Annotated in this window: 65 protein-coding genes and 1 other RNA gene; 40 read left to right on the plus strand and 26 right to left on the minus strand. The window is 48.9% G+C overall.

Annotated features, from left to right (window positions below):
- Window positions 1-126: IS3 family transposase (locus MIB40_RS07055; protein ID WP_249692659.1), on the plus strand; the 126-nt coding region annotated here is incomplete at its 5' end.
- 822 nt (window positions 127-948) lie between these two features.
- Window positions 949-1872, plus strand: a complete 924-nt coding sequence (locus tag MIB40_RS07060) for a methyltransferase domain-containing protein (RefSeq protein WP_249692407.1) — start codon at window positions 949-951, stop codon at window positions 1870-1872.
- Between the two features lie 619 nt (window positions 1873-2491).
- Here MIB40_RS07060 and MIB40_RS07065 read toward each other — a convergent pair.
- The 6 genes from MIB40_RS07065 to MIB40_RS07090 all read right to left on the minus strand — a co-directional run bounded on the left by MIB40_RS07065 (window position 2492) and on the right by MIB40_RS07090 (window position 8936).
- Window positions 2492-3583, minus strand: coding sequence for a glycosyltransferase family protein (locus MIB40_RS07065; RefSeq protein WP_249692409.1), 1092 nt, complete (start codon window positions 3581-3583; stop codon window positions 2492-2494).
- Window positions 3580-4557, minus strand: coding sequence for a glycosyltransferase family 4 protein (locus MIB40_RS07070; protein WP_249692411.1), 978 nt, complete (start codon window positions 4555-4557; stop codon window positions 3580-3582). The genes MIB40_RS07065 and MIB40_RS07070 overlap by 4 nt, the downstream gene beginning before the upstream one ends.
- A 30-nt stretch (window positions 4558-4587) precedes the next feature.
- Complete coding sequence (locus MIB40_RS07075; protein WP_249692413.1) at window positions 4588-5622, minus strand: UDP-N-acetylglucosamine 2-epimerase; 1035 nt, start codon at window positions 5620-5622, stop codon at window positions 4588-4590.
- Between the two features lie 57 nt (window positions 5623-5679).
- On the minus strand, window positions 5680-6570 hold the full coding sequence (locus MIB40_RS07080; RefSeq protein WP_249692415.1) for a glycosyltransferase family 2 protein: 891 nt from the start codon (window positions 6568-6570) through the stop codon (window positions 5680-5682).
- Between the two features lie 4 nt (window positions 6571-6574).
- On the minus strand, window positions 6575-8407 hold the full coding sequence (locus tag MIB40_RS07085; RefSeq protein WP_249692416.1) for a hypothetical protein: 1833 nt from the start codon (window positions 8405-8407) through the stop codon (window positions 6575-6577).
- Between the two features lie 88 nt (window positions 8408-8495).
- Window positions 8496-8936 (minus strand): pilin, encoded by a 441-nt coding sequence (locus tag MIB40_RS07090; protein WP_249692417.1) that lies wholly within the window; start codon window positions 8934-8936, stop codon window positions 8496-8498.
- A 326-nt stretch (window positions 8937-9262) separates the two neighbouring features.
- Between MIB40_RS07090 and pilB the strand changes: the two genes are divergently transcribed.
- The 5 genes from pilB to yacG all read left to right on the plus strand — a co-directional run bounded on the left by pilB (window position 9263) and on the right by yacG (window position 14214).
- A complete protein-coding gene (gene pilB, locus MIB40_RS07095) occupies window positions 9263-10969 on the plus strand; it encodes a type IV-A pilus assembly ATPase PilB (RefSeq protein WP_249692419.1) in 1707 nt (568 codons plus the stop codon).
- Between the two features lie 187 nt (window positions 10970-11156).
- Window positions 11157-12374 carry a type II secretion system F family protein gene (locus MIB40_RS07100; protein WP_249692421.1) on the plus strand — a complete coding sequence of 406 codons (1218 nt, stop codon included), beginning with the start codon at window positions 11157-11159 and terminating at the stop codon, window positions 12372-12374.
- Between the two features lie 60 nt (window positions 12375-12434).
- On the plus strand, window positions 12435-13310 hold the full coding sequence (locus MIB40_RS07105) for a prepilin peptidase (protein ID WP_249692423.1): 876 nt from the start codon (window positions 12435-12437) through the stop codon (window positions 13308-13310).
- An 84-nt stretch (window positions 13311-13394) separates the two neighbouring features.
- Window positions 13395-14018: a dephospho-CoA kinase gene (coaE, locus tag MIB40_RS07110; RefSeq protein ID WP_249692425.1), complete on the plus strand. Its 624-nt coding sequence runs from the start codon at window positions 13395-13397 to the stop codon at window positions 14016-14018.
- Window positions 14008-14214, plus strand: coding sequence for a DNA gyrase inhibitor YacG (gene yacG / locus MIB40_RS07115; RefSeq protein ID WP_249692427.1), 207 nt, complete (start codon window positions 14008-14010; stop codon window positions 14212-14214). Before coaE ends, yacG begins: the two co-directional genes overlap by 11 nt.
- A gap of 50 nt (window positions 14215-14264) precedes the next feature.
- On the opposite strand, the gene MIB40_RS07120 is transcribed toward yacG, so the two are convergent.
- Entirely contained in the window at window positions 14265-14552 is a 288-nt protein-coding gene (locus MIB40_RS07120; RefSeq protein ID WP_249692429.1) for a hypothetical protein, read from the minus strand.
- A 364-nt stretch (window positions 14553-14916) separates the two neighbouring features.
- Between MIB40_RS07120 and MIB40_RS07125 the strand changes: the two genes are divergently transcribed.
- Window positions 14917-15186 (plus strand): late competence development ComFB family protein, encoded by a 270-nt coding sequence (locus MIB40_RS07125; protein ID WP_249692432.1) that lies wholly within the window; start codon window positions 14917-14919, stop codon window positions 15184-15186.
- Between the two features lie 85 nt (window positions 15187-15271).
- Here MIB40_RS07125 and MIB40_RS07130 read toward each other — a convergent pair whose 3' ends face one another.
- Window positions 15272-16801 (minus strand): fumarate hydratase, encoded by a 1530-nt coding sequence (locus MIB40_RS07130; RefSeq protein WP_249692442.1) that lies wholly within the window; start codon window positions 16799-16801, stop codon window positions 15272-15274.
- Window positions 16802-17087: 286 nt separating this feature from the next.
- Here MIB40_RS07130 and MIB40_RS07135 point away from each other — a divergent pair, with 286 nt between their 5' ends.
- On the plus strand, window positions 17088-18074 hold the full coding sequence (locus tag MIB40_RS07135) for a 2Fe-2S iron-sulfur cluster-binding protein (RefSeq protein WP_249692443.1): 987 nt from the start codon (window positions 17088-17090) through the stop codon (window positions 18072-18074).
- A 56-nt stretch (window positions 18075-18130) separates the two neighbouring features.
- Window positions 18131-18901 carry an enoyl-CoA hydratase gene (locus MIB40_RS07140; protein WP_249692445.1) on the plus strand — a complete coding sequence of 257 codons (771 nt, stop codon included), beginning with the start codon at window positions 18131-18133 and terminating at the stop codon, window positions 18899-18901.
- Window positions 18902-19002: 101 nt separating this feature from the next.
- Here the strand turns inward: MIB40_RS07140 and MIB40_RS07145 are convergent, their stop codons facing one another.
- The 4 genes from MIB40_RS07145 to MIB40_RS07160 form a co-directional block, all read right to left on the minus strand.
- The gene (locus MIB40_RS07145) at window positions 19003-19323 is read right to left on the minus strand and encodes a hypothetical protein (RefSeq protein ID WP_249692447.1); all 321 of its coding nucleotides are present in this window, start codon (window positions 19321-19323) and stop codon (window positions 19003-19005) included.
- Entirely contained in the window at window positions 19320-20414 is a 1095-nt protein-coding gene (locus MIB40_RS07150; protein ID WP_249692448.1) for a serine hydrolase domain-containing protein, read from the minus strand. The genes MIB40_RS07145 and MIB40_RS07150 overlap by 4 nt, the downstream gene beginning before the upstream one ends.
- 86 nt (window positions 20415-20500) lie before the next feature.
- Window positions 20501-20950, minus strand: coding sequence for a GNAT family N-acetyltransferase (locus MIB40_RS07155; protein WP_249692451.1), 450 nt, complete (start codon window positions 20948-20950; stop codon window positions 20501-20503).
- A gap of 431 nt (window positions 20951-21381) precedes the next feature.
- Window positions 21382-21867 carry a hypothetical protein gene (locus tag MIB40_RS07160; RefSeq protein ID WP_249692453.1) on the minus strand — a complete coding sequence of 162 codons (486 nt, stop codon included), beginning with the start codon at window positions 21865-21867 and terminating at the stop codon, window positions 21382-21384.
- A 347-nt stretch (window positions 21868-22214) separates the two neighbouring features.
- On the opposite strand from MIB40_RS07160, the gene napF reads away from it, so the two are divergent.
- The 11 genes from napF to MIB40_RS07215 all read left to right on the plus strand — a co-directional run bounded on the left by napF (window position 22215) and on the right by MIB40_RS07215 (window position 31376).
- On the plus strand, window positions 22215-22739 hold the full coding sequence (napF, locus tag MIB40_RS07165) for a ferredoxin-type protein NapF (protein ID WP_249692455.1): 525 nt from the start codon (window positions 22215-22217) through the stop codon (window positions 22737-22739).
- Complete coding sequence (locus MIB40_RS07170; protein WP_249692456.1) at window positions 22726-23067, plus strand: chaperone NapD; 342 nt, start codon at window positions 22726-22728, stop codon at window positions 23065-23067. The genes napF and MIB40_RS07170 overlap by 14 nt, the downstream gene beginning before the upstream one ends.
- The gene (gene napA, locus MIB40_RS07175; RefSeq protein WP_249692457.1) at window positions 23064-25589 is read left to right on the plus strand and encodes a nitrate reductase catalytic subunit NapA; all 2526 of its coding nucleotides are present in this window, start codon (window positions 23064-23066) and stop codon (window positions 25587-25589) included. Before MIB40_RS07170 ends, napA begins: the two co-directional genes overlap by 4 nt.
- Window positions 25590-25625: 36 nt before the next feature.
- Window positions 25626-26393, plus strand: coding sequence for a ferredoxin-type protein NapG (gene napG / locus MIB40_RS07180; RefSeq protein WP_249692458.1), 768 nt, complete (start codon window positions 25626-25628; stop codon window positions 26391-26393).
- Window positions 26390-27256, plus strand: a complete 867-nt coding sequence (gene napH, locus MIB40_RS07185; RefSeq protein ID WP_249692462.1) for a quinol dehydrogenase ferredoxin subunit NapH — start codon at window positions 26390-26392, stop codon at window positions 27254-27256. The genes napG and napH overlap by 4 nt, the downstream gene beginning before the upstream one ends.
- A complete protein-coding gene (locus tag MIB40_RS07190; RefSeq protein ID WP_249692464.1) occupies window positions 27253-27708 on the plus strand; it encodes a nitrate reductase cytochrome c-type subunit in 456 nt (151 codons plus the stop codon). Before napH ends, MIB40_RS07190 begins: the two co-directional genes overlap by 4 nt.
- A 44-nt stretch (window positions 27709-27752) precedes the next feature.
- A complete protein-coding gene (locus MIB40_RS07195; RefSeq protein ID WP_249692466.1) occupies window positions 27753-28346 on the plus strand; it encodes a cytochrome c3 family protein in 594 nt (197 codons plus the stop codon).
- Window positions 28347-28356: 10 nt separating this feature from the next.
- Complete coding sequence (locus MIB40_RS07200) at window positions 28357-28491, plus strand: TIGR02808 family protein (protein ID WP_249692467.1); 135 nt, start codon at window positions 28357-28359, stop codon at window positions 28489-28491.
- Between the two features lie 120 nt (window positions 28492-28611).
- Entirely contained in the window at window positions 28612-29406 is a 795-nt protein-coding gene (locus MIB40_RS07205; protein ID WP_249692468.1) for a substrate-binding periplasmic protein, read from the plus strand.
- A 124-nt stretch (window positions 29407-29530) separates the two neighbouring features.
- Complete coding sequence (yejK, locus tag MIB40_RS07210; RefSeq protein ID WP_249692469.1) at window positions 29531-30529, plus strand: nucleoid-associated protein YejK; 999 nt, start codon at window positions 29531-29533, stop codon at window positions 30527-30529.
- Between the two features lies 1 nt (window position 30530).
- A complete protein-coding gene (locus MIB40_RS07215) occupies window positions 30531-31376 on the plus strand; it encodes a polyphosphate kinase 2 family protein (protein ID WP_249692470.1) in 846 nt (281 codons plus the stop codon).
- 65 nt (window positions 31377-31441) lie between these two features.
- Here MIB40_RS07215 and MIB40_RS19725 read toward each other — a convergent pair whose 3' ends face one another.
- The 3 genes from MIB40_RS19725 to MIB40_RS07230 all read right to left on the minus strand — a co-directional run bounded on the left by MIB40_RS19725 (window position 31442) and on the right by MIB40_RS07230 (window position 33682).
- On the minus strand, window positions 31442-32377 hold the full coding sequence (locus tag MIB40_RS19725; RefSeq protein ID WP_249692471.1) for a M15 family metallopeptidase: 936 nt from the start codon (window positions 32375-32377) through the stop codon (window positions 31442-31444).
- Between the two features lie 296 nt (window positions 32378-32673).
- A complete protein-coding gene (locus MIB40_RS07225) occupies window positions 32674-33003 on the minus strand; it encodes a GIY-YIG nuclease family protein (RefSeq protein ID WP_319941634.1) in 330 nt (109 codons plus the stop codon).
- On the minus strand, window positions 32942-33682 hold the full coding sequence (locus MIB40_RS07230; RefSeq protein ID WP_249692472.1) for a glutathione S-transferase family protein: 741 nt from the start codon (window positions 33680-33682) through the stop codon (window positions 32942-32944). The genes MIB40_RS07225 and MIB40_RS07230 overlap by 62 nt, the downstream gene beginning before the upstream one ends.
- 100 nt (window positions 33683-33782) lie before the next feature.
- On the opposite strand from MIB40_RS07230, the gene MIB40_RS07235 reads away from it, so the two are divergent.
- Genes MIB40_RS07235 through MIB40_RS07245 form a run of 3 tightly spaced genes read left to right on the plus strand, consistent with a single transcriptional unit; the run spans window position 33783 to window position 34946 of the window.
- Window positions 33783-34181: a DUF3301 domain-containing protein gene (locus MIB40_RS07235; RefSeq protein WP_249692473.1), complete on the plus strand. Its 399-nt coding sequence runs from the start codon at window positions 33783-33785 to the stop codon at window positions 34179-34181.
- 4 nt (window positions 34182-34185) lie between these two features.
- The gene (efpL, locus tag MIB40_RS07240; RefSeq protein WP_249692474.1) at window positions 34186-34752 is read left to right on the plus strand and encodes an elongation factor P-like protein EfpL; all 567 of its coding nucleotides are present in this window, start codon (window positions 34186-34188) and stop codon (window positions 34750-34752) included.
- Window positions 34753-34754: 2 nt separating this feature from the next.
- Window positions 34755-34946 carry a hypothetical protein gene (locus tag MIB40_RS07245; RefSeq protein WP_249692482.1) on the plus strand — a complete coding sequence of 64 codons (192 nt, stop codon included), beginning with the start codon at window positions 34755-34757 and terminating at the stop codon, window positions 34944-34946.
- A gap of 12 nt (window positions 34947-34958) precedes the next feature.
- Here the strand turns inward: MIB40_RS07245 and MIB40_RS07250 are convergent, their stop codons facing one another.
- The gene (locus MIB40_RS07250) at window positions 34959-36440 is read right to left on the minus strand and encodes an AAA family ATPase (RefSeq protein WP_249692485.1); all 1482 of its coding nucleotides are present in this window, start codon (window positions 36438-36440) and stop codon (window positions 34959-34961) included.
- A gap of 82 nt (window positions 36441-36522) precedes the next feature.
- On the opposite strand from MIB40_RS07250, the gene coq7 reads away from it, so the two are divergent.
- A complete protein-coding gene (gene coq7, locus MIB40_RS07255) occupies window positions 36523-37170 on the plus strand; it encodes a 2-polyprenyl-3-methyl-6-methoxy-1,4-benzoquinone monooxygenase (protein WP_319941635.1) in 648 nt (215 codons plus the stop codon).
- A gap of 58 nt (window positions 37171-37228) precedes the next feature.
- Here coq7 and MIB40_RS07260 read toward each other — a convergent pair whose 3' ends face one another.
- Window positions 37229-37639, minus strand: a complete 411-nt coding sequence (locus MIB40_RS07260; RefSeq protein ID WP_249692489.1) for an OsmC family protein — start codon at window positions 37637-37639, stop codon at window positions 37229-37231.
- A 220-nt stretch (window positions 37640-37859) separates the two neighbouring features.
- Here MIB40_RS07260 and crp point away from each other — a divergent pair, with 220 nt between their 5' ends.
- Window positions 37860-38498 (plus strand): cAMP-activated global transcriptional regulator CRP, encoded by a 639-nt coding sequence (gene crp, locus MIB40_RS07265; protein ID WP_319941636.1) that lies wholly within the window; start codon window positions 37860-37862, stop codon window positions 38496-38498.
- A 272-nt stretch (window positions 38499-38770) separates the two neighbouring features.
- Window positions 38771-38977, plus strand: coding sequence for a hypothetical protein (locus MIB40_RS07270; protein ID WP_249692492.1), 207 nt, complete (start codon window positions 38771-38773; stop codon window positions 38975-38977).
- A 38-nt stretch (window positions 38978-39015) separates the two neighbouring features.
- On the opposite strand, the gene MIB40_RS07275 is transcribed toward MIB40_RS07270, so the two are convergent.
- The 3 genes from MIB40_RS07275 to MIB40_RS07285 form a co-directional block, all read right to left on the minus strand.
- A complete protein-coding gene (locus MIB40_RS07275) occupies window positions 39016-39546 on the minus strand; it encodes a glutathione peroxidase (protein WP_249692494.1) in 531 nt (176 codons plus the stop codon).
- 91 nt (window positions 39547-39637) lie between these two features.
- Window positions 39638-40042 (minus strand): thiol-disulfide oxidoreductase DCC family protein, encoded by a 405-nt coding sequence (locus MIB40_RS07280; RefSeq protein ID WP_264758533.1) that lies wholly within the window; start codon window positions 40040-40042, stop codon window positions 39638-39640.
- Window positions 40043-40052: 10 nt separating this feature from the next.
- Window positions 40053-40505, minus strand: coding sequence for a DUF3429 domain-containing protein (locus MIB40_RS07285; RefSeq protein ID WP_249692498.1), 453 nt, complete (start codon window positions 40503-40505; stop codon window positions 40053-40055).
- A 201-nt stretch (window positions 40506-40706) separates the two neighbouring features.
- On the opposite strand from MIB40_RS07285, the gene folE reads away from it, so the two are divergent.
- The 4 genes from folE (at window position 40707) to MIB40_RS07305 (ending at window position 43319) form a co-directional block, all read left to right on the plus strand.
- Complete coding sequence (folE, locus tag MIB40_RS07290) at window positions 40707-41345, plus strand: GTP cyclohydrolase I FolE (protein ID WP_249692500.1); 639 nt, start codon at window positions 40707-40709, stop codon at window positions 41343-41345.
- Window positions 41346-41358: 13 nt separating this feature from the next.
- Window positions 41359-42072: a dihydromonapterin reductase gene (folM, locus tag MIB40_RS07295; RefSeq protein WP_249692503.1), complete on the plus strand. Its 714-nt coding sequence runs from the start codon at window positions 41359-41361 to the stop codon at window positions 42070-42072.
- 98 nt (window positions 42073-42170) lie between these two features.
- Window positions 42171-42551, plus strand: coding sequence for a glycerol-3-phosphate acyltransferase (locus tag MIB40_RS07300; RefSeq protein ID WP_249692505.1), 381 nt, complete (start codon window positions 42171-42173; stop codon window positions 42549-42551).
- Window positions 42552-42908: 357 nt separating this feature from the next.
- The gene (locus tag MIB40_RS07305; RefSeq protein WP_249692507.1) at window positions 42909-43319 is read left to right on the plus strand and encodes a hypothetical protein; all 411 of its coding nucleotides are present in this window, start codon (window positions 42909-42911) and stop codon (window positions 43317-43319) included.
- A gap of 54 nt (window positions 43320-43373) precedes the next feature.
- Here the strand turns inward: MIB40_RS07305 and MIB40_RS07310 are convergent, their stop codons facing one another.
- Together MIB40_RS07310 and MIB40_RS07315 are read right to left on the minus strand one after the other, a co-directional pair.
- Complete coding sequence (locus MIB40_RS07310; protein ID WP_249692509.1) at window positions 43374-44036, minus strand: ChrR family anti-sigma-E factor; 663 nt, start codon at window positions 44034-44036, stop codon at window positions 43374-43376.
- Window positions 44033-44692, minus strand: a complete 660-nt coding sequence (locus MIB40_RS07315) for a sigma-70 family RNA polymerase sigma factor (RefSeq protein ID WP_249692511.1) — start codon at window positions 44690-44692, stop codon at window positions 44033-44035. The genes MIB40_RS07310 and MIB40_RS07315 overlap by 4 nt, the downstream gene beginning before the upstream one ends.
- Window positions 44693-44925: 233 nt before the next feature.
- On the opposite strand from MIB40_RS07315, the gene MIB40_RS07320 reads away from it, so the two are divergent.
- The 7 genes from MIB40_RS07320 to MIB40_RS07350 all read left to right on the plus strand — a co-directional run bounded on the left by MIB40_RS07320 (window position 44926) and on the right by MIB40_RS07350 (window position 50910).
- Entirely contained in the window at window positions 44926-45354 is a 429-nt protein-coding gene (locus MIB40_RS07320; protein ID WP_249692513.1) for a nuclear transport factor 2 family protein, read from the plus strand.
- Window positions 45355-45366: 12 nt separating this feature from the next.
- Complete coding sequence (locus MIB40_RS07325; protein ID WP_249692515.1) at window positions 45367-46140, plus strand: SDR family NAD(P)-dependent oxidoreductase; 774 nt, start codon at window positions 45367-45369, stop codon at window positions 46138-46140.
- Window positions 46140-47396 carry an NAD(P)/FAD-dependent oxidoreductase gene (locus MIB40_RS07330; protein ID WP_249692517.1) on the plus strand — a complete coding sequence of 419 codons (1257 nt, stop codon included), beginning with the start codon at window positions 46140-46142 and terminating at the stop codon, window positions 47394-47396. The genes MIB40_RS07325 and MIB40_RS07330 overlap by 1 nt, the downstream gene beginning before the upstream one ends.
- Window positions 47393-48193 (plus strand): DUF1365 domain-containing protein, encoded by an 801-nt coding sequence (locus MIB40_RS07335; RefSeq protein ID WP_249692519.1) that lies wholly within the window; start codon window positions 47393-47395, stop codon window positions 48191-48193. The genes MIB40_RS07330 and MIB40_RS07335 overlap by 4 nt, the downstream gene beginning before the upstream one ends.
- 85 nt (window positions 48194-48278) lie before the next feature.
- Window positions 48279-49556, plus strand: a complete 1278-nt coding sequence (locus MIB40_RS07340; RefSeq protein WP_249692521.1) for an SAM-dependent methyltransferase — start codon at window positions 48279-48281, stop codon at window positions 49554-49556.
- Window positions 49557-49579: 23 nt separating this feature from the next.
- Complete coding sequence (locus MIB40_RS07345; RefSeq protein WP_249692523.1) at window positions 49580-50119, plus strand: DUF2878 domain-containing protein; 540 nt, start codon at window positions 49580-49582, stop codon at window positions 50117-50119.
- Window positions 50116-50910 carry a hypothetical protein gene (locus MIB40_RS07350; RefSeq protein ID WP_249692525.1) on the plus strand — a complete coding sequence of 265 codons (795 nt, stop codon included), beginning with the start codon at window positions 50116-50118 and terminating at the stop codon, window positions 50908-50910. The genes MIB40_RS07345 and MIB40_RS07350 overlap by 4 nt, the downstream gene beginning before the upstream one ends.
- A 25-nt stretch (window positions 50911-50935) precedes the next feature.
- Here the strand turns inward: MIB40_RS07350 and MIB40_RS07355 are convergent, their stop codons facing one another.
- The 4 genes from MIB40_RS07355 to MIB40_RS07370 all read right to left on the minus strand — a co-directional run bounded on the left by MIB40_RS07355 (window position 50936) and on the right by MIB40_RS07370 (window position 54054).
- The gene (locus MIB40_RS07355) at window positions 50936-51526 is read right to left on the minus strand and encodes a lipid-binding SYLF domain-containing protein (RefSeq protein WP_249692527.1); all 591 of its coding nucleotides are present in this window, start codon (window positions 51524-51526) and stop codon (window positions 50936-50938) included.
- A 392-nt stretch (window positions 51527-51918) separates the two neighbouring features.
- On the minus strand, window positions 51919-52227 hold the full coding sequence (locus MIB40_RS07360) for an RnfH family protein (protein ID WP_249692529.1): 309 nt from the start codon (window positions 52225-52227) through the stop codon (window positions 51919-51921).
- Window positions 52228-52659, minus strand: a complete 432-nt coding sequence (locus MIB40_RS07365) for a type II toxin-antitoxin system RatA family toxin (protein WP_249692531.1) — start codon at window positions 52657-52659, stop codon at window positions 52228-52230.
- Between the two features lie 6 nt (window positions 52660-52665).
- A complete protein-coding gene (locus MIB40_RS07370) occupies window positions 52666-54054 on the minus strand; it encodes a sodium-dependent transporter (RefSeq protein ID WP_249692539.1) in 1389 nt (462 codons plus the stop codon).
- A 111-nt stretch (window positions 54055-54165) separates the two neighbouring features.
- Here MIB40_RS07370 and smpB point away from each other — a divergent pair, with 111 nt between their 5' ends.
- Window positions 54166-54642, plus strand: coding sequence for an SsrA-binding protein SmpB (gene smpB / locus MIB40_RS07375; protein WP_249692543.1), 477 nt, complete (start codon window positions 54166-54168; stop codon window positions 54640-54642).
- Between the two features lie 220 nt (window positions 54643-54862).
- Window positions 54863-55219: a transfer-messenger RNA gene (gene ssrA / locus MIB40_RS07380) on the plus strand.
- Window positions 55220-55430: the final 211 nt, after the last annotated feature.

The following is a 55430-nucleotide window of genomic DNA, read 5'->3' on the forward strand; positions in this document are numbered from 1 at the left end:
TTCCAAAGTCATAAGGAATTGCGCTATGCTGTGGGCCATTACATCAACCATTATTACAACGCTAAGCGGCTGCATTCAGGAATTGATTACTGTTCGTCGATGGAATACGAGCAATTAGCAGCATGAAAAATTATGTGTCCGTTTTATCGTGGGAGGATCATAATAGACAAGATGGTTGAGTCGTCGCCTCTCACGACCAAGAGATAAAGTACCGATGAGTTACCACCAGTAGATCGAGAACGAACGATACCAAATTGATGCATCAAAGAGAGCAGGACACACAAATAGAGGTTTCCGATCAGTTAGATCGAAGCCCTTCAACGAACAGCCGGGAGCTAAAGCGAAACAGCCGCTTTAAAGGCTACAGATCTGCTCAAGCCCAAAAGCTCAGTGAAAGCCGCAGAGCTAAAGCATACAAAGCCATCAAAACCACTTATGAAGTGAAGAACCGGATTCAACAGATGACCCGCTAGGAATTAAGCCCGCAAGGGGCTGTAGATCACCATCAAAGGCACAAAAGAGTTTTGGTTCATCAAGAAACGTTTTACAATCGCTTGAGAAAAACCTCTGCACTGCTAGGCAAGGCGGATAACTCATAAAAAACGCAGATATGGCGGCATCATTTAAATATCTACAATTTGCATATAACATCAAGCTATAACATTTTCTGTACTGATGTCTAGCCTGTGATCTATACACAAATAGTCAAATTGCCCTATCACATCTTATTATAGTGCGTTTTATAGTCAAATCGAAGCTCTATTGCCAAAACTGTATTCCACCCCCATCACGAATATCAATCACCTTTAGAACATTTGAGCTAGATTAGACTCTTCCAGAATAGTGATAACAGAGTAGCTGGGCTTAATAACACTAAAGATTGGTTTTATACTAGCTCAGACACTTCGCAAACACATACATCGAAAGATCTTAACTCGTAGGTCAAAAATGATGATTAAAAAATTTGTCCCATATCCACTCAAGAAAATAATCCAGTCGACAGATCTCTATTCAATAATTGATTCAAAACGTTTGGCCTCTTCTTCAAAAAGGTTAGATATTTGCGCAGCTCAGTTCGCACAACTACTTCATTTAATGGACAGCAAAGGCATTCAAGGTCAAACCTGCCTCGAAATTGGGAGCGGATGGGTATTAAGTCATTCATTAGTTTGTTATTTGCTTGGCGCAAAAAAGGTTTTCGCCACCGACATTTCACCAAATGCACACCCTAGCAATTTAACACTCTCTATTAATAAGTCCATTTTATCCTTAGTTAGAGATACTCTTTCCCCTTTTGAAGCTCACGACAGAATCAGAGATAGACTTGACCGACTGCTAAAAATCAAAAAATTTGATACGAATGAATTAAAAAAAATAGGGATCTATTACGAAGCACCTTTAGATTTTTCAAAACACAGACCAAAAGAAGATATCGATTTGATTTTTTCTTTTTCTGTATTAGAACATATACCAGTTGACGATGTAGAAAATCTTATTAACAACTTACACTCCAGCCTTAATACTGATGGAATCCAAGCACACTGCATTCATATGGAGGACCACAAAGACATCCCAAACAATCCATTTTCTTTTTTATCAATTCCTCATGATAAATACAGTAAAACAATGCAAACTGATAGAGGTAATAGATTACGAGCCGACCAATGGATTTCTATATTTAGGCTTCTAAACAACGCAGACATAACTCAACTATATCGATGGACTCGTAATGATAAAAAAACCCCAAAGATAATAGATAATTCTATTATTTACACAGATGAAAGCGATCTAAGAACCACACACATAGGAATTTTAGCAACCAAAAAAGATAACAACCAGGAGACTTCTCCTAACAAGAAAGGTCATCGTTAATTTACAAATTATTCTTAGAATTCGACAAATATTGAAAGAGCAGCTTAAGGCACGAGACGACAATGCATTTAAACTAAAACGGAAGATAAGATTTAACTATCAGCAGGCATCATGTGCCGTGGTTTGACCGGGTTTTTGAGACTAAAGGCCCGCTTCTTCACGAAACTCTTCGGTATAGGCGGGTTTTCTATTCTTGGCGATCTTACACCTCCAAGTCAGATCAAAATCTAACTATAATTGGCGTCTACTTATCGTGGGTAACACGGGGCTTCTTGCTTGTACTCTTTAGCTTATCGTTGCCTATGATTAGTCATTAGTAAATTGGATTATTCATTCTTAACTAGGTGTCCGCTAGACCGGAGTAATACCTCAGCTATTATACAGGATTTTTGAGTCTGAGACCTCCACTCTCCCATTAACTCATACATAGAGTAGTAGTGACAAATATCTAACATGACAGTAAAGGTCAACACGACGGTTATATTAGCCAGCATTTGTTGAATTGACTATTATCTCATTCAATCTTAAAGCTGTTAGTTGCCACATGGACAATGAACTTCATCTAACCTTACAAGTTAATGGGATAAATAATGAATTCAGCTTTTAATGAAAACACACATTATAGTGACTGTATCCACGCATATAGCTTAGATAGCCTAGAGGCCTTATCAACAAACTCAACAGAATCACAAAAAACCTCTTCTTTCTTTACCTTTCTGAAACCCTTAGCCAATTCAACAGCCTTATTTAAATTAAATACCCCAGAACAATAGTAAGCAAAATCTAGTGGCAAAGCACTATCTTTATGACCAGCATAAACACCCAAGCCATTGGCCAAGTATTCCCGACTTTTTAATGTGCATGCTTCATTCATACTTTTTCTATGCAAGCCAAAAACACCCAACCCCACATCCATTTGAGAATACAACTCTTCCAACTGTTCCGCTCTCATTACTCCGTGATAAACAATCCGACAATCCTCACAAATTGGCTTCAACTTACCAACAAGGTGAATTTCTATATCTGTTCTATCATTATTCCTCAACTCATCATAAATATAATCCAAGCCGTTCCATTCATAATCTTGAGAATACACCCCAATTAATTTATAAACACCTGACCTTCTGTCATTAAAGCGCTTATTCGCATTAACGGTTATGCCATTAGGGAACACAAATCCCGCTTTAACTCTATCCAACCTTGATAGCTCATAATCTATCAGCTCTTGTGTGACAGCTATAACCCCCTGGCCACTTTGTAACACCCTAGGGCCGAGTGCCTTTTCATACAACCGCCCCACCCACCCAGAAAAGCGAGGCATAAGTGCAACTTCCTCATGCTCCTTTGAGTGATGCACTGTAATATATTTTTTAAATAGCAATGAAACCAAATAGATGAAAGGGTCTCCTGGCACATTCCGCAGCAATACAACATCCCAGCCACCTCTATGCCTAGCCAACCAAAAAAAAATATAAAAGCGAAGATAAAAGTAACGATAAACCTTGCTAACTGCATTTGAGTGGCCATTTGACAAGGTCGTAGATTTTACAAATTTCTCTCTGCTATTTTCATGAGAAAAGAACACAACATCCCAATCAATACCAAGCCGCCTAGAGGCTACACATTCAGCCTTCAACTGAGATAGGACACCCGGTTGGTGGTAGCCAGAATACCCGAAATGTAAAACCTTCTTCCTGATGCTAACAGTCATAAGCTTTCAAACAAAAGCTTATATTTTGTCACCATAGAATCTAACGTAAACATTGCTTCACATTGAGATCGATTCATTTCCCCAATAGACTTTCTCAATTTCTCATCCTCTACCAGCAATAGAATATTTTCCAAGATAGCTGCCAAATCATCTGGATCCGAAAGCAAATCCATTTGCTGGCCAAAACTCAATTCGTCCATCGACGAACAGTTGTATGAAACTACCGGCAGACCACAAGACATAGCCTCCAATGCTGACAGACTTAAACCTTCTCGATAACTCGGCAGCAAAAGCATATCTGCTTGTTGATATAAAGCGGGCATATCTCTGTAATCAATTCTACCCAGAAGCCGAATATTCATTTGAACGGAGCTTACACCAGTCTCGCGCAAGCCGCCTGTAACCCATAATTCACAATTTTCTGGGAGTGCTCGAGCGATATCAACCAAAATTTTCCAACCTTTACGCTTTGTTGGATTTCCAGAAAAAAGTATAACAACCTTCTCAGATTTTAGCTTCAGTACAGGATAGAAGCGGGCAGTATCCACACCGTTATGAATTACCACTATCTCTTTTCCTGGAAATGCAACTCGTACTAAATCGGCCGTATACTCACTAACAGCAACAATTCTATCGGCCCTCGCCACAGCCTTACTTACTGAGCCCCGCTGAATAAAACGATAGAATAAAGACTGAGATAGAGTACAGTTACTAAAATAATCTGTATCCCAAAAATAATTATGGAACGTTACAACTGCCTTTGTATTTTTTAAAAAAAAAACATCACCATATTCGGGCACAGTATGGACGATATGATCTGGTCGCCGATACCCCCTCAATAAAGCAGGATATACCGTCTTACTTATAGGCAAAGAACAGATATTATAGCCACCAATCATCTGAGACAAAATCGAATGAACTACATACGCCCCATTACCAGCAGCCATAGGACTATAAATTTGTTTTTCATTCATAATACGCACTCAGAGACCATACGTTCTTTTTCATGGTAAAGACTCCAGGTAATTCACTATATTCTTGGACGGATAAACATCGCGAACGAGATGATTATCACTCACCCTTCTAACTTTCCCCTTGAGCACATTATCTAAAAAGCTCTTGACAACAGAATTATTCATTTTTGAAAGAACAACCCACTCTCCTATCCCTTCATTTCTTTCTGTAGCATCCCTAAAAAGTAAACATGGCACATGCAAATAACTACACTCTTCTTGATTACTCCCACCATCAGTAACTAAAAATTGAGAGCGACTCAATAATTGGATGAATTTTGCGTAATTCATCCTCGGCACTAACTCTATTGACGGATTATTACGAAAAACTTTCAGCCAACGGCTTGATTCAATAGCCTTTATGGTTGTTGGATGAAGAACAAACTTCACCAATATTTTATTTGAAATCTCCTCCACCCACGCCAGGATGAACTCTAGACGATCTCGATTGGATAGATTCTCATACCTATGAATAGAAACAACACAATACATATCCCCAGATTTTGATTTAAATGAACCCTCCTTCATAACAAAATCTAGCGAATCCAATAACGTATTAGCGCCAATTATTTCCACCAAAACATTTGATCGTGATCGCAGCCGCTTTACATTTTTCGACGCCCAACTGTCTGCGCAAAAAAACACATCAGAGCACTTACCAACCAAAACACGAATCACCTCTTCTGGAAATGGATGCCTCCAATTATATGATCTTAGCCCCGCCTCAACATGCACAACTTTTACACCATATACTTTTGATAACACTGCCCCTAACAATGTAGAAAGCGTGTCCCCATGAACCAAACAATATTTAACATCAGCCCAAACCCCTCTCTTATAGAAGGAATAAAAAATCACAAGAAATAGCCATGTTATCAGCTTACTTTTTGTATCATTTTCACGCAAGGGAAGAAGATACTCAGGGGATGGCAAGGAAAACTGCTCTATTAAGTCCTGCATCGTTTCTTCATGCTGCCCTGTAAGAACAAATTTATATGGAATATTTTGAAAAGACATCTCTTGCATTACTGGCGCCATTTTTATTAACTGCGCTTTAGTACCTATCATTATAAGATACATATATTAATCACTATTTTTATTGGTACTTTCTTTGTGAGAACCGGAATATAACAGCATTGTAATTTGCTCAGAGACCAGCCCCATTAAAAAAATCAGTAAAGATGTAGAAAACAATAACGCGCTCATATTAGTAAAACGTCCTACAGACCAAAAAGTATATGCGTAATAAGATAAACCAAGAGAAAAAAATAACGCACTTATTGGAGTAAACAACTTTAGCGGTGAGTAGAGAGTTCCAACCTTAAATATAATCAAAAGGAACCGTACGCCATCTTTGATCAAATTAATATGACTTTTTCCTTCTCTCTTTAATGCCGTAATTGGATGATATCCAACCGAGTATCCAGCCCTAAAAAACGCCATGGTACTTGTCGTTGGATAACTAAATCCATTAGGAAGCAAATAAATAAATTCCCGAAACTTTTCTGCCCGTACTACCCGAAAACCTGAGGTCAAATCGTCTACTTTATGGCCAACCATGAAGGTTGCGAGTTTATTATAAACAGAATTAGCAACCCAACGCACAACACTAGCCTGTGAAGAGCTTGATCTAGCCCCTACCACCATATCATAGCCTTCATCAAGCTTATCCAGCAAAGTGACTATTTCTTTTGGATTGTGCTGACCATCCCCATCCATAAATACAAATATTTCTCCTAAAGCTGCTCGAGCACCCGCCTTAATAGCTGCACCGTTCCCTTTACTATATTGATGTCGAATTTCTTTTACATCATACTGGACACACAAATCAGACGTTCGGTCTTCAGAACCGTCATTTACCACTATAATCTCAGCACCTAAGCACTCTTCGACCAACCTAGGCAGAAGATCACATAAGTTAAGAGATTCATTCTTCGCAGGTATAATAATTGAATAAGTATATGCACGCTTCATATGATCAGTTATTTTCAATTTTGTTAATTATAGTTTTTTGATATTTTTCAGCATCAACATCCCCGTACCTTTCACGGTATGCTGCGAACAAAAACTTCAAAACCGCATGCTGACCTGTATCTATTGCCACCTTTTGATAACGCTGAAGAAAACAATCAAAATCGCTTGCCAAGAGGCAAAGCCTCCCCTCAATTAAATCGTAATTTCTTGAAGCAGAACCTTTCAAAAGATTTTGATTATTTCGTAACATCTGAGTAACAGCCCAAACATCACGAATAGCAAGACTATCGCACAATCCGGTCTCTTTCTTTTCAACAATATTCGACAAAGCATTCGTGAGCCCAATTTCAAACCGAGCCTCCCCTACCCTCTCCTCAAAGCCTAACCAATCAAATTCAACTGGCAATCCGTTACAACCGAGCTCCATTATCAGAAGGTAGCCATAAACTGACTGTTTATCCCGCCGAATTATTTCCTCGAATAGATCTTTAGCAGGACCAACCTCCCCAACCGAAGCCAAAGTATTAGCTTTAAAGCTCAGCAGCCGTATTGATTCCGGATTCATATCAGCCCAATGCACAACCATTTTTTCACGAGATTGCCATGTATTTGCAACAGCCGCATAGTTGATAAGAGTCCAGCCTATAAAAACAAACATCAAGGCTGTTGCAACCTTATGAGATAGCCTAGCTGACACCATTACAAAGCCATAAAGAAATATAGCAACTAAGCCTATAGATGCCAGATAATTCCTATGCTCAAAAACAATCTCGAGTGGCACCATAGTACTTTCTAGTAAATGTGAAACCAAAAACCAAACAATTCCGAATTGTAAAAGGGTATTTTTTCTAGCAACTACAAAGAAAAACAACCAAATACAAATAGCTGTTAAATACCTATAATCCACCCAACCTTTTACCAGCGTATAGTTATCGTGATAGAAATAGTAGTTCTTATAGTTTGGCAATAAAAACCAGCCGAAATATTCTAACACCACCACGACTTGAGTCATGAGCCTTTCAGTTAGCGTGTAAGGCCGAGCGTCATACCATCCAGCCACACGATCAATATTAAAAGCCAGAAGAAAAACACCACCCACAACCACAGCTACAGTTAGCCATTTAACTAAATTATGGTAAGGTTTTTTCGGCGCATAGATAATGAAATATACTAGCAATAACAAACCGGCAAAAAGAATTCCATTCTCTTTAGAAAATACAGACAGCACCAAAAACAAACAAAAGACACCCCCTAGACTCAAAGAGCGCAACCACCCCGCCCCTTGCCCTCTTTCCTCAGACGAAGAAAATAGAAAGACAGTTAAAAAGCACAAACCTAGCAACCCAAAAAAAACCGCCAGTAAATTCATCCTCTGAACAATATACAAAACACTGGACACCTGCCCTGGATGCACAGCCCATAACAGCGCAAGCAAAAATGCAGCAAGCATAGGATTGATACGATCGAGACCTGAAACATTACGCTTCTTTAGTTCAGTCAAAATCATACACAGCAGACAAAAAACAAGAACTGTGTTAATTGCATGGATAACGATATTAGCAAACTGAAAGTCATCTGGACGGCTTGGCCAACTATCAGCCTGCAACGCAAAGCTAGCTATTGATACCGGCCTACCAGTTGGTCCACTGCGATTAGAAAAAATAACATCCCAGTAACCTTGCCAACTTCCGTCAATAAACACTAAGGCATTCAGATTTGCATGATCATCAAACAAAAACCCCCCACCAACAAACGGAAAATAGCAAGCAACTACACCTACCAGAAGCAACAGAGACAAGCAGACAAGAGCAACATACCTTCGCATTAATAACTTCACGCGCTTTAACACCAACCATCAGGCCATATAATAAGACAAAAAAAACCGGCTAGAATAGCCGGTTTCAAATACTAATCAAGCATTCAACTTACCTACAAGCGCCTGGCAGGTATTTATCTTCAATGGCATCAGTACCGCCACTCGCGCAATCCCAATTTCGACCGCCATCTGTAGTACCCATCTCAACAGTCTTGTCTGCAATCTCAGCGTTAACACCTGTAGACCTAAACGTCACTTCCATGACCAAGTCACCTGTTAGAGCAGCCCCTGTAGTGATCTCAACACTTGCGACATACTTACCAGAAGTATTACCCATAACACTAGCTGTATCATTTGGCCAAACGCCTTTATCAGCGTACCACTCCGCCAGAGGCGTCTTACCTGCAGCCATTAAACTTACACCTTCAGATACCTGAGCCCGCGCAATGTAGTCCTGATAGGCAGGAATAGCAACGGCAGCCAAAATACCGATAATTGCAACAACAATCATCAATTCAATCAAGGTAAAACCTTTTTGCATTGTTTTCATACTAAATACTCCAAATGTGTTTAATGTCCAACTTACTTTTTATCGCCAATAACAGTTCGTTACTTTCAAGGACAAATAAAGTATAGCAACACGCATGCCAACAACCATTTTCAAGCTACATTAAGCTCTTGCACGATTAACGACCAGCTATGCACCATCAAAAGTTGCCCCAAGGCGCCCAGAATGTGACATTTTTTGTCACACCCTCATATATAGAGACAACTTAACCCCTCATTAAATTGGAAGTATAGATTTTCACTCTATACTTGAACACCTACAGGCTATATCATTGATCTACAAAGGAAACCAGTAAAAAGCACTCTATTATGGCAAACATTATTCTAACCGGCCTTGCCAAACGCTTGGTTGACGACAATTTACTTGAAGAATCTCTAGCCAATAGCGCCTACCAACAAGCTTCGAAGCAAAAAATCCCCTTTGTAACCCATCTTGTTCAATCCAACATGGTTACAGCGAAGGATATAGCCCGAGTTGCTTCCGATGAATTTGGCTCTCCGCTGTTCGATATAACCGCATTCGACCCCGAGATGCTACCCAAAGGGCTAGTTGATGAAAAACTCATTCGCAAGCACCACACACTCCCCCTATTTAAAAGGGGAACCCGTTTATTTGTTGCTGTAGCCGATCCTACCAACCTGGTAGCCCTTGATGAAATCCGCTTCAATACCGGGCTTACTGTTGACTCCATCCTCGTAGAGGAAGACAAGCTCACTACTGCTATCGATAGATTCCTCGATTCCACTGATAATTCACTCGGCGACCTTGATGACGATGAGCTTGATGGACTCGATATAACAGCCGTAGATGATGACGGCCCTGAAGAGGAAGCACAAACCGATACCGACGATGCCCCCGTAGTCAAATTTGTTAACAAGATGCTGTTAAGTGCTATTAAAGGGGGGGCATCGGACCTACACTTCGAACCCTATGAGCGCGCTTACCGAGTTCGCTTTCGAACCGACGGAGTTTTGCACGAAGTCGCTCGGCCACCGATTCAACTATCTCCCCGCATCGCTTCTCGGTTAAAAATCATGTCTGGCATGGATATCGCCGAGAAGCGGGTTCCACAAGACGGGCGAATCAAGATGAAGATATCCAAAACCAAGGCGATCGATTTCAGGGTCAATACCCTACCCACCCTTTGGGGTGAGAAGGTTGTACTTCGAATCCTGGACCCCACCAGCGCACAAATGGGCATCGACGCCCTAGGTTATGAGGACGATCAGAAAAACCTCTATATGCAGTGTTTGATGCAACCACAAGGGATGATTTTGGTTACCGGCCCGACAGGAAGTGGTAAAACCGTTTCTCTCTACACCGGCCTGAATATCCTTAATACGCCCGAGAGGAACATCTCCACCGCAGAGGACCCCGTTGAAATCAACCTTGAGGGGATTAATCAGGTCAACGTATCTGCCAAGCGGGGCATGGACTTCAGTAGTGCGCTTCGCGCCTTCCTGCGCCAGGACCCCGACATTATCATGGTGGGTGAGATTCGAGACCTGGAAACCGCCAATATTGCCATCAAAGCCGCTCAAACTGGTCATATGGTGATGTCCACCTTACACACGAATAGCGCACCGGAAACTCTCACTCGCTTGATTAATATGGGGGTTCCCGCCTTTAACATCGCTACATCAGTTAACCTGATCATCGCCCAGCGACTTGGGCGCCGCCTCTGTAACAAGTGCAAGGTAAAGGTCAACATCCCGGAAAAAGTTTTAGAAGAAGAAGGCTTTTCTCCAGATCAAATTTCTGGTGCTGAGATATACGGGCCCAGCGAGCACGGCTGCGACTCCTGCAACAAAGGCTACAAGGGCCGTGTCGGGATCTATGAAGTCGTGCAAATCACCCCAGGATTATCCCGAATCATTATGGAAGAAGGCAATGCCATCGAGATTGCCGATCAAGCCAAGAAAGAGGGCTTCAACGACCTCCGAGCGTCAGGCTTGATCAAAGTCCTTCAGGGAGTAACCAGCCTTGAAGAGGTTAACCGGGTCACTAAAGAGTAAGAGCAGCTGTCATTGGCACATTGATAACGAGAGAGCATGAATCAGTTGGCATAACCAAGAGAAAGCAAAGCCCACTCTCTATAACTTGGCCGAAAAAGTAGGTTACACTCGTAGATTAACGTTATTAGCAGCCTATCGAACACCTGAAGGCAAGTTTTAACAGCAAGATCAAACATTAGGCAATACCATGGCAGAACAAGCAGCGAAAAGTGTCCCATTTATCTGGGAAGGCAAAGACAAGCAAGGCCGAAAAACCAAAGGCGAGACCACCGGCACTACTCCTGCATTAGTTAAAGCTGAGCTGCGAAAGCAAGGCATTAACCCGACCAAAGTCCGCAAAAAAGGCATCACCATTGGTGGTGGTGGAAAAAAAATCACCCCTATGGATATCGCGGTATTCACTCGTCAGCTAGCCACTATGATGAAAGCCGGTGTACCGCTCATACAAGCATTTGAAATTAATGCGGATGGGGTAGATAACCCCAACATGAAAAACCTGATTACTGATGTTAAAAACGGAGTAGCTGGCGGTTCAAGTCTTGCCGACTCATTGCGAAAACGGCCTGAATTCTTTGATGATCTTTATTGCAATTTGGTCGAATCTGGTGAGCAGTCCGGTGCCCTGGAAACCCTTTTGGATCGTATAGCCACTTACAAAGAGAAAACCGAACAACTCAAATCCAAAATAAAAAAGGCAATGAAATACCCCATAGCTGTGGTCTGTGTGGCGATTGTCGTTACAGGAATATTGCTCATTAAAGTAGTGCCTCAGTTTGAAGATGTTTTTAAAGGCTTTGGTGCCGAACTACCAGCCTTCACACAATTCGTTGTTGAGATATCAGAATTTGTCCAGGAATGGTGGCTTTATGCTCTAGTTGCCGTGGCGGTTTTTATTTTTACTACTAGTAAAGCTCTAGAGAAGTCAAAGTCTTTGCGAGATAGTAAGGATCGAACTCTCCTTAAAGTCCCCGTAGTTGGTGACATTCTCTATAAAGCAGCAGTTGCCCGTTTCGCGCGGACTCTTGCTACAACATTTGCCGCAGGTGTACCACTGGTAGATGCATTAGATTCGGTGGCAGGTGCAGCAGGCAATGTAGTATTTTTCGATGCAACTAATCGTATCAAAGAAGATGTATCCACCGGCCAACAACTTCAGTTTGCTATGAAATCCTCTGGTATTTTCCCCGCGATGGCGACTTCGATGGTATCCATCGGTGAAGAATCTGGTGCTCTTGATGAGATGCTTGAAAAGGTTGCTACCTATTATGAAGAAGAAGTCGATAACGCTGTCGATGGACTCACTAGTCTTATGGAACCAATGATCATGTCTGTACTGGGTGTATTGGTCGGTGGGCTAGTTGTAGCGATGTATCTGCCAATATTCCAATTAGGTGCTGCTATTTAAACTGTTCTGGGCCAGAAAACTGGCCCATTTACCTCTTATTATTAAAGTACTCTTTCCTTCATGCTGGATACCCAAGAACTGCTTTCCCCCGCCATATTTCTTCCCAGCGCACTCCTTCTAGGATTGGTGGTTGGCAGCTTCCTCAATGTCGTTATCTACCGTATCCCGATCATGCTACAACGGGACTGGAAGCGGCAATGCGACGAGCTCCTGGAGCAGGAAGCTAGCGAGCCAAGCGATGGCCACCCTGAACGTTTTAACCTGATAACGCCAAATTCTCATTGCCCAAAATGTGATAAAGAGATCAAGCCTTGGGAGAATATCCCTCTGATTAGCTATCTGGCTTTAGGGGGTAAGTGTTCTCGCTGCAAGAACCCTATTTCGCCTCGCTACCCCCTGGTTGAACTGGTAACTGGGCTGCTTACCTTGCTACTCGCCTGGGAGTTAGGCGCCGGGTGGCCAATGGCTTTAGCCTCTCTGCTGCTGTGGGCCCTGGTGTCGCTAACCATGATCGATATCGATCATCAACTGCTGCCCGATAACATCACACTCCCCCTGCTCTGGCTGGGCCTTTTTGCCAACAGCTTCGGCCTTTTCACCTCTCTTAATGATGCGGTATTGGGTGCCATTGCTGGCTATCTCAGCCTCTGGTCTGTTTTCTGGCTATTCAAGATTCTGACCGGCAAGGAGGGTATGGGGTATGGCGATTTTAAGTTGCTTGCCGCCCTCGGGGCCTGGCTGGGTTGGCAGGCTCTGCCGTTAATCATCCTTCTCTCATCAGTCGTTGGTGCTGTACTGGGGATTCTGATGATCAGCATCCAGGGCCGAGATCGAGCCACTCCGATTCCCTTTGGTCCCTATCTGGCCATTGCCGGCTTTATTGCCCTACTCTACGGCGACACCATCACCAGCAGCTACCTGCAACTTCTGCGCTAGCTCTGGTACTCTTGCCACCTTTAACCTTTAGCTGCAGAACTATAGGTTTGCAGTAACCTATCGATTACCTTGAAGAGCGAAAAAATGTACCTTGTAGGTGTGACTGGTGGCATTGGCAGCGGAAAAAGCGCCGTGTCCGATTACCTTGCCAGCAAAGGCATTACTGTGGTCGATGCTGACCTTGCCGCGCGTGTTGCCGTCGAACCCGGACGACCAGGCCTACAAACCATTGCCCAGCATTTTGGTCAGGATATTCTGCTTACCAACGGTAACCTCGACCGAGCGGCTCTGCGAGCGAGAATCTTCGAGGATACAAGCGAGCGTCAATGGCTTGAATCCCTGCTGCACCCGCTTATAGCCCAGGAGATCCAGGCTCAAATTGCCTCGAGCCAATCGCCTTATACCATCCTGGCATCGCCATTGTTACTGGAAACCTCGCAACATGAATGGGTCGATCGAATACTGATAGTGGATGTACCCCAAGCCCTGCAATTATCACGCACCATGGCCAGAGATGGGAACACTGAAGCGCAGGTGCAGGCCATTATGGACGCTCAACTCGGCCGCGAAGCTCGCCTCAAACACGCCGATGACCGGGTGGATAACAGCGCAGACATTACCCATCTGCATAAACAGCTCGACCAACTCCACCAACAGTACCTGCGCTACGCTAGCGAAAGCGTTTCCGGAGACAACAATGACCGTTAAGTGCCCACAGTGCCAAAAGCCCTCAAAGTGGGATTCAAAGAACCCCTTCCGCCCTTTCTGTAGCGAGCGCTGCAAGCTGATCGATTTTGGCTCCTGGGCTAACGAAGAGAATCGCATCGCCGGAGACCCTGAATTTGACGACCTTCTCTCTGGCGAGCTCAATAGCGACAATATTTATCCCTTCCCCGGTGAGTAAAGCCCAATTCTCAGTGCAAGCGATCTTCCATACCAGCCCGGCAGGTTAAATCATGCATCAATATGTGGACCACGCTCTTCCACAACGACGATCTCGGGCTGGATTACCATCGGCCAGAAAATCGACACCCACAGCAACTTACCCCAGTCTGAGAACCGCGACGGTCGAGGCCGAAAATCACAGTGCTGCACCAGATAGCCCAACCCTATGCCAAACCAGGCACTGAAAATAAAACTGATGGCGTGATTACCCATCAATGTCCCTAGTTGCCAGCTAACAACCGAGACAAAAGTGTAAAGACCCAGATAACAAAAATAACGAAGCATTAAATGGCTCATGTCGTATTCCCATTGTAATGGCGCTCAATTCGACCCTAGAACAGCCTTCGCAAAGACGCCAATGCGCCTTGTACGTACAGAACCGATCACTTTATGATCAAAAAAGTCGCAACTCCGAGCAGTGAATTCGTCGCGACAAAGCGAGCTAACCCGTTGATATAAAAAACAATAGGCAGGTCAAAAACGTCCAGAAATGAATAATACGACCTGTCATTGACTCGTTTTGAGCAAAACGAGGAGAGATATTAGACTTTAGTCTTATACAATAAAAATCTGAAAATGCCAGTTTTTTTCTCTTAAGAGCTCAATAAGCAGCCAATCAGGATCGTCTACACTGAGTACATTATGAGTTGAGGAGAGATGTATGGCACTGCAGGAAGAGTTTCACAACTATTATGAAAAGCTGGTGGTGGCCGATCTTCAGGACCGATTTTCAGACCAGGCTGAGCTCAGCCCCCTATTCGCTGATATTGCCTGCGTCGCACTGAATCACCTTCCGCCACGTTATATTCACTACGATATTGATATGGCTTACTACCTTTCTCCGGAGGAGAAGAAAGAGATGGATGATAAAGTGTCTTTGGCGGTTAATCAGGCCGTTGATTTTGTCGCCAGCAAAAAACGCGAAGCCTGAGATCATCGTCGAAAAACAGAGTTAAATCTGGAAGCGCTCAAAAAAAGGGAGGCCATTGCCTCCCTTTTTCCTTTCACAGCAGCGGTTATTTCACTTCAACCTCTTGCACTTTGGCCGCTTCGGCAATCTTCTTTTGCCAAAAAGCCGGCCCGGTTTGATGCACCGAGGTACCGTTGACATCAACCGCGACGGTTACTGGCATATCCTCAACATCAAACTCGTAGATCGCTTCCATGCCGAGTTCGGGGAAAGCCACCACCTCTGCCTGTTTGATGGCCTTGGCTACCAGGTAAGCAGCACCACCGACAGCCATCAGATAGCTGGCCTTGAATTCTTTGATGGCTTCGATCGCCACAGGGCCCCGTTCCGCTTTACCAATCATCCCCATCAAACCGGTTTGATCCAGCATGGTGTGGGTGAACTTATCCATTCGGGTTGAAGTGGTCGGCCCGGCTGGCCCCATAACCTCATCCCGAACCGGATCAACCGGGCCGACATAATAGATAAAGCGGTCGCGCAAGCTAACCGGTAGTTCCTCACCCTTGGCCATCATATCAATCATTCTCTTATGGGCCGCATCGCGCCCGGTCAGCATTTTACCGCTGAGCAACAGGGTATCCCCAGGTTGCCAATCAGCCATCTCTTCCCGTGTTACCGTATCAAGGTTGACCTTGCGGGCCGTAGGTCCGGCGTCCCAGGTAATTTCCGGCCATTGGTCTAGCTGTGGCGCTTTCTGCAAAGCGGGTCCACTGCCATCGAGTTCAAAATGGGTATGGCGGGTAGCCGCGCAGTTAGGAATCATGCAAACCGGCAACGACGCCGCATGAGTAGGGTAATCCTTGATCTTGACGTCCAGCACAGTGGTCAGCCCACCAAGCCCCTGAGAGCCAATGCCCAATGCGTTGACCTTATCCATAATTTCCAGACGCAGCTCTTCCACCCGATTCTGGGGGCCGCGTTGGCGAAGCTCATGAATATCGATCGGATCCATCAACGATTCTTTAGCCAATACCGCCGCTTTTTCGGCAGTACCTCCAATGCCCAGGCCAAGCATTCCTGGCGGACACCAGCCCGCGCCCATGGTAGGCACGGTGTTGACTACCCAATCGACGATGCTATCGCTGGGGTTGAGCATCACCATTTTGGATTTATTTTCAGAGCCGCCGCCTTTCGCCGCGACCTGCACATCGACCGTATTACCCGCGACAATTTCAGTGTGTATAACTGCGGGAGTATTGTCCTTGGTATTTCGTCGAGCCCCGGCAGGGTCGGCCAAAATAGAAGCACGGAGCACATTATCGGGATGGGTGTAGGCCCGCCGAACCCCCTCGTTGACCATCTCATTAACGGTCATATCGGCATCCCATTGCACATCCATACCAACTTTCAGGAACACGGTCACAATACCGGTATCCTGACAAATAGGCCGCTGGCCCTCCGCACACATACGGGAATTCAGCAAAATTTGCGCCATAGAATCCTTCGCAGCCTGGGACTCTTCTCTCTCATAAGCTTCATGAACCGCCTGGATAAAATCCAGAGGATGATAATAAGAGATAAACTGCAGCGCATCGGCCACGCTATCAATGAAGTCATCTTGACGAATCAGGGTCATACCGGAGGCTCCTAAGGTACCTTGCTCGTCACTCGCCGGGTGCTGTACCCGTGCCGTGCCGAGTCATTAATGATCGATTGGGGCGCGCATTATACCACCATTCAGATCATCCATGAGCCCCAACCGTCTCGACCTTTGGGTTAGGCAGACCGCTTATGCTCCCTATAAAATATCGCCTACCAAGAATCACCAGGCGAAAGAATCCCCTCCTTCAATCTTCATCTGCCTCAGTCTTTTCTCACCGCCTCGCACCCTTTGGTCGCTTGCCGTAGACTGGCGCGATAAAATGGCCAATCGCAGATCTTCTATGCCCAACATCACCTTTGAAGGCAAAAACATCAACATAAATGCCGGTGACAACCTGCTCCAGGCGCTGATTCAAGCGAAAACGAATCCCACTTATTCCTGTCTGGCCGGCCAATGTCACAGCTGTCTGTTACAGGCTCCATCCGGGATCATTCCACCACAAGCACAACAAGGGCTCAGTCCCCAACAATGCGAGCGAAACCTATTGTTGGCTTGTCAGTGCCATCCGGAGCATGATCTGGAGTTACAACGCCCCCAGGCCCGAACCAAAACCGATGCCATGATCTCCGGATTAAGGCAACTAAGCCCTGAGGTGACCGAATTAACCCTGTCACCGCGAACCGTTTTCCCCTATCGTCCCGGACAACACACGACCATCTGGCGCGGACCTTACCTAAAGCGCTGTTATTCACTAGCCAGCGTACCCGAGCAAGAAACCGACCTAGTGTTTCATATCCAGCATCATCCCGAGGGACAGTTTAGTACCTGGATCCACCAGCAAGCCCGCGAGGGAGATCTGTTGCAACTGGGAACAGCTATTGGAAATTGCCATTACCATCCCCAATACGCTTCTCGCCCCCTGGTATTGATCGGCTTCGGATCAGGTCTAGGTCCGCTATACGGTATTTTACGCGACGCCATTGAACACCAGCACCGTGGCAATATGGCCCTGTTTCATATGGCTGAAGAAGAGCAACCCCATTACCTTCAATCGGAATTAAATCATCTGTCAGAGCAATACAAACTGGCTTACAGCAGGCTGGTAGAAGGGTCCAACCCCACTGAAGCCGTGAATCAGCATCTTAAGCAATGCCCGGTGTCCCCTGTCATCGCCTACCTGTGCGGACCGGCGGCCCAGGTCAAAGCCTGTCAACGTCTATTGCTCAACAGCGGGTTGGTCGCCGAGCATATTTTTACCGAATGCTTTACCGATACCCAGATCCAGAAAGATGGACAAAACATATAGTTGACGCATCAACTATATCGCTCTAACCTGCGCTAAAACAAAAAGGGAGTAGTATCATGAGCGAAGCCATCGAATGCTCTGCCGATGACGGGATCATGCAGATCCGCATCAACCGCGAAGCACGTAAAAACGCCTTAACCCACGATATGTACAGCCGCATGTACGAAGCGGTAGAAGAGGCAGAACAAAACCCCAAGATTCGCGTCACCTTAATCCATGGCAGTGAAACCAGCTTTTGCGCTGGCAACGATATTATGGATTTTATACAAAACCCACCGCAAGGTGATGAGGCCCCCGTATTTAAGTTTCTGCGCGCCATATCAACCGCCCGCAAGCCATTGATTGCCGCGGTTAATGGCTCCGCAGTAGGGATTGGCACAACCATGCTACTGCATTGCGACCTTGTCTACGCCGACGACAACGCCATGTTGCAGATGCCGTTTGCCAACCTCGCTCTCTGTCCAGAAGCGGCTTCGAGCCTATTGGTGCCACAGATTGTAGGGCAGAGAAAAGCCGCTGAACTCTTGTTACTCGGAAAAAAGATGGACGCCGATACGGCAAAAGAGCTGGGTTTCGTCAACCAGGTCACGGCTCCGGACCAGTCCCTGACGATCGCGCTCGAAAGCGCCCGCAAAATTGCCTCGATGGCGCCTGCTGCGATTCGCCTGACCAAGGAATTGATGAAGCAGCCACAGGAAGAACAGGTTCAGCAGGTAATACAGCGGGAAGGCGCAGCCTTCAGCGAACGACTGACCTCCGAAGAAGCCAAGGAAGCGTTCACTGCCTTTTTGCAAAAACGTCCCGCCGATTTTAGCCGCTTCGAATAAGTTTTATCAGTCGCCATACCAGATTCTGTTGCTACTGGTATGGTACCCAAGGCGCGTATCGCGCGCCTAACAGGTTACTAAATAGCGACAGCAAGGCGGCCCTATCTTCCGTAGGGCTCCAGACCACAACCTTGCCGCTGACCAAAATAGCTGGCCCTTTGGGTCCGCCCCAGGCCACTGACCTGCACCCAGCGCTGCTGGGTATTCAGCTCGACATCACTAATAGGAATCCACTGCTCCGCATAGGCATGGCAAAAGGCTTCGTCGTTGCCCATCACGAAATAACAGGAGCAAAACTCTTTGGCATAGTAAGAAGAGATAATATCCGGAAACGCGACCACAAAATGCCAACGCGGCTGGGCCCACAAACCTGCCACCAAAATACCCAGCAAAACCACCAGAGTTAGAATTCGCCGCTTCATTGTCTGGCCTCCCTATCACCGAAGGCAGCCACAATCAGTGACAGAAACAGGTTCCGGTTAAAGCTGCCGTCACGATCATCACCCGTCCGGGCAATAACCAGATCCAGCGAAGGAATCACAAAAATATACTGCCCCCAGTGCCCCCAGGCCGTGTAGGTATCGGCTGGCGCATCGGGCCAGGCCAATGGCTGCCCCTGAGACTCCACCCCGCTGTTTACCCACCAATGAGCGCCGGGGTGACTATCATCTTCAGCCATTACTGGTTCGTTACCATAGGCTGGCGCCAACGTACTGGAAAATTGCACCCAATCCTCACTCAACAACTGTTCACCGTTCCAATTCCCCTTGCGCAAGAAAAGATAACCCAGTCGTGCCATATCCCGTGGAGTTGCATACAGGTAGGATGAGCCAACGTAAGTGCCACTGGCATCCTGCTCCCAGGTAACATTGCTCATTCCTAAAGGCTCAAACAGGGCCTGCCAGGGGAAGTCGGGGTAATCGGACTCACCGACAACGCCTCTCAGAGTGGCTGACAGCAGATTGGTATCACCACTGGAGTAGTTATGCCATTGCCCGGGTCGCGTTTTAATCGGATGTCGAGCGGTCCAGGCGGCCATATCATCACGACCCAGGGTGTACAGCATAGCGACCACGGAGGATGTCAGCGGTGAGGCTTCATAGGTCTCTGCCCAGTCCAGCCCCGACGTCCAATGCAGTAAATGCTCAATACGAATCTCGTCGTAGCCTTCCTGCTTAAATAATGGGTAGTAGTCTGACACCGAATCACTCCGCTTTAGCAATCCCCGGTGTTCAGCCACGCCATAAAGCGCATTGATAAAGCTTTTTGAAACCGACCAGGTCAGGTGAGGTTTCTGGGCATCATAGGGCGCCTGGTACTGCTCCAGAACAACTTTGCCCCCTCGAATAATCACCAAGCCATCGCTTCTCACCCCTTTTCGATCCGGCGCTCTTGGGTTAGGAAAACTGTATTCAAGCAGTTTATTAATAGCCGCATCAGGAGTGGCCAGATTACTTTCCCAGTCAGGTGATGGGAACGTTGTATTCGCCATCAGCGGTGAGAGGTATGCCATTCCTAGCCACACACCAGCGAGCTTCAGTACCGTTCGTAAGATCATGAGGGTAATTCTCCGAGCAATTCCGGGGGCTAGATCTTCAGTTATGGCGTCGAGGTCCGTTGCATTCGAATCATTCCGTGCCGATTTGCAGGACGATCAACCACAATGTCAAAGCCATACGGATGCCACCAGGTCATTTGTTCATCGGTTACCTCACACTCCACAGGCAGGTCGAAACAGTCATCGGTAAAGGCTAACACCTCGGCCACCAGCGACCCTTCCAAGGGCAGGCCTGGCTCGCACAACAGTCGATCGATCAGCAACGCTTCACTTGGGCTATCAGGTAAACAGATTCGACCATAGGCGATCAGCCCCTGATCTGCAGCGAGTGCAAACAGATGCCAGGCCAAAGGATCTCTGCCATCGGCATCCACTTGCTGAAGCGAATTCTGGCGAAGCAAGTGGCGCTGGCGAAAGCTCATCAACGAGTAAAGTTCATCAGTACTCAGCTGATGAAATTCACGGCGTACCCAGTTAATTTGCGACCGCATGCAAGACTCCTTAACATCGAAGGTCTTACTATACTGTAAGCAAGGAAGGAACCGAACCCATGCCGAGGATCAGTGTGTACACAAGTATCTTGCCCCAACAGGGAACATCACTACTTATCGGGCTAAGTCTTGCCCTGCTTATTATACTAGGAGGATGTGCTTCGATTCAGAAAGAGCCTCCCTTGACTCTACGCTGCCAACTTGATGGCACCGATGATATCTTCCTCTTTTATGACAACATGAAAATAGCAGAAAGCGAGCATTACTTAGTATTTCAACAAATCAAGGGCCTGGTCATAGCCGTAGTAGACAAACAATCACTTCGTTTCAATCGGCTGACGAACCTTAACCTAACCGGCAGTCCCTATCCTCCCACCTTCCTCAGTGGTCAATGCCGCTACATGGGCGTAGGGGAATAAATGGACTCACCGTTAACCCATACACAACCTGCGCCAGGTCTCCTGCAGTAACCATGCATCATTTTCAGCACGATGTAGCACAACCGATTCCTGGCTGACAATCTCGCCCTTGGTGTGCTTCCATTGCCGTTGCTGCTCTTCGTTAAGCAATGTAGAAACTGAACGCAATTCAAAAGCGGCAGCAAACCCTGCAGCATCAAACAAACGCTGCTGCCAATAAGCATCATAGGGTAAACCATCACAGTAGAGCGTCTGACGAGGTAGCTGTCGATTCAACTCGGCCGCCACATCTTGAACCGAATCCCCTTCATCTTGTAACAATGATCTTGGAATATTGTGGATGGTTGCCGACACCGGATCCCAATCAATCCAGTGAGGTTCAGGTCGAATCAGCCAACCCCGCCGGGAACCATCAGCCAGGACAATACCCACCTCAATAGGGTAGCTGCCTTCGTGCAAACTGGAGGCCTCATAATCAATAAAAAGCGGTACTTGCATGCTTGTCTTCCTGACGGTTCCTCATCAACTGCGTGCGTAGCTGGCATGAATAGAGTAAAACTACTACCCAATGCTCTGCGCGACTATTATAACTGACCGGTAAAAGCCAAAAATCTCCCCAGTTCTGTGACTTGTTGCGGGGTAAAACAGACCAGCCGATCACTCTATATGACCTGGATCAAAACAAACGAAAATGGCCCACATAAAGGCTACAAAACCCAGTGAATACGAGCCGAATAACCTTGATAATTGTCATGTTATTACATTAGACCTTGATATAGTGTCTGCTATAAATATAAGTAGGCTTTTGAAAGATAACGAAAGCCAACCTGATGAGCGAAGTATAGATGTCTACAGCTGTTGACCAGAGTAAACGCTCGTTGCTACGAGGAAAGCGTAGCGCGGTGAGTTTTCCTGTGCGTCCGCCCTGGAGTCAAACAGAGCCGCAGTTCATTGATCTCTGTTCACGCTGTGGTGATTGCCTGCCAAACTGCGAGACCGGCATTCTTGTCAAAGGCGATGGCGGATTTCCCACAGTGGACTTTTCCCGTGGCGAATGCACCTTTTGTCAACATTGTGTTAGCGCCTGCAAAACGGGGGCACTATCTGCCAGCATCACCCCACCCTGGCAGCTTAAGGCACAAATCAACCCGCTATGCCTCACCCATCAACAGGTAGTTTGCCGCAGCTGCGCCGATCAATGCGAAACCCGCGCCATTCGTTTCACACCAGTTAGCGGCGAGGTGGCCAAGCCACTCATAACCGCCGACCTCTGCACGGGTTGTGGGGCATGTTTTGATGTATGCCCAACTCGGGCAATTCAACTCACCAATACAACATCACAAGGAGACAGCCTTCATGCCGGAATCTGATAGTCGCCTAGGCACCATCCCATCCAACCCGGTACCTCAGGATTACCCCCGGGAAAGCTACAACGTGAGTGGGCTGGTGGTTATGTGTCGTCCGTTGAATGTCGACGCCGTCAGCGCAGCACTCAACGCTATGACCGGTGTAGAAGTTCACGCCAGTAACGAGCAGGGAAAGCTAGTCGTTACTGTCGAGGAAATGGCTGGCGAGCAAACCATGATTGATCGCATCACCCTCATACAAAACCAATCAGGAGTCATCAGTGCCTCGCTGGTCTATAACCAGATCGATGCCCAGCAGGACTTGGATAATAACGTGGAGACAACACCATGAAACAAACCCGAAGAGACTTTATAAAAAGCCAGGCGGTGGTCGCCACGGCAGCCGCTGCAGGCGTCAGTTTACCTGCATCAGCTACCAATCTGATTACCAGTTCCAAGGAATCAGAGATCCAGTGGGATAAGGCGCCTTGCCGATTCTGCGGCACCGGCTGTAGTGTATTGGTAGGAACCAAGCAGGGCCGAGTGGTTGCCACCCAAGGCGATCCTGACGCCCCCGTCAACAAGGGCCTGAACTGCATCAAGGGCTACTTCCTGTCCAAGATTATGTACGGCGAGGACCGACTGACCCAGCCACTGCTGCGAATGTCGAACGGCAAGTTCGATAAAGAAGGACAATTTACCCCGATCAGCTGGGATCAAGCCTTTGACATCATGGCCGAGAAGTGGAAGACCGCCCTGGCCAAGGATAAAGAAGCCAACAAGGGTGTGCCCGTTGAGAAGATGACTTCCACCGTCGGCATGTTCGGTTCCGGACAGTGGACTGTCTGGGAAGGCTATGCGGCTTCCAAGTTGATGAAGGCCGGTTTTCGCTCTAATCACATCGACCCCAACGCCCGTCACTGCATGGCTTCCGCGGTAGGTGGCTTTATGCGCACCTTTGGCATCGATGAGCCAATGGGTTGCTACGATGATATGGAAAAAGCCGACGCCTTTGTTTTATGGGGCTCCAATATGGCCGAGATGCATCCCATCCTCTGGTCACGTATTACCGATCGTCGGCTGAGCGCCGAGCACGTTCGTGTCGCTGTGCTCTCTACCTTCGAGCATCGTAGCTTCGAGCTGGCGGACAATCCGATGATTTTCACGCCACAAACGGATATGGTCATTCTGAACTACATCTGTAATTACATTATCCAATCCGGCAATGTGAATCAGGAGTTCGTCAAGAAGCATACCAATTTCCGCAAAGGTGTTACCGATATCGGTTACGGTCTGCGTCCCGAGCACCCTCTGCAAAAGGCCGCGGCCAACCCCAACAAAGGTGGCTCTACCGAGATCACGTTTGACGAATTTGCCGAGTTTGTCTCCGAGTACACACTCGACAAGGCGCATGAAATGAGCGGCGTGCCCAAAAAGAACCTGGAAGAACTCGCCAAGCTTTATGCCGACCCCGATGTGAAGCTGATGTCACTCTGGACCATGGGTGTTAACCAGCATACACGTGGTGTCTGGACCAACAACATGCTCTACAACGTGCACCTGTTGACCGGCAAGATCTCCACTCCCGGTAGCGGTCCTTTCTCTCTCACTGGACAGCCTTCCGCTTGTGGTACCGCCCGGGAAGTCGGCACCTTCGCCCACCGTCTGCCTGCCGATATGGTGGTGAAGAAAAAGGCCCACCGTGATATTACCGAGAAGCTCTGGAAACTGCCCGAAGGCACCATTCCTGGCAAAGTGGGTTACCACGCTGTATTGCAAAACCGCATGCTCAAAGATGGCAAGCTCAACGCCTATTGGGTGATGTGTAACAACAACATGCAGACTGCCCCCAACATGAATGAAGAGGGCCTGCCCGGTTATCGTAATCCTGATAACTTCATTGTTGTGTCTGACCCCTATCCGACCGTCACGGCTCAGGCAGCGGATCTGGTCCTGCCAACCGCCATGTGGGTTGAGAAAGAAGGGGCGTACGGTAACGCCGAGCGTCGGACCCAGTTCTGGTACGAACAGATTGCCCCTCCTGGTGAGGCCAAATCTGACCTCTGGCAGCTGATGGAGTTCTCCAAGCGCTTCACCACAGAAGAGGTCTGGAGTGAGGATCTACTCGCCAAGATGCCCGAATACCGCGGCAAGACTCTATTTGATGTGCTGTACAAGAACGGTCAGGTGGACAAGTACTCCAACGACGAGCTCAATCCCAACAAGGGTAACCATGAGTCAAAAGATTTTGGCTTCTATGCCCAGAAAGGCCTGTTCGAAGAATACGCCGAGTTTGGTCGAGGTCATGCACACGATCTGGCACCTTTCGAGCAATACCACCAGTCTCGAGGCCTACGCTGGCCTGTAGTGGATGGCAAGGAGACCCTGTGGCGTTTCCGTGAAGGCTATGACCCCTACGTCAAAGAAGGGGAAGACTTCAAGTTCTACGGCAAACCCGACGGCAAGGCCTGGATCTTCGCCCTGCCTTATGAGCCGCCTGCCGAGTCTCCAGACGACGAATATGACCTGTGGCTCTCCACCGGTCGCGTACTGGAACACTGGCACTCCGGCACCATGACTCGCCGGGTTCCTGAACTCTATCGCTCCTTCCCGGATGCCGTGATCTACATGCACCCCGAGGATGCCCAGGCACGCGGCGTTCGCCGAGGACAGGAAGTGAAACTGGTCTCGCGCCGTGGCGAGGTACGTAGCCGAGTGGAAACCCGCGGCCGTAACCGACCACCCAAAGGCTTGGTATTCATGCCATTTTTCGACGCCAAACAGCTGACCAACAAAGTCACGCTGGACGCTACCGATCCGCTTTCTAAAGAGACGGATTACAAAAAGTGCGCCGTTAAAGTGGTCAAGGTCTAATCCATTTTCAGGAACAAGTAACAGAGCAGATATCCCATGAGCAGCAAGCAAGACACCAAACGCAACTCATTAAGCCGCCGTCAGTTTATGGCTGATTCGGCGCGAGCGGCCTGTGGTGTCACGCTTGCAGGACTGGGGCTATCCCTCTATGGAGAATCGGCTAAAGTGCATGCCACCCAGGCACTGCGCCCACCCGGAGCACTTCCAGAGAGGGATTTTCTCGGCGCCTGCGTGCGTTGCGGCCTCTGTGTACGTGACTGCCCCTGGGATACGCTTAAGTTGGGTCGAATGCTGGATCCGGTAGCAACCGGTACGCCTTATTTCGATGCTCGCGATATCCCTTGCGAGATGTGTGAGGACATTCCTTGCGTCAAAGTCTGTCCCAGTGGCGCGCTGGATCCTGCTCTCGAGGAGATCGACGATTCCCGAATGGGTCTTGCAGTACTGATCGACAACGAAACCTGCCTCAACATGCAGGGCCTGCGTTGTGACGTCTGCTACCGGGTGTGTCCTCTGATCAACGAGGCTATTACGCTCGAAATGCAGCGTAATGAACGCACGGGGGCTCATGCGCGCTTTGTACCGACCGTTCATTCCGATCATTGTACGGGGTGCGGTAAGTGCGAACATGCTTGCGTTTTGGAAGAGGCTGCCATCAAGGTGGTGCCCCACTCGCTCGCCAAGGGTGAATTGGGTAGCCATTACCGATGGGGTTGGGAAGAGAAGGATAGAGCTGGCGGATCCCTGATCCCCGAAGCGCTTGACCTACCCGACCGGATGCCTCTGGACGGAGGTAAGTTATGAACGCTCCGATCGGTATGGCGGCCATCGAGAAGAAAGGATGGTGGGCTAGCCACCGCTTCCTTCTGCTGAGGCGGCTCGCACAAGCGAGCCTGATCGGTTTGTTTCTGCTCGGCCCTCTGGCCGGTGTATGGGTGCTGAAAGGCAACCTGAGCGCCAGCCTGCTGCTTGATACGATCCCCTTCAGCGATCCTCTGGTTTGGCTGCAAACCTTGTTTGCAGGCCATACACTGGAGTGGAGCCTGGGCTTGGGGGCCCTGGTGGTCACCGGGATGTATCTGCTGGTCGGCGGTCGCGTGTTCTGCTCGTGGGCTTGCCCGGTCAATCCAGTTACTGATAGCGCCAACTGGCTACGAACCAAACTGGGGCTTAACCGCTCCGGCAAACTGTCCCGTTCGTTGCGTTTCTGGATGCTGGGTATGACTCTGATCCTACCCTTGCTGACCGGCATGTTGCTGTGGGAATTGATCAACCCGGTGTCGTTGCTGATGCGAGGTATTGTCTACGGTATGGGGGTGGGATGGTTGCTGATCGCAGCAATCTTTGCCTTTGATCTGTTGATGATACGTCGCGGATGGTGCGGACACCTGTGCCCTCTAGGCGCGTTTTATACGCTACTCGGGCGTGTCAGCCCATTGCGAGTGAATGCCAGCAAACGCAACGAATGCAACAACTGCATGGATTGCTTTGCCGTCTGCCCGGAACCCCAGGTGATCAAACCCGCGCTTAAAGGCCAAAGTACCGGCGCCAGCACTGTTATTCTTGCTCCTGAATGTACCAACTGTGGTCGCTGCATCGACGTATGCGGCGAGTCTGTTTTTGAGTTTTCTACCCGATTTGCCAATAAGGCGGAGACACAATCATGAAAAAAATCTTCCCCGTGATAACCGGTATACTCACCCTGCTGTTTTCCCTGCAATACGCTAATGCAGAGGAGATCGGTGACACAGGCGGTCTGAATTCGCTTCGCAGCACGATGCTCGATAGCGAAAAAGCCGCCGATGACCTCAAGCGCATCCCTAAAGACAGGGATACCTTTGAGCGAGACTACCTGCATCAACCCCCCCTGATTCCCCATCAGGTTCGTGGTTATAAAGTAAACATCAACAGTAACAAGTGCCTTTCCTGCCATAGTTGGGCAAACTATAAGAAAGCAGGGGCAACCAAAATCAGCCTGACCCATTTCGAAACTCGCGATGGTCAGCAGCTTTCTGACGTGTCACCACGTCGCTATTTCTGCTCCCAATGCCACGTTCCGCAGGCTGATGCCAAGCCATTGCTGGACAATCAGTTCAGATCGGTAGATGCGCTTAACTAAGCAACGCATCAGATACCGTTATTATCGGCTTTAAGGAGTAGACAATGGCTAAAGAAAGCATCATAAAACGCTACTGGCGGCTGCTCACGACCCCTGCCCGGGTCGCGATGGGCGTCATTCTGGCGATCGGTTTTACGGCAGGTATTATTTTCTGGGGTGGTTTTAACACCGGCCTGGAAGTCACTAATACCGAAGAGTTTTGTATCGGTTGTCACGAAATGAAAAACAACGTGTACGAGGAGTACAAAGAAACCATTCACTACAGCAACCGCTCTGGTGTCCGTGCTACTTGCCCTGACTGTCACGTTCCGAAAAAGTGGACCGACAAAATTATTCGCAAGATTGCTGCAAGTAAGGAAGTCTGGGGCAAGCTAACCGGCTATATCGACACTCGAGAGAAGTTTGTTGCCGAGCGTAAGCACCTCGCCATGCGGGAATGGAAACGCCTGAAGGACAACGATTCACTGGAGTGCCGTAACTGCCACAACTTTGAATATATGGACTTTAGCGAACAGGGTCGCCGAGCCGTTAAACAACATGATACGGCGCTGGCATCAGGTGATAAAACCTGTATCGATTGTCACAAAGGTATCGCCCACGAACTGCCTGACATGAGCGATGTAGAAGGCTGGAACTAGGAGAGCCCTTATGAGTGCAATGGAATCATTAATCTGGACCCTGCTAGGCTACGCGGCTATGCCAACAATTTTTATTGCCGGTTTTGTCGTTGTGGCTATTTTCACCTGCTTTTTGCTGGATCTGACCGGAAACAGCAACGAGTAGATAACTCTTAGCAGGCTACCAAGGTCAGCGAACCAGTTCACTTATCGGGTTCGCTGCCTTGCCTAAACTCCTCACCTTCACATAAACTGACTGGGTTAACCGCCTCGGAGAGCACTTCGCTTGCCTCAGTTTTGTGTCGTTTTTCGACTTGCTATTTTTAGCCTGCTGAGCTGTTTTGTCAGCAGCACTTCTGCCCATGCGCAACAAGCCTGCCAGGAGGTCAAGGTATCGGGTCATGCTAACCTGCCTCCTTTGTCCTGGTATGCAAACGACACGCTGCATGGCGCAGGCATGATGGCCTTACGCAAGATCCTGGCGAAAGAAAACATTCGAATCATTCCGGTCGAGCCCGGTAGCCCCCAGCGACTGACCAAAGCCCTCAAAGAGGGGCGCGTCGACATCACCCTTACCGCCACCAATGAAGTCGTTGATCTGCGTACTGTCAATCTTATTGCTCCCACCCTCTATACCACGAATTATCTGGTATTGGTGAGGAAGGATTCTGATCATGTACCTCAGTCCTGGGATGACCTTAAATCACTCAGAGGCGTGGTTCCGAGAGAGCTGGATCTGGGCAACAGCTTTGAGAAATTCGCCGAAAAGAACCTGCCTATCAGCCGCGTACACCGAGCACAGCAAGGGCTGCTAATGCTAAAAGCCAAGCGTGTCGATTATGCCATCTATCCGCTCATACAAGCCGACCTGTTGGTATCCCTCTACAACTACGAAGGCACCCTTCGAAAAGCCCCGGTAGAGATATCCAGCCAGGATTTCTATCTGGGGGTCTCAAAACACATTGACTGCCGACTTCCTCTGGATAGAATCACAGCCGAATTACAGAACATGCACAAGGGCGCTGAGATCGATCGCCTGGCTAACGATGCCCTCTATCAATGGATGGGCTTGCACCTTTAACCGGCACTAATATCAATCAGCAGCGCCCTGTTACCCGCTTTCGGCACCGCCTCGGCTCGATTACAATAACGCCCGCCACCCAGACTTTTCTACCCCCCTTTAATCATCTAAGAGCAAGATCACCATGGCTATTGAGCACTGTATTGTACATCGCCTCGACAAACGCACCGATGGCGACGAATCGATCTTAATTCCTCGCACCAGCTGCCTGCCAGTCACCCCTGAACTGGAAGGGCTTCTGGCCGACCTCACCCAAAGCTACAACAGCAAGAATGGTAAGGCTTATGGTTGCTTTAACGATGACAGCGAATTCTCCCAGCTGCTTAAATCGGCGTTATCGAATGAAATTGATTTTGTCGAATTTTCACGCGAAGCGATGAAACAGCTTAAAACCCAGATAGATCAGTCCAACTTTGCTACTGGCGGCTACCTGCTATTCATTCAGTATAAACAGGCTCTCACCGACTACTTAATGGTATTGATGCTCAACAATACCGATGCGGTGACTGTCGATGAGCAGCTGGAGATCAACAGCAGCCAGTACCTGGATCTATCACGCCTGCATATGGCTGCACGTATTAATATCGGCGAATGGCAAAATAATGCGACTGCAACTCGCTACATCTCGTTTCTCAAACCTCGTAACAACCGCAAGGTATCGGACTATTTCCGCGACTTTATTGGCTGCAACGAAACTGGCGACAGTAAAAAGGAAACCGAGCAGCTGCTGAGCACCTTTGAAGAATACTGCAACGAAGAAGCCTTTGAGAGCGACAAAGGTGAGGAACTTAAACGTAAAGCCTTTGAGTACTGCAATGACCAGGCAAAAAATGGTGAATCGGTTTTTATCAAAGAACTCTCCGGCTACCTTGACGAAGAGGAACCTGACCACTTTGCACGTTTTGTAAATACTCGTGACTACGATGTAGTAGAGGAAGTACAACCCGAGAAAAGCCAGCTGCAACAACTGGTTCGTTACAGCGGTCGAGCCAAGGGGCTTAGCCTCTCATTTAACGCTCATCACCTTGGAGACACCGTTCGGTACGATTCCGAGCAACAAACCCTGACAATCACTAACATCCCTGATAATCTCAAAAAGCAACTTCAGAAGCGGTCTGGTTAATATGAAACGAAACTCGATGATCGATCTCGCCTATTTCACGCCTCCTAGCCAGGGAGAACTGGAACTTCAGGCATTTGACCCGGGATACACCTTCAACGCCGATCGCACCATCGCTACCGAAGAGACCATCGCTTTTAATCAGGACATTATTAATTGGCAGGAACATCTGCACGCCGAAGGCCAACAAGGCCTGCTTTTGATCTACCAGGCAATGGACACGGCGGGTAAAGATAACAATATTCGAACACTGTTCGCCGGAGTAAACCCTCAGGGTATAGACATCCACAGCTTTAATACCGCCGGAAAAAAGGAGCGCCGTTTCGATGATTTACATCGATACCATAAGGCAACCCCGGCTAAAGGCGCCATCGGAGTCTTTAATCGCAGTTATTACGAGCCTCTGATCAACGACTATGCCCGAGGTAACGTTGATATCTCAGCGCTGATGAATCGTGCTCAACACCTTAACCATTTTGAATCCCTGATGCTGGATAGCAATATTCGCGTGGTGAAACTCTATCTGCATATCAGCCGCACCGAATATCGCCGCCGACTGACCAAACGATTGCAAACCCCCCAAGACCACTGGAAGCTGCATAAATCTGATCTGGATACCCATCGTTATTGGCACGACACCATTTCGGCGTATCAGAAAGTGATCAGCCTGACCCACAAACCCAAATCGCCCTGGTACATCATCCCTTCCAACAAACAGTGGTTCAGGGACTGGTTAATTGGCCATATCATCTGCAAGACCCTGCAACAGATGAATCCACAACGTCCTCAAACTACCCCGCCCTACAGCCTGGAAGACCTTGAAGCCCTCTATCAGGCAATAGACAACTAACCCTCAAATTCACACGAACCAGGAGCAGCAAGAGTCATCATTGTTGTTGCAAGCGGGGACTGGATTTATACAACCTTTACGTGCCAAGGCTCATAACGAACCCCGAAACGGTTATCGGATGTGTAGCGAATATCCACATATCCCAGGTCCTGCAAGCGCTTATATTCATCCGTTTGGGCAAAATCTCGAGTAAAATTACGCTTGCCGTAACCTATTTTGCCCACGTCAAAATCACCAATCGCATGATAAGAATGACCAGGAGGTGCCAGCGAGCGAGAAGCCCTGGACAAATTGCCTTCCGCTTGCAAGGCCTTGGCCATAAACAAGTGGGTTTGTTTAACCATGCCACGAATGCCTGATGTCAGGACGATAGTCTCCCCAACATCCCGTCGCAAAGTTTGGTATAGCCGCTTGGAATCCCCTTTGTAGAGATAATGGCCCGTGTAGGGAATTTTCTCGATATCACGACCCGGAATAGTTGATGTCAAACGAGTAACGATTTTTTCTCCGTAAAAGCCATAATTCTGGGCATTAAACTCGAATAGCTCCTCGATAAGATCAAGCTGCTGCTTGGGGAAGTCGCCTTGTTTGGAGTAGCGATTCACCATTTTGATCATCTGATCAAAGCCAACCACATTGAAGTGACCGTGGCCAATAAGGCGCTGAGCATCATCCAGGCTTGCAAGGGTATCTTTCAATAACTGGGCACGTTCGGGAGACAGGTGAATATCGCCAATATGCTCATCGTCGAAATTTTGAATTTTAGAAAGATAGGCGCGATCTTCAGCAATTTCCTGCGGTTCTTGATGAACCACGACCGGCTTAACCGGTTCGGGAGCGACAACAACCGGCACCGGCTCGACCACGGTTGCGGGGCTCGCAGGCACGGCGGCAACCGGCGTAGAAATGGACCGATGATTGAGCTTACCCCAAAGGTACGCACTGGAAGCGGTCACCGCAGTACCAGCAAGCACACCTTCTAAAAATTCACGTCTTTTCACTACTTAACCTTGAGAAGCCTTTAAACTTCGCCGCTCGTCTTGAATATCGTTGCTAAAATTTACCGGGAAGGCCCAGCTCTACTAACTATACGACCTAATTCCCACCACTGACAACCAAAGGGCGACAGAACTCTATATTTTTTACAAAGAAAGAGTGAAAGCAGTCAACGAAATGACACAAACCCGTAAGAACCAGCAACAGCAAGGCTTAACGACAATTATCCATCACAAAATAAGGGCCATTAAAAAAGCAAATAGACGCATCCCCAGTGCATCTTGCAGCCCGCACTTAATCTTTAACAAGGTTCCAAATTACCCACAAGGGCCAACTTTTGCCTGCGAGACAACTGCTTGACTTCGTACTCCCGCCGACTGGCCGTACTGCGATCAGGGTGCGGCTCCTGATAAACCACTCGCAGAGGCTCCCGTCCCCGGAAAAAACGTGCTCCTTTGCCACTCGCGTGCTGCGCAAAACGCCGTTCTATGTTCGTCGTAATCCCCGTGTACAAACTCTGATCCGAACAGAGGATCACATACAGATACCAGGCGGATGGATCTGATGTTTCAGGCGGCTTTGACCGGGACACTGCTTTCCTTAGGGGCATTATCAGAATAATAACGAGCATGCATGCGCTGGCAATAGGCCAGCAAATTGTCGTGTGATCGACCAAACTCTTTTAGCGGCGACTCGAGCTCGCAGATAATTACGTTCGAGACGAAGGCGTAGACGATGGCATCGTAACTGCAAGGTTCATCACCGAATAGAAATAAATTATCACCCAACAGCGTTGATACTGCCCGCAAATCACGCTTGGCAGCCCAGTAAACATCTTGAGCATTATGCCGCCCCATGCCCTGTGAATGCAGATCTCGTTTGACCTTCAATCTCACAATCCCCGCCATAATACGACGTACAGGCAAAGGCATATGCCCCATAAAGTGATGACGCATGGCCTTCCAGTTCTGAGGGTCAACCCACCGGCTATACAACATGGCCCAATAGAGATGATCTTCCAGCATTTTACTGATGGCGTAGCCCAGTGCCCGCTGATCGGGGGTTAAGCCACGGTCCATCTCAACCTCAAAACACTGGCTGAGGTAATCCATGATAATGTCCGAGTCAGAGAGCACCACACCACCGTGCTTGATAAAGGGTAATTTGCCCTTGGGCCCACGGGTAGGATCCTTTTTTTCCTTAATACGGTAAGGAATACCCGCCATTTTCATCCATATTTCCAACTTCATACAAAACGGGCTGGGGCTGGGTAAACCGAAGGCCGGGCCAAAGCTGAACAGTTTGATCATAGGGGTCCCCTTTGCCGATTTTTTTTGCATTCAGATCTATTACAATCTTCTATAGTGCGCCAGCTGTCAATTCACAAGCGCCTTAATATTCGAGAGCCTCATGAATGAAATAATCATGCTGATTGCCGTCTGCGGCCTGGTACTGCTCTGGTACAGCGGCCTTAAAGCCCGAGAATGCGCGCTTCATGCGGCCCGCATCTACTGTAAACGGGCCCGGGTCCAACTACTGGACCAAACTGTACAGGTGACCCGACACCGATTCACTCGCTCAACTTCCGGGCAACTCACCCTTGCCCGTCGATATGGCTTCGAGTACTGTACCGACGGCGATGACCGTTATCAGGGGAGTGTTGAAGTCATTGGCAACCGAGCAGGAAATGTCTGGTTGCAAAGTAACGAACCTCATTCCAGGCACTCCGACCAACCACAGCCTACGCCACCCGCCAACGGGCAAAGCGCCGATATCATTCCCTTTAAAGCACCTAATCAGGATTCCTGACCCCATGCCAAAAGCTTGTGACCTCAAGAAAGGACAAGTCGTCGACGTCAACGGACAACCTTGTCAGGTCAAACTGATTGACGTCAAATCTCCCTCATCCAGGGGCGCCCAGACGCTTTATAAGGTCAGGTTTAGCAATGTCCGCACAGGGCAAAAGGTAGAGGGTAGTTACAGCGGCGACAACCTGCTTAAGGAGGTCGATCTGCTTAGGCGCCGAGCCTCATTTTTATATCGCGAAGATGATCTCTTCACCTTTATGGACAGCGAAGACTACAGTCAGCATATGCTGTCAGCCGAGCAGCTGGATGAACAGGTGGATTACCTCACTGACGGTCTGGAAGAGATCATGCTCTTACTGATCGAGGGACAACTGGCCGCCATCGAATTACCCGGCTCTATCACCATGGAGATTACCGATACCGCACCGGCTATTAAGGGCGCAACTGCCGCAGGTCGAACCAAACCTGCCACACTCAGCAGCGGTCTGGAGATCCAGGTGCCCGAGTATCTGGCCACCGGCGAGCAGGTTAAGGTGAACACCACCACCGGGAAATTTATGAGTCGAGTTTAAGCATGGCCATCTCCCTGCATAGCTACAATATTGTTCGGATCACCGATGGCCAACAGGTGCACAACTGCACGGTGATCAAAATGTGCTACGACTACGCGATCGTGAAATATCAAGGCGAATGCTACCGGGTACCCTACCACCTGATGGACCAGGTGGTAGGCCACGAATTGCTGATGCCGACAGATGCAGTCTAAGGCCTAACCAGGCTAATGCGCAGGAACCGTACGATCCTTAGCCCAATAACGTAACGCCGCAATATCCTCATCCATCACTACAGATAGCGCCTGGGTACTGCCCAGGGCTTGCTCCAATTGAATCTGTTGTAATTCGCCCCCATCATTTTCGGCACGATACAGCGCCGAGACCACTAACTGCTCCAGCTCGGCTCCGGAAAACCCCTCACTGAGTTCAGCCAACCTGGCCAGGTCAAAGACTGCAGGATCCTGATCACGCTTGTGCAGGTGAATCGACAGTATTTGCTCGCGAATCGCCGTATCGGGCAGGTCTACAAAGAAGATCTCATCCAGGCGCCCCTTACGAATTAACTCCGGCGGCAAACGGGAAATATCGTTAGAGGTGGCAACCAGAAACACTCGATTATTCCGCTCAGCCATCCAGGTCAACAGAGTCCCCAGAATGCGACGAGATGTGCCCTGGTCGTTATCACCGGAGGCGATGCTTTTCTCGATCTCATCGACCCATAACACCGCGGGAGCCATCGACTCGGCCAGCTGCAAGGCGCGACGTAAATTACGTTCGGTCTCACCAAAATACTTGTTGTACAAGACACCAAAATCAAGCCGCAACAACGGCAAATTCCAGACTCCCGCCACGGCCTTGGCCGCCAGGCTTTTACCACTGCCCTGCACGCCCAGCAACATAACCCCTTTAGGTATATCCGCGCCGTCCTGAGGTTCCAGGAAAGCGCTACGACGCTGCGACAACCAACCTTTAAAGGCTTCCAGTCCGCCCACATCGGCAAACTTCGCCGTATCAAATTCGTAGCTCAGCACATCGTCACGGTTAATCAGGGCAAACTTACTGCGCTTGAGCTCTTCTACATCGCTGGCATCAATCGCACCGTCATCGACAATTGCCGTCCGTGCCAGCTTTCGTGCCTCGCTCCAGGTCAATCCTCGCAAATGGTCCACCAGCTGGTTCAGGCTGCGACTGTCGGTCTTGACTCGCTGCTCCTGATTACGGCTCGACCACTGCTGGGCTTCCTCACGAATAATCCCCATCAACTGGGACTGGGACGGCATCGCCAATTCGAAGTGGGCGCCGTAATGGCGTAACTCTTCGGGCAAGCTAAGTGCATGACTCAGCAACACGACCCTGCTTCGTTGGGCCGCCTCACTCATCGCTATCTCTTTTAACAAGCGAATATGCAAAGGCTCATCCTTGAGGTAAGGATGAAAATCACACAGAACAAACAGCCCGCCGCCGGTATAAGCCCGTATATGCCGCAGCAATGCTTCCGGCTCTGTGTATTCCTGGCTATCCAGGCGCTCGCCAAATCCCAGTGACCGCAGGCCATCCGCTGCCGACCAACAAAACAACGATGTTGAACGCGCCATCGCCAACCGAGTCATCAACTGGAGCACCCTCGATTCATCCGGGCTCTCGATAACCAACAGGGATACCCCGGTTTCAAGCATCACTTCAAGATCGCGGACTTCTGCCTTCACATTACCTCCTGTAAACCGCTTAGGCGGATGTTTCCTGAAGCCGATAAGGGTAACATAGGCCCATATCACGAGGTGAATGAACATGAGCAGCAAACGACACTACAGCGCCCTTGACCAGTTACTGATTGGTGCCGATCAGGTACTGCGAACCCTCAGCCATTCGGCCAATACTGCGGAACGTCCTTCCCCGGCAGAGAGCCACCAGGAAAGCACACTGGATAAGGATGAGAAGCGTCACGTAGCGGGCCTGATGCGAGTCAACCATGCTGGAGAAGTTTGCGCTCAGGCGCTCTACCAGGGACAGGCCCTGACGGCCCGACTACCCGATGTTCGGGAGGCCATGAATGAGGCCGCACGCGAAGAGATTGACCATCTGGTGTGGTGTGAGCAGCGTTTGCAACAGCTGGGTAGTCGTACCAGCTTGCTGAACCCTGTGTGGTATGCGGCTTCCTTCTCTATCGGCGCACTGGCCGGAGCCCTGGGTGATAAATGGAGCCTGGGCTTCGTTGCCGCAACCGAGAACCAGGTCTGCGCGCATCTGGAATCTCACCTTGAAAAGCTTCCCGTCAGCGACCAGAAAAGTCGCGCCATACTAAAACAGATGAAAGATGACGAAGAGCGCCATGAGCAGATGGCAATGCAGGCAGGTGGTGCCGAGTTTCCAGCACCTGTACGAGCGGTTATGACGATGGTTTCAAAAGCGATGACCGCAAGCTCCTATCGCATTTAAGCGCAGAGCGTTCTGTCGACGGACTCAATGCTCAATCGAGTCCGTCACAGGCCATATTCTAGAGTTCTACAATTTTATAATCGTGAGTAATGGCCACTCCGGCTGCGCCGAGCATAATCGATGCCGAGCAATACTTCTCTGCCGACAATTCGACCGCGCGTTTAACCTGCGATTCCTTTAACGCGGTACCACTGACAACAAAATGCAAGTGAATGCTGGTAAACACCGACGGCACCGCATCCGCCCGCTCAGCACGGATCTCGACGCGACAATCATCAACCTGTTGGCGCGCTTTTTCCAGAATACCCACCACATCGATGGAAGAGCAGCCGCCAACACCTAACAACAGCATTTCCAGCGGACGAACCGCCTCGTTTCCTTCCTTGGCTCCATCCATCAAGACCCGGGCACCACTGCCAGCAACCCCTTCAAATTGACGATCTTTTAACCACTTAACTTCTACTTGCATGGCTCGCCTCACCCTCTACAGACTCTTTGAAGCGGGCAGAGTATCACCAAGCAAGCACAGTGCCCAGCGGCAGCCTTGGCGTTTTACCACCGGTGATCGGCAAAAAGTCGAAGCCTGTCAAAAGATAGGGTTACGGATTTTGTGAAAACTGGTACTCGTCACTCAATAACGCCATAATGACTGGATTAGCTAAACCTACAAGACAATTGCAGGAAACGTGATGGTAATGATTACGCCCCCTCAAAAGATCAAAGGTCTCGATACCTTTGTCTCCTTATGCCACCGACGCCGCCACAGTGCCAAAAGCACTCTGATCTATGCTGGTGACAACAGTGACTCCCTTTATTATATCGTCAAGGGGTCAGTCACTATCCTGATCGAGGATGACGATGGCCGCGAAATCATCATTGCCTACCTGAATGCAGGCGATTTCTTCGGTGAAATGGGTTTATTTCTTGAAGAAGAGGGTTCTCGCAGCGCCTGGGTACGGGCCAAAACCGAATGTGAAGTGGCAGAGATCAGCTATACCAAGTTCCGAGAATTGTCATCTCAGTTCCCGGACATTCTCTATGAAATTGGCGCACAGATGGCCAACCGCCTTCGCAACACGACCCGGAAAGTCGGCGACCTGGCCTTTCTCGACGTGACAGGCCGAGTGGCCCGTACACTGCTCGATCTATGCAAACAGCCCGATGCCATGACCCACCCTGACGGCATGCAGATCAAAATCACCCGCCAGGAGATCGGCCGGATTGTCGGTTGTTCCCGGGAAATGGTGGGGCGGGTTCTCAAGACCCTTGAAGAACAAGGTCTGGTATCCGTAAAAGGCAAAACCATGGTGGTGTTCGGCACTCGCTAGCCTTGTATTGCATCCGACGATATTCTCGCTGAAGCGTCGGATGCATTCTCAAGCGTTCTCTAACCGCTTACTATCTTGCCCATTTAACACTCTTTCCCCCAGATGTCTCTGCTCAGCCACATTCGAGCTAACGAATGCAGAACTCCGATGTTGACGCTTCAGGTCGATTCACGTGTAATTGGCCATACCAAACCTGTCAATTCGGCCCATCATCCATGCTGGAAATCCATATAACCCCAAGTGCGCCTCGCAGCCCCACCACAATAATTGAAATGAAAGGTCCCTCCCCCCTGCTGGATCATGCTATTCAGGTGATGGTAGAGCTGGGGTGGGACGATGAATTAGCCGCCACTGGTGATACATGGAAGACTGGAGCGACTAGAGCCACCTTTGCCGTTGAGAATTCAATGATCGATGAATTCAAACACGACTTTCAAGCCACTCAGGAAGAACTTACATCCAACCCTCCTGAGGCCTAAGCAGCGTTAAGCCCTTACCTGCCCTCTCATCCAAGCAACTAGAACAACAGCTTTTCCACCGCCTGACGAAAACGAGGATCATCGGGCCGGGTTTGACTACCGAAGTGTCGAACTACCACGCCCTCCCGATCGACCAGATACTTGTTAAAATTCCAGGCAGGCGCTTGCGTTTGGGCCGCCAACTCGCGGAAAACCGGATTGCTGTTTTCGCCGCGCACCGAGGTCGGAGCAATCATCGTAAAAGTGACGCCGTAGTTTACATAACAGACCTTCGCGGCCTTGGCTTCTTCACTTGCTTCCTGGCGAAAATCATTACTGGCAAAGCCCAGAACCACCAACCCTTGACCAGAGTACTGTTGGTGCACCGTCTCCAGCCCCTTGAACTGAGGCGTAAAGCCACAGTGACTTGCGGTGTTCACAATCAACAAGGGCTTGTCACTGGCAATAACGCACAGATTAAGGGTGTCACTCGAATGCAGTTTCCGTAACGACTGATCCATCCATTGCGGGCAATTGGCAGACGCAGAACTTGCCACCAGGATCGCGCTTAAGGCGATTACAATCTTCATTACAACCCTCCTGTAAAAATGGTCAATCTACTATGGGTACGGGACTCTGGTTTATGTGGATCACAATTATTTTCGGTCAGACCGAAAGCGCTTAAGTCTTATCAGAATCAGGAGCCACAACACAGCGTTCACAGGTAGAGGTCCCGGTTAACCATAGCGAAAAGGTATATCGGTACCGTGCAAATACCCGATAGGCCACATCCATGGGGGTACGCAAAGGCCAGCGCCTTAGCCATCGCAACCAGCGCTTTTTTCCGACCAGATTCCAGGCATGCACACTGACATCAAGCCCAAGCAACAAGTGCCCGTTGGATCGTAAACCATGCAGCATTTCACTCGCTCGCTTCACATCAATTTGAGGATGGGACTCCATAAAACCTTCCCCATTAATATCAACCAGGAGGATCTTTTTTTGTCGGTCATGACGTTTCAGAGCCTTCATTTCTATCACACAAAGTGGACACCGACTGTCGAAAAATATAGTAAGTTCGTGCATTAAACCTCTCCTAGTTGTAATACAGCCAAAGCATTACAAGATGCAGCCCTACCACCGCGCCAGTCAGCCAATAACGCATAGTCGGATACGATGCCGGATAATCCTGCCTTTGCTCAAAAAGCAGGTCTCGCTCTGCTATCAGCAACGCCACATAAGCCAACGACAATACGATTAGTGACAATCCGATTAGTGACAATCCGAAAGACGATATCAACAAAGCCAGGCAGGCAACCAACGCAAACAGATTACTGAATATCAGGGCAGGTGCCGACGAAGCGGTATCAGAGGTTCCCAGCTGACGCCCCCAGATGACACCACCAAGAAAGCCGAGAATGACAGCTGAATAGGATACAAATGCAAAAAACGGATTCAGATACAACCAGGCAGTCTTGAAGAAAGCCGATACGACAAAGAACACGAAAGGGAGTAAACCCGCATAACCCAGCACTCCGATCAGCCTCATAGCCTTAACCCGTCACCGTACAACCTTAGATGTATTGGTTTACGCACTCATCCACAAACCGGATCAACATCATCTGTTCCATTAATTGTCGCTTACCGTTATAAATCATCAAAAAACAACAAAGCAAAAGATCCGAACGCCGTCTCTGAGCGTAACTGCCTGAAACGACTTCAAACTTGCCATTGATACAGGAGCCGCATCATGATTTCTTCGGAAGCAAAGCGCGTAAGAGAAATGTTGGTTGAGAAACGTCTTGAAACCCCTCTCTTGGATACAGGGCTTAATAACGAACAAAAGTACGTGCGCATCAAGGGTTTGATGACCGAGGTGATGGGTACGTTGGGGCTGGACCTGAAGGATGACAGCCTGCAAGAGACCCCTCATCGTATCGCTCGAATGTACGTCGATGAAATTTTTTCTGGTCTCGATTACGAAAGATTCCCTTCCATTGCTGTTATTGATAACAAAATGGGGGTCGATGAAATGGTTAAGGTCAACGAAATACGAATGGTGAGCACCTGCGAACACCATTTCATTACCATCGATGGCACCGCCAGAGTCGCCTACCTTCCTGACAACAAGATAATCGGCCTATCCAAAATCAACCGGATTGTTCGTTTCTTTGCTCAACGCCCCCAGGTACAGGAAAGACTGACGCAACAGATTCTTGTCGCGTTACAAACATTGCTGGAAACCGAAAACGTTGCCATTTCTATTGCAGCAACCCATTATTGTGTGAAAGCGCGAGGAATAATGGACACCAGCTCATTTACCGAAACCACAGCTCTAGGTGGTGTTTTCAAAAGCAATCCTCAAACACGATCAGAATTCTTTCAATAACGAGATCAGACTTATGCCCGCTCCTGTCCTTATTACCGGCATCGCCAAAAGAATTGGACTCCATATTGCTCGCGCACTCATCAAGCAAGGCATACCGGTCATTGGTACCTACAGACGCCGGCATGACTCGCTTAGCGAACTGGAAGTGATGGGTGTTCAGCTGTATCACTGCGACTTCTACGATACCGATCAGGTGGAACAGTTAATCACCTCCGTACAAAACAACCACACTGAACTCAGAGGTATCATTCACAACGCATCGGATTGGCTCGGCGAAGGCGAGAGCGATCTGGCCCCTAGCCTGGTGATGGAGAGAATGATGCGAGTACACGCCTTCGCCCCCTATCAATTGAATTTAGGTCTTGCGGATCAACTGAAAGCTTACTCTGAAGGCACTGCGGATATCATTCACATCACAGATTTTGCGGTTAAAAAAGCCAGCAAAAAGCATATTGCCTACGCCGCCAGTAAAGCCGCCTCAGAAAATATGAGTCGTTCCTTTGCTCGCCTACTCGCCCCCGAAGTAAAAGTGAACAGTATCGCACCTTCATTGATCCTCTTTAATGAAGATGACAGCGAAGAGTACCGTCAACATACCCTGAAGAAAGCGTTGATTCCGGTAGAGCCCGGGCCTGAGGAAATCTATAACGCCATCAGTTTTCTGATGAACAGCGATTATATGACTGGACGTACTCTGCATCTGGACGGCGGGCGTCACCTGAAGTAGCAAAACCAATCCATCGACTGTTATCCTGCTATCAACTGTTGCCCCATGTCTAGGGAACCCTTCTCCTCTATGCACCCTATCCTGTCTGAGCTAGCAAAATGATTATTCTTCGTTTGATGGGTTGCCTCTATCTAGCCTCAGGCCTCTGGTGTGCAGCACAGCCAGAATTGTCAGCGACTTACCTTGGATTGGGCACTCTGAACGAGCAGGGATTAGCCGAATTTTTCAGCGTCTACGGTGGTCTTCAGATCGGCCTGGGCGCAGCCATGTTACTGGGCAGTTTCTACCAAACCTACCAACCAGGGGCTTTGCTATTTAGCGCCCTGTTCTCAACCTCTCTTGCGCTGTGCAGGCTGATCAGCCTAATTCAATACAATACCTTTTCTACCCAGCTTCCGTTTTTGCTTTTGGAATCAGTGATTGCAATGCTGCTGGTGTATGTGCTAATTCGTCATAACAACAATATTCAACAATCCTAAGCAAGTTTTAGAGCCTCATATCGTCCATTCCCCTACCTCAATCGCTGCCTGCTAGAAAACACGCTCTGTATGCGAGTCACTTTTTGAACAGAAAAATTCGTCTGCACATTAGAGAGCTAAGGCTAATTGATTTTTATAAACCTACAGATACTATGTAATCAGCAACACTCAACCGCAAAGCGCGATTAATAGCCCTATTTTTCAAAACACTAGAATTTCAAATACCAAAGATCATTATTATTGTGTATGTCATGGTGATTTTGACTTCAATTAAAATTCTACAAAAAACAATACAGAGATGAATGCTGTATTTATGAGCATTAACTTTCGGAGACTTAACACTAAGGTCTAAAATCAATGGAAAGCAGAATCCCATTACCAACCGATAATATTTACAAATTCTACGCTCTATTTGGACTATTATTGGCTGTATTTAGTGCTGGCGCAGTTATTTATGTAAACCAATCAACAAATAATTTGGTTTACGATGTTTCTGTCGAATATCAATTGTTAAAGCACATACCTGAAACCGTTCGAACTATTTCAGAAGAAGCGCGCCTGCAAGTTCTTGAAAGTAAGATAAACATAGCAAATAACAACAAATGGTTTTACTTGACCAGCCTTGGTGCAATTTTAGCTATAGGCATCCTAATGATTTGGTATGGATTTAAAGTTTGGCATACCGTTATACAACCTTTGCAGGACGAAATAACTCGATTAAACATTAAGAAGTTAAAACAAGAAGTGGGTGAGGAAGAGGCCACCTAACGAATCACTCTAGCGATATTGAGGCGTACAAATAAAATCTATGCAAACACCCACCTAACCCGGCTGAATCTTTAAAAATGGGTTAAACCATCGCCAGGCGCCGGTCAGTCGAATAGGCGCTTGCTGGGCCGACAGGCACAGGCAATCTTCATTCTGGGCCGCCATTGGTCGATGCGCTTCTCCAGGTTCACGCAGAAGGAAATCCCCCACCGCATAAACACCATCCTCGTCGGAAAAACTGCCTCGCAGCACTACGGTGATCTCGGTAGCTCGATGATCATGGTGGGCCACTTTGGCGCCAGCACTGATTTTGTGCAGTGCCACTTCATGGTTCTCATCACCGGATTTCAGACGGGCAGCTTTCAGACCGCTGGAGATCTTTTGCCAATGTATCCCGGTGGTATCGATCAGCTGCCCCACCACCGGCGGCAAATCAGCGCGCGATGAAGAACTGACAACTGGAGCAGGTTTCTCAACTGGCATAACCGTTTGCGGCTGGTCGATACGATTAAGAACCTGATCCAATACCGAACCACCCACCTCAACCTTAGGTTGCTCGTCCATCAACTGAGCACCAAGCTCGTTCAGCTTTTCCAGCTCTGCCCTGCATTCCTTACAGTAGTGCAGGTGAGTGGTGACACAGATAGCTTGCGCCCAGGGCAGACAGCCGGCTGCATATTCGGCTAACAAATCGCTGGTAGGATGCTGCTTAATCATAGGGGTGACCGTGTAAAATGGGTATTAAGTTTTGCCAGAGCAAGTCGAATACGGGACTTAACTGTTCCCAGTGGTAATTCCAGCTCGGCGGCTATCTCGCTGTGGCACTTGCCTTCCCGGTAAACCATCGCGAGGATATTTGCCTGTTCGTTGGGCAGGCTCTTGAACGCCTGATTGACCCGCTCGACTGAGCGTACCTGTGTTAACTGAGCCAATGGTTGCGTCTGATCACTATCGGGCCAAACATCATCGGCACCGATCGACTCTTCTACCGAATGCCGCCCTTTACGGCGTAACAGATCGATTCGAGCATTACGAGCGATGGTGTAGATCCAGGTACTGGCGGCGGCACGCTCCGGGTCGTACATACCAGCCTTATCCCAAACCTTGATCATCGCCTCCTGAACCATATCATCGGCCAGCTCGGGGCTGATCCCCTTACCCAGCGATAGGAAGTAGCTCTTGATCATCGGCGCAAAGTGCTGAAACAGCTTTACGAACGCCTCTCGATCCTGATGTTTACCCACCTGGGACAACAGCTGGCTCCAGCTGTCCTTATCGTTCTGGAGCTCATCGGTATTCATGGCAGAGGGAGAATCCCTGTGTATGGAAACGACACTCATAATAGTCTCATCATCCGCTTTTTTAAAACTCACTGAGGCTGCTTTGACTGTTTTACGCCCTGAGCCTCTGTTCGGATCACTTTTTATTGAATAGTCGTTACACGCCTATCAGAGGCTGTGAATAGCCAAGTAGCCTCAAAGTGCCAAAACCCAAACCAATAACAAAATATACGGATCGAATTGATCCATTCCTGATAACGGGGCGTATACCCGAACAAGAACATGCTGTAGCACACAGCAGCCACATTCCAGAAGGATTCAACTTCGTGCAAGAAGCGACCCTGATTCAACAATTCAAAGATTTTTATAGCGATTTCAGCAATCAACCGCTGTCGTTAATTGACCAGCTGTATGACCCCAAGGTCAGGTTTCTCGACCCGATTCACGAAGTCGACGGTCGCGATCAGTTAAAGCAATACTTCTCATCCGTTGGTGCCGACCTGGTGCATTGCCATTTTAATTTTCTGGATCAGATCGTGGATGAGAAGAAAGCCTATTTCACCTGGGAAATGGATTATGCCCATCCCCGTATCAAGAATGGGACAATCTTGCGCCTGAGTGGAGTAACCCGTATCGGTTTTGCCGATCAGATTCTCTATCACGAAGACTATTACGATATGGGGGCCATGTTGTATCGACATTTGCCTCTTCTGGGTTGGACCGTCAGAGCCCTAAACCAACGCCTGGCCAGTTAATAGGAAACACTCATGACCACCGCTATTACAGGCAAAACCATTCTAATCACCGGCGCCAGCTCTGGCATAGGGCGTGAGCTGGCCATTAGATTGGCCCGCGCCGGCAACTACATTATTGCATTGGGTCGCAATACCGATCGACTGCAACGACTGCAACAGGTTGATCCGGCACGGCTCACGCCGCTGGTCATCGATCTTGGAGCAGAAGATGCCGCCGAAACGCTCAAACAAGCCTTGCGTTCAATGACAGATCAACTCGATATTGTTCTACTGTCCGCTGGCTGTTGTGAGTATGTCGATGACAGTCACTGGGACCCAGCCCTCTTCCGTCGCGTGATGAATGGAAATTTCTTTACCGCCGTCAACACCATCAGCGCTTGTTTACCCCTGCTTAAAGCGGCTTCTGGCCGCTCACAAATCGTAGGGTTGAGTAGCCTGTCAACCAGTGTAGGTTTTCCTCGCGCGGAAGCTTATGGTTCTTCCAAAGCCGCTCTGCACTACCTGCTTGACTCACTTCGCGTGGATGCCAGCCAATGGGGCATAGATGTCACCGTAGTCAGCCCCGGGTTTATCCGCACCCCGATGACCGCCGGCAACGACTTCCCCATGCCATTTATGATGGAGTCTCAACAAGCGGCGGAAAAGATCATTCAGGGTATCAGCCAACGAAAACGACACATTGCCTTCCCCTTCCGCCTTTGGTTTCCTTTGTGGTTAGCAGCCAAACTGCCATTAATCTGGTACCGCTGGCTAGGACCTAAACTAACACGAGTGAATGACATCTAATGCGAATAGCCATTATTGGTACCGGCATCTCCGGACTCACCGCCGCTTATATGCTGCAATCTGAGCATGATATTACGGTATTTGAATCCAGCTCACGTATCGGAGGACATACAGCCACCGTCAAGATATCCGTCGATGGCCAGGAACACGCCGTCGACACCGGATTTATTGTCTACAATGACTGGACATACCCTAACTTTATCAAGCTTATGGACCAGCTGGGAGTCGCTTCCAAGCCTACCGAGATGGGTTTCAGCGTCAGTTGTGAAAAAACCGGTTTGGAGTACAGCGGTAACAGCTTTAATACGCTGTTCGCACAACGCCGTAATGTTTTAAGACCTGACCATTGGCGCATGTTAAAAGATATCGTTCGCTTCAACCGTGAGGCCAAACTCCATTTACAACAAGACAAAATTTCCGAGAGCCTCAGTCTGGGTGACTATCTCAGCCACAACGGTTACTCAAAGTCGTTTCAGGACTTTTACCTGATTCCGATGGGTGCGGCCATATGGTCTTCCGGGAGAGAAGCCATGGTCAATTTCCCTGCACGCTTTTTCCTGAGATTTTTTAATAATCACGGATTACTCAACATCAATGATCGCCCGCAATGGCGGGTCATAGAGGGAGGTTCCAGTCAGTATCTGGATCCGTTAGTAAAATCTTTTTCGGATCGTATCAAGTTAAACTGTTCGATCGAATCCATTCAGCGTACGGATAATAACGTCATTATTCGTCACAACCAGAGCGAACAGGAATTCGACCAGGTAATTATGGCTTGTCACAGCGACCAGGCACTCAAGCTGCTCTCCGATGCCTCAGCTCATGAACAGGAAATCCTGAAAGCTATTCCCTATCTGGATAACGACGTTATTCTCCACACCGATCAGCGCATGTTACCCAAACGCAAAGCCACCTGGAGCAGCTGGAATTACCGTTTGAAGGACAACGGTTCGGATCAAAATGCCCTGCCAGTGCTGACTTACAATATGAATATCCTGCAAGGGATAAAGTCCAGCAAAGCAATCTGTGTCACCCTCAATGATACTTCGGCGATCGATCCGGACAGTATTCTGGGTCGATTTACTTACGCTCACCCTCAATTTTCCATTGAAGGCAGCAAAGCTCAACAACGCTGGTCAGACATCAATGGGGTTCGACGCACCTGGTTTTGTGGTGCTTACTGGGCCAACGGATTTCACGAAGATGGTGTTAGTAGCGCTCTCAGGGTCTGCGAAGGATTTGGGTTATCGCTATGACCAGCCAACCCGCTAATTCGAACCCTCAGTTAAGCAGCGCGCTGTATCTAGGCCCAGTATTCCACCGTCGCTTTAGACCCAAGCAACACGAATTTCAGTATCGAGTTTTTATGGCGTATTTAAATCTGGATCTTGTCCATGAAGACTTCTCACAAAGTCGATTGTGGTCTTGTCATCGCTGGGCCATAGCGCGCTTTAACTGTCAGGATTATTGGCATGGAAAATCCAGAAATCATCACGAGCTGGCGGAAAACGTTCGAGATTATGTACTGGAAAACACGGGTACACGTCCAACCGGGGCCGTCTGTCTGTTAACCAACCTTCGCTATTTTGGTTATCTGATCAACCCGATCAGCTGTTACTACTGTTTTGATGAACAAGGAAAGCTTCAGGCGCTAGTGGCTGAAGTCACCAATACGCCCTGGGGAGAAAGAATTCATTACTGTCTTCCCTGTGATGAAAGCACCGAACGACTGCAAGCCCGTTTCGATAAGTCCATGCATGTATCGCCTTTTATGCCAATGGATATGAGTTATCTATTACGTAGTGGATTACCTCAAAGCTCCCTCTACCTGAGTATTCAGAACTGGCAGGCGGATCAACAATTCTTTTCTGCCGGCATGCGCCTGCGTCGCTACCCTTTAACACCCGCGAACATGCGGCAGGTTTTGCTTCGTTTTCCGCTGATGACACTAAAGGTCGCCTGGGGAATCTATTGGCAAGCACTCAAAATATGGCTGAAGGGTGTGCCTTTTATTGGCCACCCCCCTTTACCGGAATCCAGTGTAAAACCCTAGTTGCCAAAACAGGCCGTAAATCATTCACAATATTTCACCATAACATTAAAAAAACGACAGAAGTCACCGACGAGGAAATCGCCCAATGGAATCTGCCAAGACTTACAGCATTCAGGACGCCCAATACAGCAAACCTGTATCTGATCACTGGATCGACCGCATCGCAGAACGCACTGTGCATAAATTATTACAACGTCTGGAGACAGGACGTTTGAGCCTGCACGATGGCGAACAGACTTTTGAATACGGCGATCCAAACGCACCACAGGAGTTGCATGCCGTAATACATGTGCATCACGCCTCACTCTATCGCCGCGTATTGCTCAATGGCAGCACAGGTTCCGGAGAAGCCTTTATGACAGGCGCCTGGAGCAGCCCGGATTTGGTCGCCGTGGTCAGGGTAATGGTCGCTAATATGGAGACTCTGCAGTCGATGGACCAGCAAGGCAATCCGCTTCGCCGCCTGCTGTCTGCCATTTACCGTAAAGCAACGGCCAATTCGCTAAGTGGTTCCAAAGAAAACATATCGGCCCATTACGATCTCAGTAACGAATTATTCTCACTGTTTCTCGACCAAAATATGATGTATTCCTCGGCCATTTTTCCAACCCCGGAAACGGATCTTGAGCAGGCGGCGGAATATAAGCTACATCACATCTGCGAACGCCTTCAGCTTTCTGAACAGGATCACTTGCTGGAAATCGGCACGGGGTGGGGAGGCATGGCTATTTATGCGGCCAAGCATTTTGGTTGCCGCGTTACTACTACCACCATTTCGCAAGAGCAATATCGCTACGCAAGCGAATGGGTCAAGCGGGAAGGCCTGGAAGACCGTATTACCCTGTTACTGAAAGACTATCGAAAACTCGAAGGCCAATACGACAAGCTGGTTTCCGTAGAGATGATTGAAGCGGTTGGTCACGAGTACTATCCCACCTTTTTCAAGCAATGTAACAATTTGATCAAACCCGACGGACTGATGCTGATTCAGGCCATTACCATTGCCGACCAGCGCTATCAACAAGCCTTACGCTCGGTGGATTTTATTCAGAAGTATATTTTTCCTGGCGGATCATTACCCTCAGCCAGTGTTATCGCTGACAACCTTTGCCAGCACACCGATATGCAATTGGTTGGCCTGGAAGATATCACCCTGGACTACGCCGAAACCTTGCGCTGCTGGCGCGAGCGTTTTTTTGCACGTCTCGATGAAGTAAAGCGAGCCAACTTTGACGATACCTTTATCCGCATGTGGGATTTTTATCTCTGTTATTGCGAGGGTGGATTTCGTGAACGTGTTATCTCCACCGGGCAATTCCTGATCGCCAAACCGGGCTGTCGCCAGCTGCCGAGCGTGGGTTAGTATCAATGACTCCAGAGGCCGGGATGAAGCCATCAACACTTAGCCCCCAGTTCAAGCTGCTGCTAAACGCCGGCCTGTTTCAAGTGGGTTGGTTTGCCTGCATTGTTGGAGGCGACATTTGGTCTTCGGCTGCTCTGATTGTGATATTACTGATTCATTTCCTGGTCATTAGTCGCGATAAACGAGAGTGGCTCATGATAATGAGCTTCGCGGCAATCGGTATCAGCCTGGACAGTTTGCTTATCCACTGGCAGATTTTGATCCGAAACGATGATGCAAACCTGATACCCTTATGGCTTGCTGCGCTCTGGCTGATTTTCCCCACCACCATCCATCACTGTCTGAGCTGGCTCAGGGATCGATGGCTGCTAGCGCTGATTTGCGGAGCTGTCGCAGGCCCGCTGAGCTATTACGCCGGCGCCAACCTGAGTCATCAACTCAATCTGGCCAGCCCTCAATGGCAAACCCTGTTAACACTGTCTCTATTATGGGGATGCCTACTCAGTTTTATGTTCTGGGTGGATCGTCACTACCTGGGCACTGAAACAGGAATCGCATCATGAGCCTGCCCTGGATTCTGGCTTCATCCCTGCTCGCAGCCTGCGGCCAAAACACCAACCTGTCCGAGGTATCCATTATTGGTCTGGCAACGAATCCGGACAATGGAGAGATCCGATATTGCGAGCATCATTACATTGAAAACAACAGCTCTTTCGGTGAGCCGCCCGAATTGACTACAAGCCAGGCCTCCCACACTGAATCAAGTACCACTCACAAAGTCCGTATCGAATATCGGGGCATCGACCATAACCTGTTCGCTGTAAAACAGCTGAACTACCTGGATAACGATTTTGCTCGCCCGGAAGTCTACCAACAGGATTTACGCCAGGGAGAAGTGCGCCAAGCCCAATGGGTCGACCCTAAGCGGTTGCTATTGAGCTATCGTGCAAACCGCAATGAAACGCAGGAAGAGCTGGTCCTGAACGAGCAAAATGTCAGCGTTATCGATGCCGGATTTGATCATTTTGTACGAGCGCATTGGCAGCAACTGATCGATTCCGAGTCGCTACCTCTGGGCTTTGCCTCACCCGTTCACCAGCGCAATCTGTCCCTGAGAGTTCGATTGCTGGCGATGGAGGAATGCACCGTTCCCAAACATCCCAAAGCCCAATACTGCTTTTGGGTAGAAGCCGACAGTGCCTGGCTACGCTGGCTGCTGGAGCCGCTGGTTTTGCAATACGACCAGCAAAAACGGCTGGTTCGCTATCGCGGCATCGTCAATCTGGTCGATCATGAAGGGGCAGCCATCAACGCCAACATCGATTACCGTTACTGCCCCTGTGACCCCGGTTAAACCGGCAAGCTACTTCTATAGCAAACTACTTCGCCAATCCCTCGAAACCATACTTCTGACCCGCAACCGTAGCTTCAAACATTAGCCCCCCCTTACCCAGAACAAAGACCAACATGCCTTTGTAGTAATTGGTTTCGGCTTGTTGGCCTCCGGCTCCAGCCGAAGTACTGGCGCCCGCTGAAGATCCACCGCCAGTGCCACTCTTGGCATTGGCACTGCTGGTCACGGCAATGGCGCCGGCTTGCGCGCTGAACTCAAAGTTACCGTTGGTAAAATCATCATAGGCTCGCTTATCTTCAAAGAACACCACCTGGCTATAGGCCTGTCCACCTAACTGGAAACCAATCGACAGGTCCAGCAAGGAGGTAAAACCGGTCACATTATCAGCACGATAAACCTGGCCTTCGCCATAAGCACCACCAATACCGATGCCGCCTTTTCCGATGGTAGGAAACACCGCATAACCGTAGGCGTTGTCAAAGAAGGGCTTCACCACATCAATGCGTTTGAAGTTATTGATGGTTTCAGAAAAGTCTTCGACTTTCTGCTCAGCATAGGCCATTGGCATCAACAACAAGGCCAATAAGGGAACCAGTATTTTTGTTCGTATGTGCATAGAATTCTCCCGATATAATCCATTACTGTCTGTCATAAGCTTTGAACCAACACCGCGTAAAGGGTTCATTACCAAGCCCTATAGATCAGGGGTTTGAGAACAGGTACTGATTATTGGTGTTCCACCGGAAGCCACTTCACAAAAACACTCTGGCTGGCTGTTTATTTCGCTTTCAAGACGGCCAGCTTTTGGGGGACGGTAAAAAGATGCTTTTATTAAGACACCTATATGGATCGTTTTACAACGTTATGACCATAACGGCAGATAGCAAATCAGTAACCCGCTAAAAGAGTAGCAGAGGATTGCTCAATCGCTGACGGAATGTAATATCAAACTAGGGAAGTCTTCCAGTGAGCCCATGGAAGCGTTCTCAGGCAGGGCCGTTTCTCGACTCAGCCTTCCTTGCGGGCCTTGGCCTCGGCAGCTCGCTGTTTACGCACCAGCTTCGGGTCAGCGATCAGTGGACGGTAGACCTCCACTCGTTCGTTGGCCAACAGTTTGCGCTCAGCCGGCTTGGGTTCGCTTTTACCAAAGATCCCCATCGGAGTATTGTCGAGATCGATATTGGCAAATTGCTCACTGATTCCCGAGCGCTGTGCGGCCTCCAGCATGGTCGTACCGACGGGCACACTGAGGGGAATAATCAACTGTTTCTCGGGCGTGGCATAAGCCACCTCGACCTGGATTGTGTCACTGTCCATTTAGCGGTACACCTCGTCGGCTCGTTTGCAGAAAGCATCCATCATGGTCTGCATCGCTTTATTAAACACGCCATTGAAGGTGGCGGCCAGCAGACGGTTGGAAAACTCAAACTCCAGCTCTAATTCTACCTTGCAGGCACTGACTTCCAGCTCCGTAAAACGCCAGCACCCTTCCAGAGTCGAAAACGGGCCGTCCACCAACGCGATATGTAACTCCTTCCCGGGCACCAAGCGATTGCGGGTAACAAAGCTGTGCCGCAATCCTGCCTTGCCCACATCCACCCGGGCCTCGACCTGATCCGGCGCTCGCATCAATACCTCGGCCCCATCACACCAGGGCAGAAACTGGGGGTAGGATTCCACATCCTCCACCAGGTCGTACATACGCTGCGCCGAATGCATGATCAGGGCACTGCGGCTAACCTTATGCATTAGCTATCAGGCACCGTTAAACTTCTGATACAGAGTGACCACAAACACGATAAACACGGCCAGAGGTGAAATAACCCGGGTCATTGCACGCCACAGGTTGAAACGCACCAGGCTCTTGAGCGCAAGCTCGTTGAGCACCACCGAACGCTTCATTATCCAGCCAGCGAAGATCGCGATAAACATGCCGCCCAGCGGTAGCATGATATTGGCGGTCAGGAAGTCGAACAGATCAAACATTCCCATGCCGAAGACCTGGTATTCTTCGCCCGACCACTCATTAAGCGACAACAGGCACCCCATACCGAATATCCAGACAATCACGCTCAGGATCACCACAGAAGTGGCTCGTCCCATATTAAAGCGTTCGGTCATCCAGGCCGCAGAGGGTTCTATCAGGGAGATAGAGGAACTCAGTGCTGCGATAGACACCAACAGGAAGAAGACACCACCAAGAATCTGGCCGCCCGGAATCTGGGCAAAAGCCGTGGTTAGGGACACAAACAACAAGCCAGGGCCCTGAGTCGGCTCCATGCCATTGGCAAACACGATGGGGAAAATCACCAACCCCGCCACTAAGGCAACCGCCGTATCGAGAATCGCCACGGTAATGACGGTACTGCCAATCGAGGCCTGCTTGGGCATATAGGCACCGTAGGCCATAATCGCACACATACCCAGACTCAGGGTAAAGAAGGAGTGCCCCAGGGCCGCCAACACCGCATCAACACTCAGCTTGCTGAAATCAAAATCAAACAGGTAGGCGAAGCCTTCACCGAAGTGACCGGTTTGGGTCGCACTGTAGATCAGCATGCCAATCAGCAGAATAAACAGAGCCGGCATCATCAGCTTGACGCTGTTTTCCAAACCCTTGTGAATACCCAGGGCCACCACCAGCGCGGTCAGGGCCATAAAGACGGTGTGCCACAGCGTCAGCTTGGGTACATCTTGCAGCAGCCCCTCACCAAAGGCCTTGCCGACCTCTTCACCGGTTTTGCCATTGAAGTTACCGGCAAACAGCTCCACGGTGTAATCCAGCGACCAGCCGGCTACGACACTGTAAAAGGAGAGAATCATGATGCCGGCCAGCACCCCCATCCAACCGATACCACCCCACAGGCGGCTGGCACCGGATTCCCGCGCCAACTGCCCCATCGCAGTAATCGGGTTATGGCGAGCGTGACGACCGATCAATACCTCGGACATCATGATGGGAATACCCACCATCGCGATGCAGATCAGATAAACCAGCACGAAGGCACCACCGCCGTTCTCACCGGTGATAAAAGGGAACTTCCAGATATTACCCAGCCCAATTGCCGATCCCGAAGCGGCCAGAATAAAGGTCCATCGTGTGGCCCATGTTCCAGTGACCGTGGGTGCGCTATCTGACATCATTAACCTCTACTATTGAATAAATTACAGGCACAAGGCGCACATTCTAGCGATTTAGCTGTACGACTCAACCTTTGATTGCCTGCACCCCGCTCTCTCCCTATAATCCGCGCCATGGCAAAGAAACAGAAAAAATCAAACAGTGGCGGCGGCACCATTGTGCTCAACAAAAAAGCGCGCCACGACTACCACATTGACGACCGTTATGAAGCGGGTCTGGTGCTGTCTGGATGGGAAGTCAAAAGCCTGCGTGCCGGCAAGGTTCAGCTGGTCGATAGCTATGTGATTCTGAAAAATGGCGAGGCCTGGCTGGTCGGCGCTCAGATTACGCCGTTGACCACCGCCTCTACCCACGTAGTGGCAGATCCTCGCCGGGATCGTAAGCTGCTGCTGAACAAGCGCGAGCTGGCCAAACTGCTGCAAGTGATCGAACAGCAAGGACATACCTGTGTTTGCACAGCCCTCTACTGGAAGAAGCATCTGATCAAAGCCGAAGTCGCTACTGCCCGAGGCAAGAAAGACTTCGACAAGCGGGCAACCGAGAAAGAGCGCGATTGGAACCGTCAGAAGCAGCGCATTATGCGCAAATAATCTGAAAAAATTCGATTCAAGGCACAACTGATACCCTTCCGAGGCCTTGAATAGTGAAAGACCGCCCATACTATATGGGTATGGCCTGACCAATCACCTGCTACAGCAACATTGCAGTTCAGAGCCAAGGCGATTGCCCATTGCATGACGGCCAATACCCAACAGAGTATTACCGCCAGAGCAAAGATGGGTGTATAATCGCCGCCACTAAAGGTTTACCGGGGACGATTTGGATTCGACGACGGTGACGAAACCTGAGGTGCATGCCGAGAGGGTAGTGACTCTCGTAAAACAATCGCTGCAACTTTTATAGTTGCTAACGACGAAAACTACGCACTGGCTGCCTAAATCCAGCCTACGTCTGACATCGGATGCCTGTAAACGGGACTCAGACGGCACGCAGAACAGGATCGCAGCAAAATTTGTCTGATGTGGCGCTGCTAAAAACTTATTCAGACTCGCCTTTATCACCCTGATCGTCGGGCCGATACTGGCTAACTAAGTAGACGAATCTAAGCATGTAGAGCCAATGGCAGAGTGCTGGCGGACGCGGGTTCAATTCCCGCCGTCTCCACCAAATACGAAACCCCAACTGTTATCAGTTGGGGTTTTTTATTGCCTGCGCCCCGCGCTACAGGCCTTATGTGGTAAGGGTTTACGGACTTCGCCCACTTCTTAATCTCGGGCTTTTCAAGGCATATATTCTCTGAATTGCCGAATACTCTCTGTGCCTCTCCCCACCTCGAATAGCCCAAGTCCATGACCAGAGAATAGAGAACCCTTTAAAA

The organism is Aestuariirhabdus haliotis, from assembly GCF_023509475.1.
GTDB classification, from domain to species: domain Bacteria; phylum Pseudomonadota; class Gammaproteobacteria; order Pseudomonadales; family Aestuariirhabdaceae; genus Aestuariirhabdus; species Aestuariirhabdus haliotis.

Bases quoted from the DNA above. Each gene is read 5' to 3' on its own strand.
- MIB40_RS07140 (WP_249692445.1), top strand. From the start codon at position 18,131: ATGAGCGAAGCCATCGAATGCTCTGCCGATGACGGGATCATGCAGATC.
- MIB40_RS07200 (WP_249692467.1), top strand. From the start codon at position 28,357: ATGAGTGCAATGGAATCATTAATCTGGACCCTGCTAGGCTACGCGGCT.
- efpL (WP_249692474.1), top strand. From the start codon at position 34,186: ATGCCAAAAGCTTGTGACCTCAAGAAAGGACAAGTCGTCGACGTCAAC.
- MIB40_RS07360 (WP_249692529.1), bottom strand. From the start codon at position 52,227: ATGGACAGTGACACAATCCAGGTCGAGGTGGCTTATGCCACGCCCGAG.
- folM (WP_249692503.1), top strand. From the start codon at position 41,359: ATGCCCGCTCCTGTCCTTATTACCGGCATCGCCAAAAGAATTGGACTC.
- napF (WP_249692455.1), top strand. From the start codon at position 22,215: ATGTCTACAGCTGTTGACCAGAGTAAACGCTCGTTGCTACGAGGAAAG.
- MIB40_RS07130 (WP_249692442.1), bottom strand. From the start codon at position 16,801: ATGACCCTGATTCGTCAAGATGACTTCATTGATAGCGTGGCCGATGCG.
- MIB40_RS07070 (WP_249692411.1), bottom strand. From the start codon at position 4,557: ATGAATGAAAAACAAATTTATAGTCCTATGGCTGCTGGTAATGGGGCG.
- MIB40_RS07145 (WP_249692447.1), bottom strand. From the start codon at position 19,323: ATGAAGCGGCGAATTCTAACTCTGGTGGTTTTGCTGGGTATTTTGGTG.
- MIB40_RS07065 (WP_249692409.1), bottom strand. From the start codon at position 3,583: ATGACTGTTAGCATCAGGAAGAAGGTTTTACATTTCGGGTATTCTGGC.
- MIB40_RS07310 (WP_249692509.1), bottom strand. From the start codon at position 44,036: ATGATTAAGCAGCATCCTACCAGCGATTTGTTAGCCGAATATGCAGCC.
- MIB40_RS07160 (WP_249692453.1), bottom strand. From the start codon at position 21,867: ATGCAAGTACCGCTTTTTATTGATTATGAGGCCTCCAGTTTGCACGAA.
- MIB40_RS07280 (WP_264758533.1), bottom strand. From the start codon at position 40,042: ATGCACGAACTTACTATATTTTTCGACAGTCGGTGTCCACTTTGTGTG.
- MIB40_RS07195 (WP_249692466.1), top strand. From the start codon at position 27,753: ATGGCTAAAGAAAGCATCATAAAACGCTACTGGCGGCTGCTCACGACC.
- MIB40_RS07325 (WP_249692515.1), top strand. From the start codon at position 45,367: ATGACCACCGCTATTACAGGCAAAACCATTCTAATCACCGGCGCCAGC.
- MIB40_RS07230 (WP_249692472.1), bottom strand. From the start codon at position 33,682: ATGATCAAACTGTTCAGCTTTGGCCCGGCCTTCGGTTTACCCAGCCCC.
- MIB40_RS07105 (WP_249692423.1), top strand. From the start codon at position 12,435: ATGCTGGATACCCAAGAACTGCTTTCCCCCGCCATATTTCTTCCCAGC.
- folE (WP_249692500.1), top strand. From the start codon at position 40,707: ATGATTTCTTCGGAAGCAAAGCGCGTAAGAGAAATGTTGGTTGAGAAA.
- MIB40_RS07285 (WP_249692498.1), bottom strand. From the start codon at position 40,505: ATGAGGCTGATCGGAGTGCTGGGTTATGCGGGTTTACTCCCTTTCGTG.
- crp (WP_319941636.1), top strand. From the start codon at position 37,860: ATGGTAATGATTACGCCCCCTCAAAAGATCAAAGGTCTCGATACCTTT.
- MIB40_RS07080 (WP_249692415.1), bottom strand. From the start codon at position 6,570: ATGAAGCGTGCATATACTTATTCAATTATTATACCTGCGAAGAATGAA.
- coaE (WP_249692425.1), top strand. From the start codon at position 13,395: ATGTACCTTGTAGGTGTGACTGGTGGCATTGGCAGCGGAAAAAGCGCC.
- MIB40_RS07370 (WP_249692539.1), bottom strand. From the start codon at position 54,054: ATGATGTCAGATAGCGCACCCACGGTCACTGGAACATGGGCCACACGA.
- MIB40_RS07350 (WP_249692525.1), top strand. From the start codon at position 50,116: ATGAGCCTGCCCTGGATTCTGGCTTCATCCCTGCTCGCAGCCTGCGGC.
- MIB40_RS07305 (WP_249692507.1), top strand. From the start codon at position 42,909: ATGGAAAGCAGAATCCCATTACCAACCGATAATATTTACAAATTCTAC.
- MIB40_RS07060 (WP_249692407.1), top strand. From the start codon at position 949: ATGATGATTAAAAAATTTGTCCCATATCCACTCAAGAAAATAATCCAG.
- coq7 (WP_319941635.1), top strand. From the start codon at position 36,523: ATGAGCAGCAAACGACACTACAGCGCCCTTGACCAGTTACTGATTGGT.
- napG (WP_249692458.1), top strand. From the start codon at position 25,626: ATGAGCAGCAAGCAAGACACCAAACGCAACTCATTAAGCCGCCGTCAG.
- MIB40_RS07150 (WP_249692448.1), bottom strand. From the start codon at position 20,414: ATGGCATACCTCTCACCGCTGATGGCGAATACAACGTTCCCATCACCT.
- napA (WP_249692457.1), top strand. From the start codon at position 23,064: ATGAAACAAACCCGAAGAGACTTTATAAAAAGCCAGGCGGTGGTCGCC.
- MIB40_RS07190 (WP_249692464.1), top strand. From the start codon at position 27,253: ATGAAAAAAATCTTCCCCGTGATAACCGGTATACTCACCCTGCTGTTT.
- MIB40_RS07225 (WP_319941634.1), bottom strand. From the start codon at position 33,003: ATGCTCGTTATTATTCTGATAATGCCCCTAAGGAAAGCAGTGTCCCGG.
- napH (WP_249692462.1), top strand. From the start codon at position 26,390: ATGAACGCTCCGATCGGTATGGCGGCCATCGAGAAGAAAGGATGGTGG.
- smpB (WP_249692543.1), top strand. From the start codon at position 54,166: ATGGCAAAGAAACAGAAAAAATCAAACAGTGGCGGCGGCACCATTGTG.
- yacG (WP_249692427.1), top strand. From the start codon at position 14,008: ATGACCGTTAAGTGCCCACAGTGCCAAAAGCCCTCAAAGTGGGATTCA.
- MIB40_RS07330 (WP_249692517.1), top strand. From the start codon at position 46,140: ATGCGAATAGCCATTATTGGTACCGGCATCTCCGGACTCACCGCCGCT.
- MIB40_RS07275 (WP_249692494.1), bottom strand. From the start codon at position 39,546: ATGAAGATTGTAATCGCCTTAAGCGCGATCCTGGTGGCAAGTTCTGCG.
- MIB40_RS07340 (WP_249692521.1), top strand. From the start codon at position 48,279: ATGGAATCTGCCAAGACTTACAGCATTCAGGACGCCCAATACAGCAAA.
- MIB40_RS07120 (WP_249692429.1), bottom strand. From the start codon at position 14,552: ATGAGCCATTTAATGCTTCGTTATTTTTGTTATCTGGGTCTTTACACT.
- MIB40_RS07155 (WP_249692451.1), bottom strand. From the start codon at position 20,950: ATGCGGTCGCAAATTAACTGGGTACGCCGTGAATTTCATCAGCTGAGT.
- MIB40_RS07100 (WP_249692421.1), top strand. From the start codon at position 11,157: ATGGCAGAACAAGCAGCGAAAAGTGTCCCATTTATCTGGGAAGGCAAA.
- MIB40_RS07270 (WP_249692492.1), top strand. From the start codon at position 38,771: ATGAAAGGTCCCTCCCCCCTGCTGGATCATGCTATTCAGGTGATGGTA.
- MIB40_RS07090 (WP_249692417.1), bottom strand. From the start codon at position 8,936: ATGAAAACAATGCAAAAAGGTTTTACCTTGATTGAATTGATGATTGTT.
- pilB (WP_249692419.1), top strand. From the start codon at position 9,263: ATGGCAAACATTATTCTAACCGGCCTTGCCAAACGCTTGGTTGACGAC.
- MIB40_RS07170 (WP_249692456.1), top strand. From the start codon at position 22,726: ATGCCGGAATCTGATAGTCGCCTAGGCACCATCCCATCCAACCCGGTA.
- yejK (WP_249692469.1), top strand. From the start codon at position 29,531: ATGGCTATTGAGCACTGTATTGTACATCGCCTCGACAAACGCACCGAT.
- MIB40_RS07075 (WP_249692413.1), bottom strand. From the start codon at position 5,622: ATGCAAGAGATGTCTTTTCAAAATATTCCATATAAATTTGTTCTTACA.
- MIB40_RS07300 (WP_249692505.1), top strand. From the start codon at position 42,171: ATGATTATTCTTCGTTTGATGGGTTGCCTCTATCTAGCCTCAGGCCTC.
- MIB40_RS07345 (WP_249692523.1), top strand. From the start codon at position 49,580: ATGAAGCCATCAACACTTAGCCCCCAGTTCAAGCTGCTGCTAAACGCC.
- MIB40_RS07125 (WP_249692432.1), top strand. From the start codon at position 14,917: ATGGCACTGCAGGAAGAGTTTCACAACTATTATGAAAAGCTGGTGGTG.
- MIB40_RS07260 (WP_249692489.1), bottom strand. From the start codon at position 37,639: ATGCAAGTAGAAGTTAAGTGGTTAAAAGATCGTCAATTTGAAGGGGTT.
- MIB40_RS07365 (WP_249692531.1), bottom strand. From the start codon at position 52,659: ATGCATAAGGTTAGCCGCAGTGCCCTGATCATGCATTCGGCGCAGCGT.
- MIB40_RS07135 (WP_249692443.1), top strand. From the start codon at position 17,088: ATGGCCAATCGCAGATCTTCTATGCCCAACATCACCTTTGAAGGCAAA.
- MIB40_RS07235 (WP_249692473.1), top strand. From the start codon at position 33,783: ATGAATGAAATAATCATGCTGATTGCCGTCTGCGGCCTGGTACTGCTC.
- MIB40_RS07335 (WP_249692519.1), top strand. From the start codon at position 47,393: ATGACCAGCCAACCCGCTAATTCGAACCCTCAGTTAAGCAGCGCGCTG.
- MIB40_RS07245 (WP_249692482.1), top strand. From the start codon at position 34,755: ATGGCCATCTCCCTGCATAGCTACAATATTGTTCGGATCACCGATGGC.
- MIB40_RS07355 (WP_249692527.1), bottom strand. From the start codon at position 51,526: ATGCACATACGAACAAAAATACTGGTTCCCTTATTGGCCTTGTTGTTG.
- MIB40_RS07215 (WP_249692470.1), top strand. From the start codon at position 30,531: ATGAAACGAAACTCGATGATCGATCTCGCCTATTTCACGCCTCCTAGC.